Source organism: Liberiplasma polymorphum (assembly GCF_043951795.1).
Classification (GTDB): domain Bacteria; phylum Bacillota_I; class Bacilli_A; order Izemoplasmatales; family Izemoplasmataceae; genus Liberiplasma; species Liberiplasma polymorphum.
The window spans coordinates 1-57671 of the sequence record NZ_JBIOAG010000007.1; the positions used below are offsets into that span (position 1 = coordinate 1).

Consider the following 57671-nt stretch of genomic DNA (forward strand, 5'->3'; position numbering starts at 1 on the left):
GACTCGAAGTCCTTATTTTTTTGCGTCTTTATAAAACGTTTCTACACTGAGTTCTGTTAAATCTTCGGTGAAGGCTTGTTCAAATAATTCAGGTGGTATTGTTACATAATCACACCCTGCAATCATTGCATCTTCTATTTGATCTTTACTTTTAAAACTCGCTCCGATGATTTTAATATCTAGATTTTTATCATAAATCATATCTTTAATATCCATAATTAACGCAAACGGATTTAAGTTATTTTTAATCATACGGTCAACATAAACAATGAGTTCACTAGCCCCAGCCGCAATACTCATCATCGCTTGATTTAATGATACAACTGCCGTTGCGGCAATATTATATTCTTTATGCTTTTTACGCATAAAACGGTAGCCTTCTTTAGTAGCTGGAACCTTTATAAAATCTTCTTTACTTAATAACGGCTTTAATGCAGTGATTTCATGAATCATGCCATCATAATTAAGTGATGCGACTTGAATGTATAGCGGTTTATTTTTAAGTAGTGTTTTTAGTTCTTTTAATATATCACCAGTGTCTGAGGCTTCTTTTGATAGTATCGTCGGATTTGTTGTTACACCGTATATTGGGTAATAATGACTGATTTTATGAATTTTAAGTGCATTCGCAGAATCAATTAAAAACATTATTCCACCACCAACATGTTTGCCTCATCAAACTTAAATGCTTCACTATAAGCCACTTCAAAAATATAACCATCTATATCTTCAAAGTATCCACTATAACCACCCCAGAATACTTGATCAGCGGGTTTAATGATTTTACCGCCAAGTTTTTCTGCAAGTGCTAATGTTTCATCAACTAAGTTTTTTTCTAAAACGTTATAAGCTATCGTAATGCCGTTAAATCCAGCCCCTTTTTTAGGGGGATCAGCAAGGTGAATATCCATCGCTAATGCCTCAAGTGGATATAGCGCTAGTTTGGTCCCTTCGTTATCAAAAAATACAATATCAATACTAGAAGATTCGTCTAAAGATGTCTTAAATCCTAACCCTTTATAAAATGCTAAGCTCTTTTTAATATCTTTAACCCCTAATGTTATAATATTCAAACGATTCATACAATCACTCCTTTAATTATAGTTTAATGCTTTAGATGAAATTATACAAGTCAATCGTAATTTATAAATCAATTGTTAACAGACGACTTATAGTGTAAAATAGACTAATAAGGGGGCGCTTTATGGACCTAAAACTACTCACTAAAAAAGCAAATCGTGGTTCTAAAGATCATCAGTTCCTACTTGGTATGCGCTATTTAAAAGGGACCGACTGTATGGAAGATAAACTTACAGCGGAAAAGTGGTTTAAAAAAGCCGCAAAGAAAAAACACAAAGAAGCCTTATACCACATGGGACATTTAAAGATTGATCAAGAAGAATATAAACTTGCGTTTACGTATTTTAAAAAATCCGCAAAACACAAGTTTTTTAGTGCGTACAAAATGTTAGGGTATCTTTATAAAGGCGACTATGATTTAGACTTACAAGACATTAAAAAATCTAGAGAATCATTTTATAAATATTATCTATTTGATAAGTACGATGGGCTTGATCCCCTCTTAAGTGTTTATGATATTTCTATGTTTAAATCCTCAAAAATTAGTTATCAGTTTTTAAAAGAAGCCATGGAATTCGGTCTAATTAAAGCCAAGTTTCATTTAGCGATGCTATTTCTTACAGATAAACATTATCAAGATTATAATAAAGCTTTAAAATTTATGGAAGATTATTACGCCGCAACAGCCGATGTAAATGCGGCGCGTGAACTTTATTACTTATATTCACCTAAAGAAGACCTCTATAAAGGCTTTAAAAAGAAAGATGCTGAAAAAGCCCGTATGTATTTACGTGATACCATTGAAGGCGACGGCGTTTTAAAAGGCACTGAATTTATTTATACTCACGGGGTTTACTATCCAAAAGATATTATGCCTTTAAATAAGTATTTAGAAAAGACGTTAACCAGAATGAAAACGTCTTTAGCCATCGATCAAAACTTTTCTCAAATCGTTTCTTTAAACACGTTTGATATCACCATGCATTTTAATATCGAAATCGTTTATGATTACGATGCAAAAATCACTTATAAAAAACGCGTGATTGAAGAAGAAATTTATGAAGAAGAAATACAGAAAAAACAAACCGTTAGAAAAGGCTTAAAGAAAACAGGGACCGTTAAAATTCCAACAATCATTAAGAAAACGAAGAAAAATAAGTCATGGGTAAATGAAGAAATGCCTTTTGAAGATAAAGGGAATATTGAAGAAACCCAAGCAAATTTTGTTAAGGTAGATTCTTTAAAATCCTTAATTTATGCGCTTGAATGTAATGATCACGTATTTAGTATGAATCAACCAATTACCCATAAAGAACTTTCAAAACGTGTTGAAAAAGATTTGAAAAAGAACTTTAAAAAACCTAAAAAAAGTAAACGTTTTAAACATGAATTTAATTTTGATTATATTTATAAACTTCAACCCGTAATGCAAATTTACTACCGCTATCAAAACACCTTATACAATGACATGATTGATTTAAGCCATAAACAAAAACTTAAGCAAGTCCGTTTTCCACTTGAAAAAAGTTTTGCAAGAGAACTTAAACGCTTTAAAAGAAGACAAGCTTCTCTTGAACGTAATAACTGGATCTTAAGTATTTTATGGTTTGCAGGGTTTGCGGCTACATTATTTATGATCTATCCAAACTTTTTAGCAAACAGTACCTTCTTCTTATTCCTATACAACTACTATATTTACCAATTATTAAGCTTAGCCGTTTCATTTGGCATAGCGTACTTAATTCACAGAATTGTTAAAGTCTATCCTGTTAGCGAAGAAGATTATATTAGACATTATGATGATGCAACACACGACGAACTCCGTGTTGATATCATGAAGAACAACTGGAAGATTTGGTTAAAACTTGGGGTTGTATTTATCCTAACCTTAATAAACATTTACTTTTATTATTTCATGTAAAACGCCTCCTGAGGAGGCGTTTTTTTATCTTTGCTTTTGCTTTTTTAAGTGGAAATAAAATAGTGCTGAAATGATTAAAAATAAAACGTTTAAGGGTGGGGGCATAAAGAAGACGTTATTAAACATCGTCCAAATATGAAAGGCTGGATTAAGTATGTAAAAGATAATCACAAAGATAAATAAAATCTTTAATTTCATCGTTAAATATTGTCCAACATTTAACCCATGTAAGCGTATAAGTGATACCCCTATGGGTAGTAAAAGTAAATGATTTAATATAACCACAAACATTAAGAGTGGCATTCTAAGTGAGTGCACTAAAAACCCATCATGGATAAAATAAAATATTGGTGAGAATATAAATGGGCTATAAAAGGTTAATCCAGAAAATAATAGGATTAAATATAGTTCTCTTCTTTTGAGGTTTAAAGCCTTTTCTTGTCTATAATCGTTATAAACATTTTTTCTATAAATCCATAAACTGATTAAAAGTCCAATAAAGGCAATAATCATCCCAGTCATATAAAAAATCTTGAATGTTCGTGTACCAACAAATAAATCAAATACCAAAACAAAAAGACCAGGAATAAAAAGCACTACCCCTGAGGTAAAGTAAAATACGAGTAAAATAATGGCCTTAATCATATGGTCTTTAGTCTGTGCGTTTTTGACAGTCTTTTTTTGCATGTAATGCCTCCAGTAAGTAGATGTTTTTTTATAGTATAAAGAATGCCACAACAATGCCAAGTGCGATGATGAACATAATTAATTTACTTATCATATGGATCTTGTGTCTATTGTGATTGTGATCTTGATTTTCATACCCATCTCTTATATGATCAAGGCGTTCTTTTGTTTTAACACTTGTATATAAATTACGCATAGCGCCACCCCTTTTTTTAACTTACTCTTATTATAACAAAAAAAGCCGTTAGTTTAACGGCTTTTATGAAGTTAGTATTAATTTTGTATTGTTTTACGAATACTAATTAAAAGACTATAGAAGCTATGATGATGCCTAAAAACAGGATTAGCATAACCGTTAATACAATAATATGTAGTTTGGGTCTTTTTTTCATATGTGTATCTTTTTTATCATCTTCAATTAAGTGAATAGCACGTTCTAGATCTTTTTCTTGTTCATGTACATTTCTCATGCAAACACCTCCATCATTAATATTATACCATTTTTAAAGGCTAATGAATATTATCTAGGCTATAAAGACGCATTTTCAGTAAATAATTAAACTAATTTAAAATCATAAGTATACTTACAATAATAATCGCTAACACCGATAACACGATTACAAATATTGTACGAATTTTAACAAATGTTGGGCTTTTAAAAAATGATTTCTTGGGTGGAGTCACTTTAGGCGGTTTAACATGATCGACTTGTTCTTTAACTTTAATAACATGAACCTTTTCATCCTCTCTTCGCATAAAAATCCCTCCTATATAAAAATTATAGCACGGCTTTAAAAAAGTGAATCCTTATTTATCGGATTCACTGTCTTTAATAAATATAAATGGGCGGATACGGTAATACTTGAATAAACGTTCTTTTTTTCTTAAATGTCTATTGGTTTTAATCATATGTGAATAGCGTTCTAATATAATAAACATCCCTAAAACAACCGGTCCAAAAGGAAGTGGAATAAAGTAGCCAACATTGACCATTGAGTATAAAGCAAACCCAAAAATTGATAACGCCACAAATATACTAAATCTTGATATTTCTTCAAGCAGTGTATAGCCTCTTACAACCATCTGATATCCATAAGCTACAATACCAAATAACCCTAAACTTCCTACAATCTGGAAGAAGGTTGAATGATACCAAAACATCGCCATCGGTTGAGGATTGTAGTAAACCACATCATACCCAAGCCCTGTTCCAAATAATGGGTACTTGAAAAATAGTTCGACTGCATATCGGTACATCATCGCCCTTGATTCTGTATCGCTTACTCTAAGTCTTGAGATCATCGTTTGGATGATTTCAGACCAAGGCGCAATTTTCCATTCAAACACAAAATAGATTAGTGCCATAACGATGATAAAGTCAATGACTAAAATATACTTTCTTCCATTTGAGATGAAGATGGTTGCGGCCATTATAAACGGAAATACAATGGCGGCAGAAATCATGCCCCCACGAGAAAATAAAAAGATAAGCGTCACAAACTGTAAGATACCAATCGTAAAATAAATACCAGGATACCTATGTTTTAAGCCTAAGTAAAACGCAAAGGGCATACTAAGAAGTAAATTATTAGATACATTATTACGCCACTGAAATAAACTTCTAGGGAACTGTTCATCAACTAAATGTTGATTTAAAGCAATACTACCCCAATACATCGCAATGCCCATTACCCCAATCGCTGTCATAATCTTCGCAAAATACATCGCCATATAGTGATTATCTTTAGGTAGGTAAGTTTCTAACGCAAAATAGACAAGGACCATGAAGGGTCCTAACCCAATAACATAATAGATACTTCTTAAGGCAAAATAATCTTCTAGACTAATCGCAAATAATCCACCTAAGACAATGGATGATGATACCGCAAGGGTGGGATAAAAAAAGCGGCCTATTTTAAATTTAACAGGATAAATAAACGCCCTTAAAAGCATCGCCGGAATCATAAAAATTAACGCATATAATAATACTGGATAAAAATAGCTAACCTCACCATATCTTGCTAAAGGCACCATCCCTATTAATAGAAGGGGTAAAAACGTTGGTAAGACATCTTTAACAAAGATTAAGTTAATCGCTATAATAAAGGCCAGAAAAAAGATGGCATATATTTCTAAACGTAAGAAGAATGCGGCAATCGCTATAACACTTAAACGGGTTATATAAAAATCACTATAAAAAAAGCGCTCAAGTAATTGAGAGAGTTGTTTATATTTAAATGTAATTAAACGACTCATACTGCACCTTCTTTACAGGAATAATAATCATGTTAAAGTTTACCACTTTAGCCTCTTTTAGTCAAAGCATAAACTAAGTAGATATTTGCTTGAAAAATACTAACCCTTCAACGAGTTCATCATGTAATGTTTCTAGACTAAGTAAATAAGTTATTTTTTGATTGCGTTCATAATAACGTTTTTCAAGGGTTACTAAATCATTATAGGTTTTTTCTATATTAGATGTAGGGTTTTTTCTTCCTAACATAATAATTAAATAAAGTTCCATCAGTTGGGAATCACTCATGGTTAAAAAAAGCTTTCTAAGCTTTTTATTGGCTTTAAATGTAACCTCAGTCGGAACATGACGTAAATTATTAAGCGCTCTTTGTTTATGTTCTTCTTCTAGTTTTGTATAACTATGTTTTAATATTTTTTGTATTAAATCCTCATTAATAAGTGGCATTATAAGCCTTCTTTCTTAAAGATAAACTGATTGTTTTTGTCACTATAAACATACCCAATATCACTGAGTCTTTTTTCAAGTTCATGTTGATCTAGTTCAAGTTCTTCACACATCACATCTAATGAACGAAAGTCATTACGAAGTTTTGTGTTCACCAAACTTAAAAGGACTTCTGGGGTGATTGATAAATTAATCATCTAATTCCCTCCTCTTTAAGATACTTATATTATACTAGATAAATCATTATTTTATAAGTAGTATGTATTTCACATGTGTTTAAATATAAATTATTGCTTTTCTATGGTATAAAAGAGATATAGTAAGGGATTCTTTTAATAAACTGAGGTGATTTGATGAGTGAAGATACATTTAAAAAACTTAGAGATGAAATGGTTTATAATCAAATTAAAGCACGTTCTGTACAAAGTAAAGAAGTAATTGAAGCGTTTAAAACTGTTCCAAGACACGAATTTGTACCAAAAGAATACGCAAAATATGCCTATCACGACCACCCACTTGATATCGGCCATAATCAAACGATATCACAACCTTATATTGTGGCTTATATGGTTGAAGCCTTACAACTATCTAAATCAGACCGTGTATTAGAAATAGGGACTGGTTCAGGCTATCAAACAGCCATATTATCTTTATTAGCTAGCGAAGTTGTAACCATCGAGCGTATTAATGACCTTCAAACCTCTGCGATGGCTAAACTCAACGAACTAAACTACAAAAATATTATCTACCGCCACGGAGATGGTTCTAAGGGAGCTTTAAAAGACGGTCCGTTTGATGCCATTGTTGTTAGTGCTGCCGCAAAAAAAGTACCGGAAGCGTTAATCGATCAATTAAAAGAAGATGGCCGCTTAGTCATTCCAATTGGTGGGTACTTTTATCAAGAACTAACGCTCTTAACAAAAAAAGAAGGCAAAATCAAAGAAACCCCACTAGGTGGGTGTCGCTTTGTCCCACTTATTTCAAAAGAAGAATTTGAATACTAAAAACGATGCTAGTTAAGCATCGTTTTTTTTAGAACCATTTCATTTTTTTAAACAGTAAGAACATGAGCCCTGCTAAAATAAAACACATGGCAATAAAAATACCTAAAGAGTATTCATACTCTAAAATATCAAAATGCACAAAGTTCATCCCGAAAAATCCTGTTAAAAAAGATAGCGGAATAAAAATAGCAGAAAATAAGGTGAGGGTTGTCATAATACGGTTCATTTTATTTGACTGGTTATTTATGTGAAGATCTAGTAAGTTTCTCATAAGTTCTCTTGCTTGATTGACTTGACTATCAAGGCGTTTTAAATGGTCGGTTAAATCTTCAAAATAGCCTTCACTTTCTTTAGTAAATAATTCGCTTCTTTCAAGTGCACGTTCAAGTTGTTCTAAGGTTGGTGTAACACTATTTTTAAGTCTTAATAATTGTTTTCTAACGATATAAAAATCTTCTTGATTAATATTTTTAGATCCTAAAATTTCTTCTTCAAAAACACTCATATAATTTTCTATTTCATCAAAGACATCAATGTGTTGATCGGTTATGATATCAAGGATTTGATAAAATAAGTAATCAATCGGTTTTTCTTTTATTTCTTTATGCGTTTCAAACAATGCGTGAAGCGGTTGTAAAAAAACTGGCTCTGTTTCATGGAAACTGATGATCGTGTCTTTAAACATGAATAAACTCATATAATCATCTAATATTTCACCTTCATGCAAATGTTCAATATGAAATACACCAAATAAATACGCTGGTTTGACTTCTATTTTATTACGTTGTTTCACATTAAAAACATCTTCTAAAATAAGTGAATCAATCGTGTAATATTCTTTTAGTGCTTGAATTTTTTCTATGTCATTTAAGCCAATTACTTGTATGTAATGTTTAGGAAAATCTAACGGTTTAAAATTGTTCGACATTTTAAGGGTGGTATCGTTAAAATGGTAATGAACAATTTTAGTCTCAATATGATGATGTTCTCCCGTATAGACAAAAGATTTTGGGGTAAAATAGTTTTTTATTTTCATAAAGTCTCCTAAATTTTGTCTTATCTAATAAATACACTTCCAAAAAATAATATGTTAATTACTATACCTATAATGGTTGCGGTGAGGATACTACTTGCACGTCTTGGATAATTATTAAACCATAAGATATATAATATGATGCCAACAATGGGCCAAATAATCGCAATCAGTGTAAGTAAACATCCTGCTGGTTCATCAACAGTTACAATAATATTTTGCTGCTTAGATTGTTGCTCTAATTGGGCTCCACATCGCTTACAGTATCTTGCGTTACTTTCATTATTTGTTGTACATACGTTACAGCGTATCATAAAAACACTCCTAACTCATTGGATTAAATTCTTGTAATGGTGGAAATTCTATCTCTAACTGATCGGTAAAAAAGTAATGAATACCACTAATGTAATTACTTTCTTGCTTCGTTGAATCAAAAAGGTATTCATTTCTAAAATGAAATTCAAGTAGGGTGTTATTTTTATAAACCATTTCTATTTTACTCCTTGAATTAGGCGGTAAAAATGGTTCTTTTAGTGTTTCTCCACTAAAAAACACTCTTCCACTATGGGTACTGAAGTTTTTATCATTTAAACTAAGCGCTAAACTAGTTAAAGCGTTATTGGTAAATTTCGTTAAATCTAAAAGATCAGTGTAGGTGTTTATTAACGTCTGTAATTCATTTTTATTCGTAATATCATAATGATGACTTACTCTATGCATCCCTTGCGTTAAGTAAACAAAATTGGGGGTTATAAGTACTTTGTAATCTGCTTGAAGTGTTTCTAACTCACTATGAATCAAAACATGAATTAAAATACGTTCAGAATTGATTTGATTTAACATTTCGATGTGATCAACACTAACCCCATCAACCTCATACATTTTATTAACAAATACAACTTCTAAATTAATGGTTAAATTTTGAAAAACTTGTGCAACACTTTGGTTATCAGTCTCTGGGACTTTTACACACCCAATCAGTGTAAATGTTAAGATTAAAAGCATGGTTAATCGTTTCATATGACCACCTCATCTAAGTTCATTATACGTGAAATTCGTCATAATTTCTATTGTTTTAAGTGCTTATAAATAAAGGGATGCCTTTGCATCCCTACTATTATTCTGATTCAGTGATAACAATACGCTCTTGGGTAATGTTAGAATCTTTTTTAAACAACTGATTAAACCATTTAATTTGATGAAGATAAAACCCAATATATAGTGTAAACATAATTACCCCTGCAAATAGTGCGGTTAATAATAGGTATATAGGATTAAACTTAAAGATATTAAAGATATAAATGGTTTCTCCCATATTATAAAATGATTCTAGTGGTGTTCCAAGTTCAGGTTTTAATGAATAAAAATAGTTACTGTATTGATTAAATAATACGAACATTAAATTATTAATAAAGAAACTTATAAAATATAATATGGCCACAAGTTTAACGGTTTTAAAAAATGTTCTAAAATTTAGTTTGGTAAAGCCTACTAAATAAGTCCATAAAGGGATACTTACAAGTAACATATGGCCAATTATATACGCAATCCCTCGTAAGGTTAATATGTTCGCATAATTTTCTAAACCATTCGCAAACAAGATTGATACAAAGGCTGCAGGTAAGTTTAAAATCAAAGCAAAGTTAAACCAGATTTGTTTATTGCTTATAAACGCAATCAGCAATACAAAGTTCGCAAAATGACATACCTGTAGGGGCAGTAACTCTATATCAAACTGGTACCCACTTACCACCCATATTTCGATGTTTCTAAGGATTAAAAGTCCAATAGCGATTAAACTTAAAATAATCCCTATTTTTCTATTTTCACTAAGCGTCTTTTTATGGGTGAAAAGATATAAAATTAATAAAGTGATAAAAGGAGAAATCAAAAAAAGATAGTGCCCAAAACTCCACATACTAAACGTCATAAGTTCACCTCTATTATATTAACTAACTATATTATAGCTTAACAAAAGAAAGAATTCATCATATTTATAACCCTTTACAAAAAAAGATTGGCAAATGCCAATCTTTTTAGTTTTGGTTTAATACAATACTTCTTATAATTTCTAGTGGGATTTTCGGTTCTCTTTCATAAGTAAGTAACCCATTAATCTCTTGTTCAACATCGGTTAACTGTGTATAACAAACGCCTTGAATAAATGGGGATTTGTATAACGGTTTAAAGACATGAGACAAGCGTTTTTCAAAGTCTTTAGGATCTTTAGCACTTGAATAACCCCAGCCTTTTGTTGAAGATTTCTCAAACGAAATCCCACCAAATTCTGTGACTAAAATCGGTTGTTTGTTATAGGTGAAGCCTTTGTTTAATAAGATTCTATGACCTGGTAAGCTGTTTAATATGGTTTCAAGATTATGATATCTATCTTCAAGGACAGCTTCTTTTGATTCATAGTCATGAATGGTTAGTAAGTCTGTGGTTCCATGTTCCCAGCCATCATTTGAAATCACCATACGGGTATCATCTAATGCTTTAGTAAGATGATACATTGATTCTAAGAAATGGACTTCTCTAGGACTATTGAGTAAGTTAGGTACGCCCCATGATTCATTGATTGGTACCCATGCCACAATAGATGGATGATTATAATCACGTTTAATGGCACGCTGCCATTCATCAAGTAAATTCATCATAGATTTTGATGAGAATTTATACGCACTAGGCATTTCTTCCCAGACAATAAGTCCCATTTTATCAGCGTAGTATAAGTAGCGTTCTTCTTCTATTTTTTGGTGTTTTCTAACGCCGTTAAAGCCCATGAGTTTGGTTAGGTTAATATCTTGTTTCATGGCTTCATCATTAGGGGCTGTTAGTAATGAAGTAGGGTAATAGCCTTGATCTAAAACTAGACGTAAGTAATAAGGACGGTTATTTAGCATAATATTTCCATTTTCAATCGAAATTTTACGCATACCGAAGTAACTTTTTACTTGATCGATGCCTTTACTTGATGTAAGGGTAAAGGTTACATCATATAAGTTAGGGTTTTCTGGAGACCAAAAATGATTTTTATCTTGATCGTTTGCTTTCCCTAAATAATAAACAGCTTCATAATAATTTGCATGAATATTAACTTTTGTTGCGATAACCGTTTTACCGTTAAAACTAATCTCTGTTTCAAGTTCAGAATCTTCTTCTAAGTTTTCAAAGTAATATCCTATTTTAATCGAATTTGTAAGAATATCTGGGATAAATTTGGTGCGTTTAATATAGGTTTTTGGGACTTCTTCTAACCATATACTTTGCCAAATTCCAGATGTTCTTGTATAGAAGATGTTTTCACTTTCTTCTTTCCAATATTGTTTTCCTCTAGGGATTTCAATATCTTTCATATCATCAAAAACACGAATGGTAATAACATTTTCTTTTGAAACATTGACATAATTTGTTATATCGACTGTAAAAGAAACATTACCCCCTAAATTCGTACGGACAAGTTCTCCGTTAATGAAGATATCTGAACGGTAATCGATTGCACCGACATTTAGTATTTTAATGGTATCTTCTTTTTCTACTTTAAACGTTCTTTGATACCACATGATACTGTGGTCTTCATTTGAAAAGATACCACTATCTTTTGATTGATAGCAAAATGGGACATTAATGGTTAAATCCTTAATTGGTTTTTTATACCATTTATCTTTTAACCCTTGATCTGAGTCATCAAAGGTAAAATCCCATTTACCGTTTAAGTTAAGCCACATCTCGCGCTCGAATTGTGGTCTTGGGTAAGTGTTTTTCATGTTTCTACCTCGCTTTATTGTTTAATACCCGTCATGGTTATTCCTTTAATAAAGAATCGTTGTGATGCTAAGAATAACGCAAGAACAGGAATAATGGAGACAACTGTTGCTGCCATAAGTCTTGCATAATAAATATTGTATGTCCCTTGCATTAGGGCAAGCCCAACAGGTAAGGTCCTAACGGAATTATCATGTAAAACAATGAGCGGCCATAAGTAGTCATTCCAGTTACCCATGAAACTAAATAAGCCTACCACGATTAAAGCGGGTTTAGTTAAAGGGAGTATAATACGTAAATAAATTTGGAAGTTATTAGCGCCATCAATATGCGCGCTTTCAATTAATTCTCTTGGAATCGTTAAATTAAACTGTCTTAATAAGAAAATACCAAATATCCCGCCAAGTCCTGGAATGATTAAGGCTTGAAGTCTATTTAACCACTCAAATCGAATCATAATTGAGTAAAGTGGAATCAGATTCATAACCGCAGGAATCATCATGGTTGAAATTAATAACCAGAATATTTTATCGCGGCCTTTAAACCTTAAAATACCGTAACCATAAGCAGCAAGTGATGCAATCAGTAAATAGAGTAACGTGTGCCCTGTTGCTGCTATGAAACTGTTTCTAATATAATGAAGAATATTGTGGTTATCATCTGTGAAGATAAAACGATAACCTTCTAGTGAGAATTCACGAGGAATCAAGTTAAGTTCTCCTCTTACTGCTTCTCGTTCTGATTTAAATGAAGTTGATATTACCCAAATAACAGGCATAACCCAGAAAAAGGAAATGATGCTTAATATGGTAAATGACAACCGTTTTTTTCTTTTTTCAACTGCTTTAATTGCCATATTTAATCACCCATCCTTTTAATAATTCTGGTTTGTACAATGCTTATGATGATCATAATTATCCCAAGCACAACCGCCATCGCGGTTGCAATACCTGGATTTGGTCTTCCCCCACCAAAAGCAATGTTTCTAATATACATCATTAAAACGGTTGTTGATTGTTGTGGGCCACCACCCGTTGCAAGTTGTGGTTGGCCGAAGACATTAAAGCTTGCAAGGGTCGTCATAATAAATATATAAACCAATTGATTTCTTATAGAAGGGAGTGTAATTTTGAAGAATTTTTGAAATATATTTGCACCTTCAATGTCTGCAGCCTCATACAAGTTATCTGGTACTTCTTTAAGTGCCGCTGTAAAGATGATCATATTTCCACCAATTGTCCACCATACCGTCATAAGTACAAGGGATATCCAGGCAAAAGGCTGTGAGGCAAGCCAGGGAATGTTTTCAAAGCCTAAATGACCAAGCGTTACATTTAATACCCCAATGTTGGTATTTAACACCCAACGCCATATAAGCACAAGCGTTGCAATTGAGAATAAACTTGGTAAGTAAAATACGGCTCTAAAAAACTTATACCCTCTTGGTTCAACATTAATTAATGCTGCAATTAATAACGGAAAAGCAACTAGGATTGGGACGGATAATATAACAAAAGTAAAAGTATTTTTTAATCCGTTCCAAAAGTATTGGTAATAGATATGATCGGTTTCAAACAATATTCTTCTATAATTGGCAAGCCCGATAAAGGTTCTATCTTCTGGAAAGAATAAATGCCAATTAAATAAACTGATAACTAATCCGTAGAAAAACGGGAAAATAAAGAATATTGAAAATAAAATTAAATGTGGAAGAATGAATAGCCCTGGTTCAAACTTTTTAAGTTTTTCCTTAATTACCAAGGGCTTCGTCGACACGTTGGATTCCTTCTGCTTCAGCTTCATCTAGTAAGGCTTGTAAGTTTGCGTTTCGATTAATCATTGCCGCAGTTACACGAGAATAAATTGGGCTAAATGCATCATCAAAATACGGTGATGCATTAACGAATGTAATCGTATCAACATCCACAAAAGTATTATGGTGTTCGAGTGCTAAGAATTCATCACTAGCTAATACAGATAAGTTTGCAGGAATTTGTCCAGCATTTGCCCATCTTATACTATTGCTTGTGATATATTCAATAAAGGTTAAAATTGCTTGTTGTTTTGCTGGTGATTCAGTACGTGCTCTTGGCATAACAAAGTTATGTGATCCTGCCCAAGTTGCTGGGGTTTCTCCAAATAACGTTGCAATCGGTGCAGTCCCAAAATCAATCCCTGAATCAATGATTCCGTTTAACATCCAAATCCCGTTAATATGGAAGGCTGCATTACCTTGTCTAAAGTAGGCTAAATCTTCATCAACGCCAATATTAGCTGGGCTAATATTATCACGGTAAATCATGTTATGGAATACTTCTAACGCTGCTAAGCCTTCTGGTGAATTATAGGCTGGATATTCGCCATTTTCATCTAAGTCTTGGCCACCGTTTTGGAATAAACTAGCTGTAAATAATGTTTGTGAAGGCCAAGTAGATGATACTGGTAAACAGTGTTGGACATGGCCTTCTAATGCACTACAGGCATCAACAAGTTCTTGGTAAGTTGTCGGAACACTAACCCCTGCAGCATCTAAAATCGTTTTATTATAATATAGTCCAATGGGATGCACATCTAAAGGAATCGCATAACGTTCCCCTTCAAATACGCCTGCATTCCATACGGCTTCAATGTAGTTACTTTCATCAAAATCGGCATCTTCTAGTAAGTGATCAAATGGATCAAGCATACGTAAGGATGCATAACGCTGTATATGATCTAAATGCATGATCGCTACATCTGGTCCTTGTCCTTGAGGGACTGCTGTATTTAATACTTCATAAAAGTCAGCTGAAGGAATGGTTTGCGTTAACACGCGAATTTCTCCTTCAAATTCAGCATTAAAATCATCAATCATTGCACGCATTTCTTGACCATCTGGTCCTGTAAATATGTTCCAAAATGTAATGACTACAACACCGTCATCATCGTTGTTGTTACCGCCACCACATGCTAATAAACTTATTGTCATTAAACTAATTAAAAATGTCAGTAGTAATTTTTTCATCAGTTAATCCTCCTTTATATAAGGTGCTTCAGTTTCTGTTTCTGATGGCCTGAAGTTTCTTACTTGTGGCCATCCGTCTTGATCCCAAATGATTTTATCAATTAACATTGGGCGTCTTGTTGCGCCATTTGGTAAAAATGGTTCGTTTTTATTAATGCCGTGATAAACAATCCAGTAATCGCCCGCATCATCTTGAACGATGGCATTATGACCATTCCCTACGTAAGTTTCACCATGGCCAATAACTAAGGAACCGGCACTATTTTTAAGATTTCTACCCATTCGGTCAACATAAGGGCCTAGTAAGCTTGTTGATCTCCCTACTTTGGTTTCATAGCCTGAGTTTGCACCAGCACAACATGAACCCGTTGATGTAAATAAATAGTAGTACCCTTCTTTACGGATGATATAGGTTGCTTCATGGGCATTCCCAGCAATGTGAATTTTTTCACCTACTGTAGATAAGCCATCTTCACTTAACTGAATTGCGTAAATACCATGGAAACTTCCCCAAAACATCCATTTATCATTTTCTTCTGTAATATATACAAATGGATCAATCGAGTTTGGGACTCCTATTTCATTACTATCAAAAAGTTTACCGTGATCGGTAAATGGACCATATGGGGTTTCACTTGTTGCAACCCCTATGGCAGGATTAGGATCATCCCACACCGATAATGAATAGTATAAGTAATATAGACCATTAAAGTATTTTATTTCTGGTGCCCATATGAACGCAAACCCTTTCCAAGAAGGTTTTTCTTCAAATGCATCACCCATGTCTTCCCAGTTCACTAAATCTTTGCTTCTAAATATTGCTACATAACGTACACCATGTTCATAATCAAAAAAGTCTTCGGTTGCATACGCATAAAAGTATCCATCTTCTGCACGGATAATTGAAGGATCTGCAAAGACTGGTTCAATGACAGGGTTTTGGTAGGTTTTCACAGGTTTTTCCCCCTCAAATAGGTTACATCCATATAAAGTAAAACTTAATAAAAACAAGAGCACAATTAAATATTTTCGCACAACATCACGTCCTAATTATAGCGGAGAATCTAGAGAAATCCTAGATTCTCCCCCATTTTTTTTATTCGTAAATTCTAATAACCATAAAGTTTTCTACGGTAATGACACTTGGTACGTCACCTTCAGTGTGATACCCAAAGAATAAAGCGAATTTCGCGGTGTCAATCGTATCATTACTATTAAAGATAAATGAATACGTTCTTAATGTATCATCGATATCCCATTCAACTGGTTGGCCATCTTTTAGATCTTTGAAGCCATCGGCTGGGTCTTCAATCCCTAACCCAATTCTTCTTGCTTCTGTACTTGAGATTCTAAATGTTACTAAGTAGGTAACACCAGCATCAATTGAAACATCTGTTTGATGGAGTTGAATATGCCACCAAGCATCGCCAATTGTATCTAAATCTGCGATTAATTGGTTATCCACTGCATCCATTGTTCCAGTTCCAACTGGGAAGTCGAAATTCCAGTCATCATTTGAATCAAATGTTGAATTATTTAAAATATTTTGTTCATCTGCTTCAACCATATTGAAGTAAGTAACTTCAACAAGTCCTGCGGTATCATCTTCATGAATTTTTCCTAAGAATAACGCAAGTTTTGCAGAATCAATGGTTCTATCTGCTCTAAAGACATAGTAGTAAGTAACAAACTCATCCGTAACTTCCCACTCAATCCATTCACCTTTTAAATCAGCAAATCCATCTGCAGTATCTTCAAGACCTAATGCAATCGTGCGTGGTGCATCTGCACGCATTGTTACAGTGATTAAGTACGCATTTCCTGAAATAATACTAATACCATCTTGGTAAAGTTGTACATTCCAAAATGCATCCCCAATATCTGTTAAGTTCATTACAATCATATCATTTTCATAAGCCATAGTACCTTGATGTGGTTGTAAATCAAAGTTCCATCCGGCCTCAGTAGTCATGTCTGGATTATCAATAACACTCATACCACCTTCAGTTGCTTCAACCACTTCAATTGTTCTAGTAGCCGTTGCAGTATTTCCAGCTGAATCGGTTACTGAATACGTTAATGTATAAATGCCTACAGTTTCTGTATCAACAGTACCTGTAACGATAATATCATCTGTTAAGTCACCATCTTCTGGGTCACTTGCAGTAACACCAGCAAGTGGATCAAAGGCTGTTCCTTCTGATATTCTTAAGTTATTAGCCCCGTGAATACTTGGATAAGCATCCTCTAATTCTTCAACTAAGAAGCTTTGAATATATACGGTAGTTGGTTCATCAGTTCCAGCAATTTGTCCCATAAAGATTGCATATTTTACAGTGGTTAAATCACTTTGTGCATTAAAGATATAGGTATACGTTTCAAATTCAGTAGTTAAATCCCACTCAACCGTTTCACCTTTTAGATCTCTAAAGTTATCTGCGGTATCTTCAATACCAAGTCCAATACGTTTAGAACCTTCAGCTCTTGCAACGACTGTAATTTGATATGATTTACCCGCTTCAACATGAATACCACCTTGTGATAACTGAATATGCCACCAAGCAGAACCTAAATCTTCAAGTTCGGCAATTAATACACTGTCTTCAACCATCATAGTTCCTTCACCTACAGGGAAGTCAAACGTCCATCCTGTATTGCCTAAATCAAAGAATGGGTTAAAGAGTTCAAAGGCATTTTCTTTACCAAGGACAACAGAGATTAAACGATTTTCAATCTGTGTTAATCCCTCGTGTGTTACTTTATATTGTAAAACAAAATTCGAATTGTTTCCTAAGTTCGTTTGGACAATTCCAACTACTTCAATTGAAGCGGTTAAATCCGTTGACCCACTCATTGCAGTAACGCCTGCAAGTGGATCAAAACTTTCGCCAATTTGAACGACTACATCATCAAGTCCTGAAAATTCAATATCGGTTTGATCTAATGTAACACGCTCAATTTTTACTTCATTAATCACGACGTCTGTGCCGTTATCATCATCACCAATACGGCCTAAGTATAAAACAAACTTCGCTGTATCTATTGTACGATCACTTGTGTAAATGAAGCTATAAGTTTCCATTGTATCTGTTAACTCAAACGCAACATTTCCACCTGGTAACATCATATAGCCATCACCAGTATCTTCCATCCCGATACCAATGCGTTTTCCTGATGCAGATGATGCTTCAACGCTAAATCTGTATGATTCACCTTCGGTGATCATAACGGTTTGGTGGACTTGAATTTGCCACCACTGTGTTCCTGGGTTGGTAATATTTGCATGAAGTTGATTATTGGTCACACTAAATGTGGCTGATCCACCTGGTGTATCTAAAGTCCATCCACCAGTATCTAATGTAAAGTCTCCATTATATAAAGCCCATGGATCATCGGTTTCAAATACAACCGTAATAAAACGGTTAACCGTCGTAGTTTGTCCACGACTGTCTGTAACACTATAAGTTACTGCATGTTCACCTAAAATTAATGTATTAACAAAACCATCTACTTCAATATCTGCAGTAATGTCGTTCCCTGCATAATCAGTAGCGGTAACCCCTTCTAATGGGTCAAATGTAGCACCTTGCATGACCGTCGTATTGTCAACACCACTAAACGTTGGTGCTGCATACGTTCTACGACATGCCGCTAAAGATAAAACTAAAACACTGAAAAGCATTAAAACTAAAACCTTTTTCACTATTTCTCCTCCTTATGGTAAAACTATTATTTTATTTTACCATTATTTTACCTTTTATTTTTCCACCTGTCAACCACAAGTGAAAACATTTACATCTTCTATTATAGTCGTTATAATTAACTTTTCAAATATATATACCTTAAAAAGTAATCGGTTTCACGTGGTAAAATTATGAAAAAAAACGCCGTTAAGGCGTTTCTTCTTGGTGTTTTCCCACACTATTACGAGTGACCAATTTGGTCGGTGTGATAAGTTTTAACGGAATGTCTCTTCCTTTAATTCGGTCAATGAGTAACTCATAAGCTTTTTCACCCATGAGTTCTGTATAGACTTTAACCGTTGTTAAAGGAGGCAGTGAAAATTCAGCATGCGCAATATCGTTATACCCTATAATACTCATATGTTCAGGGACTCTTATTCCAGCTTCATAAAGCGCTGTTAATGCGCCGATGCACATAGAGTCATTCCCTATAAAGAATGCGGTTGGTAGTTCATCTGTATCAATAATTTTCTTCATGATGCGGTAACCATCATGATAGGTTCTTCCGCCATGATGAATAAACTTTTCTTCGTATAACCCTTTACTTTCTAAATACTTTTGGACGAGTTCATAACGATGTTCTGCTAAATCGATTTTTTTACTTTCTCTAATTTCTTTAACGCCAATAAACCCAATTTTAGTATGATTTCTTCTAATCAAATAGTCCATGACTTCTTTTACTGCATTTTCTCCATCAAATAGTATGGAGTCAAATTTATTTGGATAGGGATTCGAATTAACAAAAACGATATTTTCAGTAATTTGACTAAACGCTTTAATCTCTTGTTTTGTGAAATGGCCAATCCCTATGATTCCATCAACGTTTTTAAGTTTACTGTAGTCATAACCATTTTGCACATCATTTAAAACGATTAGATGAATGTTTTCATCCTTAATTCTTTTTTCAACCCCTAAGCGAATCGATAAGTAAAAAGGATCTTCTAATTCTTCTAACGTTGTATACATGCTTACAACCCCTATGGTATAGGTTGTTTTAGCATGCCTTTGAGAAATTGTTTTATACTGTAATTCTTCTGCAATTTTTAAAATCAACGCTTTCTTTTCTTCTGAAACTCTTAAACTCTCATCGAAGTTTAAAACACGAGAGACAGTACCGATAGAGGTTTGTGCGCGTTTAGCGATTTCTTTGATCGTCGCCATATTGATCACCCCAATTTAGTTCTATTTTACCAAATTTTTACCAAAAAACAAAGTTAAAAAAACAGACCATTTGATAATTGGTCTGTTAAATACTATTTAATTAAACTTCTACCACCATCGTAAGTTAAAATAGTGCCACTCATATAGTCAAAATCTTTTGATAACATTTTATATACAATCTTAGCAATTTCTCTAGCAGTTGTCACTCGGTTTAAAGGGATTTTATTAACGGAAGTTTCATAATGAAGTTTATTTTTAAACATATTGTTCATTGGTGTTTTGGTCGCACCAATTGCGAGCGCATTTACTTTAATGTTTTTATCTGCAAGCGTTAATGCTAATTCTTTAGTCATTAAATTTAATGCAGCTTTAGATGCATCATAACTATATTTATTTAATCTTGGTAATATGCCGTGTACTGAAGTGATATTTAATATACGTCCATCACTATTAAAGTGATTCATAAAGCACTTCACCAAGAAAAATGGACTGATTAAATTAACTGCAAGTACTTGTTCAAACTGGTTTACTGTTACCTCTTCTAATGCTGATTCATCCTGAATAGCTGCATTATTAATTAGCACATCTATTTGATTATGTTTTTGGATTATTTTACCTGCCAACTCTTCTAATTTATAAACATTTTTTAAATCAAAAACATAAATCTCTAGTTCTGAATATCGCGCTTTTAAATCCATTAATTTTTGATCATCAATATCAATAACGATTACATGAAACTTATTACTTAGTAGTTTCTTTACAATAGCTTCGCCAATACCATTAGCACCGCCAGTAACTACAGCTTTCTTTTTCATCATATTATTCACCAACTACTTGTATTTTTTGTTTTAAGAATTTTTCTAAGGCTTCATCTACATAGATAGCATCATTAAGTAACTGCTCAGCCATGTCTAAGTTATCTAGTATTTCTTTACTTGTTATATCTTTAAACAAATCTTTATGTTCTTCTTCAATGCAAGATAAAAAATCATTTTTATCTAGTATATTTAAGTATTTATCTAATATAGAGTTTTTTAATAATATAGTTTTAAAGAATCGATGGTGATTATCAAAGTCTTTGCTTAGTTCAATAGTTTTAGTTGTGAAATCTAATGCGTTCGACAAGTAATTATACGCATGAACTTTTCTGGCGAAGTTATCTTTATCTTTTTCATATTTTTTTTCGAATATTTCACCGATTGAATAATAAATTCCTGCAAGCATAGAATCTTGTTTACTTTGGTTAAATAGTTTATTGATATTAGGAACATTGATGATGTAATTATAAATAGCTTCTGCTTTATATGCTGCATCTAAACATTTTGCTAAATCAATTGTGGGGATTGATGATATGTGTCTGTATGCTCTAATAGATAAAAGTAATTTTCTCAATCCTTCATCGGAATCATCATGATACTCAACTGAAAACTGATCATTTATCGGCCTTACTTTTACACCGATCATTGTAATAGCTTCTAATAGTTTATCATAGGCCTCATTCTTCCCCATCAACACTAAAGTCCACCCTACCTCATCAATTAAAAAAGATATTCTTCTAATACTATTTTTGGAATGATTAACCATTTTCTTTCCTAATGTTAAACGAATTTTATACTCACCTAAAAGTAATAAAGATCTTGTAATAGAACCAATCTCATCTGCAATAACATCTTCATTTTCTTCAAATTTATTATCTGAAATATATTGATTAATTTTACGTAGGTAATCATTAAAATACTGGGAACTTTTTAACGCAGTACTCTCTGCACTTATCCCTTTTGATAATCTCTTTGAAATGTAAAAATTATACACTGAAAAAGCAATAGTTAATATAATGATTACAGCAACAACCAAATAGATGTTTTGTGTTAATATTGCATTGATTGATGCAGCAAATATAGCCACCATAATTGGAAGTATTTGAATCTTTCTTTGCGACTTTTCTCCCATAGAATCCCCCTGAATACATTTATATTATAAAATTATTATAGACTCTAACCAGTCATAAAGCAATATTATCCCACTTATTACTGAATTTATCCTAAAATAATAAGCAAGCCTATTCGGCTTGCTTAATCAATCTCTTTTAATACTTTTCTAATTTCACGCATTTCATAATTGGCATCTTTATACCAGTTTGGACCAAATATTCTATATAATGTCCATCCTCTAGATTTTAGATATTTTTCCTGATGGTAAAATGCATCTCTAATATCTACTTGGTTCCCACTTGAATTCACATCACAAATAATGCCTAATTTATACACACTATTTACATCATCATAAATACCAAAATCAATATTATATCCACCAATACCAATATTAGTTTCTACAACCATATTATCGCGTTCTAAGCGTTTTAATACTTCTTCTTGTAATAGATTTAGTTTATCTTTATCACGCATAGATTCTTGATCTGTGAGCTGTTCAAGGATACGTCTTGCCCCATCACTATCTTTATTGGATACATAGTAACAATACTGCATATATTTTTTAAGCAGTTTTGGCCCTGAACTTTTTAAGTCTTCTACATGAAATTCAGCTGGATAAAAGGAAGTAACTAAATAGATTTTTTTCTTAGCACGAGAAATTGCAACGTTTAACCTGTTTTGTCCACCTTCATTATTTAACCACCCAAACTGTCTTAAGAAGCGTCCGTCTTTATTTTTAGCATATGCCGTAGAGAAGATAATAATATCACGTTCATCCCCTTGAACATTTTCAATGTTCTTAATAAATAAACTTCTGTCTTCTCCGTCTTCAAAACGGTTTAACTCAGTTTGAATCTTTTTCGTTAACGATTTATTACTAAAGATTTCTTCATCGAGTAAATCTTCTATGAGGTTTCTTTGATTGACGTTAAACGTAATGACACCGATGGTTTCATTTTCTTTTCTAGTACGTAAAATCTTTTTAATGATTTCAACAACTTTAGCGGCTTCTTGTTTATTTTGTCTATTGTCCCATAACCCATCTGGGGTTACAACATATTCAATCGGTGGTTTTTTCGGTTTATCTAAGTTCGGTGAAACAATCAGTTTACCGTCATAAAAGGCATAATTAGAAAACCCAATTAATTCTTCATATTTTGAACGGTAATGATAATTAAGAATGGTTTCTTTATATTTATATCGGGCTAAATCTAATAAACTTTGGGCATCGAGTGAAATATCTACTTCTGTATCATCTTCAAGTAAATCTTCATCATATTCTAAGCGACCCTGTCCTAATGAGGATGGTCTTAACTGTTTCGTATCTCCTGCGATGACGACTTTTTTCGCTCTATAAATCGTAGGAATCCCTTTTTCTACAAACATCTGACTAGCCTCATCAAAAATAACCAAATCAAACATCGCAAAATTCAGTGGAATAATCTCACTAACCACCTCAGGCGTCATCATCCAGACTTTAACATTACTAAATAGTTCTAACTGATACGTATGCACAAACTTCCCTACACTCCATTTACGGGCTGAATCAAGACGACGTTTAATATCCATAATGCGTTTAGCATTACTGAAATTAAGGGCATGTTTATATAAGTTCATCGCAAAAGTTTCATTACATAATTGTTTTTTCTCTTCAATTAAGTCTGAGAGTTTTTGCATGTTTTCTTTGTAATAGTGAATATCTTTGACGCGGTCTTTATTCATCGCTTCAAATTTTTCTAAATACCCTGTATAGATTGCATCAAATATATCTGTATGATAGTTTTCTATATTTTCCATATCTTTAAAAGGCGATCCATAAATTAATACATCAATATAGCGCATTTCATCTTTAGATAACGTACTTAGTACAGGATCTACTTTTTCTAGCGTTTTATGTTCATCTTTAATGAACTGATAAAACGCGTCATCTTCAATAATTAAGCTTAAAAACTTTCTTGCAAGCTTAACTTTTTTAAAGAAGAAAGGAATGTGTTTCATATGGGTTTTAATGAATAGTTTTTTCTTTTTACGTCTTCTGAATTTAAACGTGGTTTGATGGTAGTGTTCAATAAAGCTTTCAAAGTCTTTATAAAACTGTGCACGCACAAGTTTTTCACTACGTGTGAGTTTTTTCTTAATTTTTTCTAAGATTGGATAGGCATCCATAGCTTTTTTAACTAAGACTAAACGTTTTAAAAGAAGTTTATTGTCAAAACGTTTTTCAAGGTTTTGTAAGAACTCATAAGTAAGGGGGTCATACATTTCATAAAATAAATCATGGATTTTTTCTGGTAATAACGCTTCTTTGATATCTTTTGTTTTGACGTAGCGCGGATAAATTTTATAAAGTTCTACATTTGCAATACTTGGAGTAAAAAATAACATATGCGCTTCTTTTAATTTTGCGATTAAGTTATCAATTTCCGCATCAATGGCATGTTTATCATTATTGGTGTTTCTACTTGGTGGTAAAGGATCAATATGCCCTTTAATTTGCGCATAAAAGGTTTGTTTATCTTGGGCATCATCTAAAAATAGCGCAAATTTAGACGCATACCCCATACGGGAATGAATAACATCTAAGGCAACTTTTTTCTCTGATACAATTAATACATTTTCCCCTTTTGCGACTTGATTTGCAATAAGAGAAGTAATCGTTTGGGATTTTCCTGTCCCTGGTGGCCCCCAAATAACTAATTTATCGTTTTTATTAATTAAATCTAATACTTTTTCTTGAGAATAGTTTAAATCGTTAATATACGTTAAATCTTCTTCTTTAAATACCGCAGGCCCATTGACTTTAAACGGGGTTGATTCTTCATAGTTATAAAGTTTATAAGGATCTTCTAATAAGCCTTCAAGTAAATCGTTATACGATTTACTATTTAAAATATCGGTTAAATCTTCTTGTAGTTTGGATGAATGAATTTGGTATTTACCTAAAACGATATACTGTTTTAGTGTTAAATCGCCACGTTTAAAACGTTTATAATCTTTTTTAAGCGTGTTTTCGAAAGGTTCAAATAAGGTGTGGGTTGAGAGTTTTCCATCAATATGAATATGGTTATGATCATAAAACGGTAAAATGACATCATTAAAAATACTCGCACTTAATCCTTCAATGATTGGGACATTTTTAATATCTTCAAAATGAGAAAATTTATTATTAGCGAGTAATAAATCACGGTTAAATAAGATATCTTTTTCTTTATTAATGGTTAAGTAAAAGTCATAGCCTTTTCTTTCTAATAAAACAGGGGTGAATAAAAGCGGGGCTTTAACATCAAAATCCTCGCCTTGAAGTTTTCCTTCAACGAAAGGATAAGCAATAAATAAGTCATAAGACCCTTTTTCTTTTACCTCACGGTTCATCTCACGGTATAAAAGCGTGAGGGTACGGTAAAATCTATCTTCTTCTATTGAACGATTTTTATTGGTAGAATCAGTTAATCTTAATGCCGTTTTTCTTTTACCTAAAATTAAAGAAATCAGTTCATCGTACAAATGGATTTGGAAAAGATCAACGCCAATGCGTTGAGAAAGTTTTGATGTATATAAATTTCTATTTCTTCTAGAAATGTTTGTTAACCTATCTTTATAGTTGGACAATACTTTTTGCGATTGTTTTGACACGTTTACTTCGTTTACAAGCGCATGCTTGTGTCTTAAAATCACGGCTAAAAAATGATGCGCATAGTTTTCTATAAACGCTTCATTAATTCCTTGTATGGCTTTAAAGTCATCTAACTTTAAAGGTTTAGTCTGTGCCATTTCAATCAAAGCTTCGTCATTACAAATCACAGGTGATTTGTTATAGGCATCACGAAACTTTATACGTAAATGATCCCTAGTATAAACAAGTTCATCAAGTAATGGGTCTCTTTTAAGTGGCATGAGATCACTTCCTTACAGTCAATTTAAAAGCGCTTTGCAAGAAAGCGCTCATGTTTCTTGTATTCTTATTATAACAAGAAAGTGTGTATATTTAATGGAATTAGTGAATTTTTAATTATTTAATCCTTGTCTTTTGAATGGATGTCATTCTTACTTTTAGCGTTAATTTGAATAATAGCATTAAAAGCGTCAGTCTCATTAAATTTTTTTGTTAAGTCTATCTTGATTCCAATGCTTTCAAATTTAACCAGCATTTTTTCTGTTGTACCATAGTCATTTGGATAAGAAACTTTATTGCTCATGATTTCCCCCTTAATTATGAATATTATTGTTTTGTACAGACTTTGCTAACTCATTATTAATATTAGTTGTAATTTCATGTAAATTTTCTTGAAGTGAGTTTGTATTGTTACAATACTTATTAGTGAAATGAGTAGATAACGTTACATTCATTGTATAGTCACTCACGTTGTCGTTAATTTGAAGTGATAAATAACTTCTCTTTTTATTTTCATAGAGTGAGTTTTGGTTCTTATAAAAATATGGATTTTTTAAAAGAATAGTGCCTAGCACCCCGGTTCTTTTAAACTTAATAATTGTTTGAATTTCACTATCAGAAAACGATTCAAATACCAACTCGTTAACAACTTTAAACAGACCCACTGAAACAACATTTATATATCTGAAAATAAAACTACAGTAGTCTAATGCATCTAAACTACCATTCTTGCAATACTCATTATAAAACTTTCTCATTTTTTTTATGTAAAAACCTAACTTTTTTGTAATTTTATCAATATCTAAATTTATTGGACTATTATTATTAATTTCATCCATAATATCAGTCATATCATTATATAAATCAACTGGTACTCTATAATAAATTTGATAAATAGCATTCGTATCATATAACTCATTAGCATATCCACAAAAATGTATTAACTTTATAATATAGATACCATTAATTTGATATTCGACTTTTTTATATACTTGCAAAGAGTTTATTCTTGAGTCGGTTGATATTAAATTTCGCAAATAACTAAGAAGTCTTGCATAATTAAAATTATTAGCTATTTTCTCAAAATCACTTGAGAATACAAGGGATAACTCGTTTATACTATGTTGATATTTGCTAATATTATTTTCTAAGTTTGAAATAACTAACTTGAATTTTTTTTGATCAAAAATAATAAATGATGCCGAAAACCAAATTATTATAATAAATATTACTATTGTATGGAAATTGAAATTTATCAACAGATTGTCTAAATCATTAAATATTATTTGGAGCAAAAATCCAACAAATAATATCACAATTGGAGATGCAGGATGAAATACTAAACCAAGTGTTGAGTTAATTCTAACTCTTTTAAGCTTTTCATTGCTAATCATAAGTTTTGTTTAATCCAATCATTAAATTTTGAATCTATAATACTACAATGATAAAACTCGAACCTTTTATAATCTTCCAACTCAACATATTTTTTTATCCATGTATTATAACTTGAATTCTCTTCAATCAATGATTTTATAATGTTGGTATAGAATAGGGTGCTCATGGCTATTGGTGAAACATTACCCCTATTGGCTTTTGAAGATAAATTTGCAGCATCTACAACAGCACTACCTATCCATACCATATCATTTATACCGGATTTTTCTTTACCAACCTTAATAACTAAATCTTCTGAACATCCGAGTCCTATACCAACTTGTATTCGTTGAAAACCAGACTTAACTAAAATAGCATTTAACATTCCCATAAACGTATTAACTGTATACGCTAAAGTAAAGATCTCTCCAAGATCACTTTTATAGGGCGTTGAATATATACCATAAACACAATCACCTCTAATCCCAATTTGGCGATAATTATTGGAATCACTTAGGATATTAATAATCTCTTTTGAAAATGCTCTAATTATTCTTGCTATTTTTTCATCTCCACTTTTAAAAATAGTACTAGAGTCTACTATATCAACAAATATAGCTCCTACCCAAGCCTTAATTCCATTTTTATAAGTGAACTCTTCCTCTCTCGACGGTATCGTAGATTTTTTTTCAACCGGAGTTTTTGAATTTAATATGTCCCATACTCTCTTTTTAGCGTTTTGATAATCATACATTAACTCTTTCTCCTAATCATAAAATTGAAAACCTTCATTGCATTATTAAATAATGAATTTATTCTGAATAAATAACCATTCATAGTTGATAGAGCGATAAATAGAAAAAATAAAATTATCCAATTATTAGTAATTTTCAATAAACTCACGAATAATCCAACAATAAAAATACTTACTAATATTCCAAGTATATAAAATGCTAGCTTATGTGTATAAGATTTTCGTTCCATTATTTTAGAATTAATATATATTTGCTCCAACAAATCAATTTCTATTTTGCTTAAATCGCTCGCATTATATTTTGTCTCGAATTTTTCTCTAAAAGTTATAAAGTTAGGAAATCTTTGTATAGATCTCCAATAGTGAATATTTAACTCAGCATCTATAATATTAAATTTCTTTATTTTATTAATTTGCTTATTCTCTTGTGAGTATATCGGTATAAGTGTAAGTACAAACAGAAACAGAGGTATTACTAACATTATAAGAAGTATTTTTAAAGTAGTTATTATATTAGCATCGTTTGTAATAATTGGTGTTTCATACATCAACAAAATAATGGCAGATAAAAATATTATAAAAATATGTGCTTTTGAATCTGAATTTCTTTGCTGTTCAATTATCATTTCTCTCACTTTAAATAAAGTATCTAATCTTTCGCTCATTATGAAAACCCCTTATATAAATTTATTTTATAATTAATACTCTCTACATTTTCATTTGATTCTTTATAAAATATCATTTTTTTTCAATACTCATAAATAATACTACTTCTTACTAATGTAAAGTATGTTGTATCGATTAACAAATTCCTCAGAACTTTTTTGATCTAGTTCGTCATCATACACTTGTGTTTTACATTCCAAACAATAGCGTTCAGTAACATCTAGTGTAACGCTTTTATTTTTATGTGTATAAGTTTTTTCAATAGTCCTTAAGCTGGTTTTAACTTGCTTTTCACAAACATCACAAAAAACTAATTTATCTTCCATCATAGTTTTCTCCTTACACATTTTTTAAATACCCAATAATCGCATCTAATTGTAATGGCTTTGTCCATAAATAGCCTTGTGTGTAGTTACAACCTAATCCGTTAATGACATCTAATTGATTACTTGTTTCTACACCTTCTGCGACGGTTTCTATGTTTAGCTTATTGGCTAAATAGATAGCTGTTTCAATAATACTTTTAGAGGCTAAGTTATCTTCTAAGTCTGCGATAAATGAGCGATCTATTTTAAGTTTTTGAACTGAGAAACGTTTTAAGTAAGTAAATGATGAATAAACAGTCCCAAAGTCATCAATGGATAAACTAATGCCGTAATCTTTTAGTTTTCTTAAGGCTTCTTCTGATGCAACTGGGTTATACATTAAAGATGATTCTGTAATTTCAAGTTCGATTTTACTTGGTGAGACGTTGTAATGATCTAACCATTTTTTTATCATTTCAAAAAAGTTTTCATGAAATAGGTTTTTTGTGGATATATTAATCGCAATGATTACATCAATATCATGGGATTCAAATGTTTTAATGGCTTCTAGTGATCTTTTAACGACCCATTCTGTGAGTGGGTTAATTAAAGAGGTTTTTTCTATTACTGGAATAAAATTATTAGGTGGAATATTCCCTAATGTTTTATGGTTCCATCTAAGGAGGGCTTCTAAACAAACGCTTCCTTTATCTAACGCGTTATGTTGGGGATGAAAGACTAAATAAAAATCATTATCTTCTAAGGCTTCAAGTACTGACCCTAAATAAGTAAACTCTAAGTTTTTTTCTACATAAATCTTATTAAACGTGGCCGATGGTAAATGATTTTTTTCTGCATATCTTGAACTTACGATACACTGATTAAGGGTTTGTTCAATGGTTTCGTTAAACGGTGAACTGCCTAATACTGTTTCTAAGTGAATGGGAATGTTATCAATATAAAAAGGTTCTACTAAAAGAAGTTCTATTTCTTTATTTAATTGCATTATATTTTCATGATTCGATGTATAAATAATTAATGAATGCATGTCTTTAGAATAAATGTCTTTATGACCAAGTAACTCACATAATCTCAAATAGGTTTGTTTAAGAATGTTCACATATTTATCGTGTCCTAAAAAATCATTTAGGTTCGTATAGTTATTTATATTAATAGTGGTAAATATTGCAGTTTCTTTATCTAGTTCATCAAATTTTTTAGATTTTTCATATAGTCTTGTGATTAGCGGAATATTCGCATCGGGTAGGTGACTATGAAAATGGACACGCTCTAAATAATATACTTTAATTTGTTTAATAAAATACCCAGTTAATGTCCCAATTAGCATAAAATATCCTAAACGAATCATCCAGTTAATTGGGGACTGCATTAAACTTGTTGTTGTATCAATTGGCATAAGTGGTCCAAGTAATAGCCCTCCAAGTAACGCAGCTATTGCACCACCTCTTTTACCAAAAATAGCGGCCGCAATAATAATAGGAACATACATCGAGTGTGCATAAGCATACTGGACACCACCGGTAAAATAAACCAATGCCGCAACCATTAAGCATAAAGAAAAAACAAAGATAGTCAAATAGAATTTTAGTCTTTGAGATGGATTAAAAATGATGTTCATCGTTTCACTCCTTACATGAGCATTAATAGAAATGACTTTAACCTCAAAATTGACGACCCGGTCAATATTTGAGGTTTTATCATAACTACTTATGTTTATCTTACGTTAGTTTATATAATGTGAACAGCGCGTATATGTCGTGTTTTAAGAAAAAAACATGAAACTTCATGTTTTTTAGAAACTATTTTATCTTATAATTGATAAGTATTTTCACTATTTACCAAACTTTTTACTGTAATAATCAATCATGAAATTTCAATTTGCTAACTATCTTTTTTTTATAAGTTATGGTATAGTTTAATGTTAATGAAAAGAGGGTTATCATGAAGAAATTATTGACTTTAAGTTTATTTATTTTAGGGACACTTGCACTGATTGGTTGTACAGTTACACCCCCAGTAGAACAAAGTTATACGGTAACATTAAGTAGTAATGTTGAGGCAGAACTTTCTGTTTCTCCAGGTACAACAGTTTCTTCTACTGATACAGTGACGATTAGTACACTGTATCAAGAAAATGAAACATTTAGCCATTGGCTAGATATTGATAAGTTTATAATCTTTTCTACTGAAAGTACGTACACCTTTCAACCATCTAGAGATTATAATTTAAAAGCCGTGTATGTAACAGAAGATAATCAAGACGATATTTATGATGGTGTCCTTTATGATTTAAGTGCTTATGCTTATCAAGGGGATCACCCTTATCCTAATACAAGTACCCTCTTAACCATTGGGTTTACCAATCCTTATGAAGGTATCTTTAGTTATTTAGATGACTGGCAAGAAAACACCTGTATTGCCCTTGATGAAGATAACCATCAAGTGGATTGTTTTGTTTATGGTGAGGTAGATACAAATCAACTGGGTGAACACTTAGTCGTATATTATGCGATAGATTCAGAAGGTAATTATGCTTCAGTTGCTTTTAAGAAAACAGTCTTACGTGATGCTAGTTTATTAACTATTGAGTTACCTGAATATTATAAAGATGCTGAAGGGTTATTTGGGTTAGAATTAAAACTTGCCTTAAGAAGCATCATTAGTGATGTTGCTTACCGCACTTACGGGGATGCACGATATGATTTACAACATACTGACCGTGATCCAGATAGCACTAATAATATCATCCAAATTTATACAAGAAATAGTGCACCAGGCACATGGAGCTGTGCAACGCACGCTACCTGTAACTGGAATAGAGAACATATTTGGCCTGTTAGTAGAATGCCCTATCCTAGACCTTCAAACACTGAACGCGGGATGGGGACCGATTTACATAACTTAGCCCCAAGTGATATTAACGAAAATGATTATAAAGGCGCTAAATATTTCACTGAAACCCATACGTCATCTACTTATAATCCTGATAGCACAGTAAGAGGGAATGTGGCACGTGTGATGTTTTATATGGATACGATGTATGCAGAACTCAAACTTGTTAGTGGCACACCAAATGCAAATAACTTTGAAATGGGTGATTTAGATTACTTAATCACTTGGCATTTTGAAGACCCTGTCAGTGACTTTGAGCGTAATAGAAATAATCTTATTTATGGTTATCAAAATAACCGTAACCCATTCATTGATGTACCACACTTTGTAGAACTGATTTGGTACATGCATCCTAACATCCCACTTGATTAAAAAAAACAGCATTTGCGAAAGCGCAAATGCTGTTTTCATTATTTTATACTATTTTTACCTGTTTCACTAATTATTAAAATTTAGTAAAAGTCTTTTAATATCTGTGTATGGTCTATATTCTTTTCACTTCTCAAGAGTTCTCTAGTTGATGGATTAATCGTGTATTGTATCGCATTCTCCAAATGTATAATTGGAAAAATCATGAGATGACTAATAATTAATAAAGTAATAGGATTTGAAGCGCGCTGATCAATCACTTCTTGTGTTAAATTAATAACACTTAACATTTTACTAAAATCCAAATTATTTAATGGTTCATCCATAACAAATATGTCACTTTCAAAAACTTGAACCTTTATAAGTGCTGACAAAAATGCTACTAGTTTAGTCTGTCCACCACTTAACTGACTAGAGTAAATTCTATCTAGTTTTTTTATTGCATAACTAAGTTTATTTGATGGTTCTGAAATCATTTGATATCTGTAATCATTAATTAATTCAAAGAACAAATTTTTCTCACTTTCAAGACCATCAAGCATATAATGTCGCGCTAATTGTTTTGCTTTTTTTAATAGTTCATTTTTTTCAACAGTATTTAAGTCAGAATTTTGAATCGCAATTTTCGTTGAATAAAAAAGTGTTTTGTAAAGTGATAATTTTGATGGGAATGTATTTTTTTGTGAGAGATAGACAATTTTACTGTTAAATAATTTCTCATTCGTTAAAGTACTATTTTGGCTATGATAGTCAATACTAAATGCATCTTTAGATACAACATACTTCGGTGTGTTGTTAATTCTAAATACATAGTCTAAAAAAGTGGATTTACCTGTTCCATTTTTTCCATTAATAAAAATAAGATCACCTTTATTAATATCAAAATTATTAACGATTATAATAGACTGATCAGTTAATTTATTTCTTAAGTTAAGGTTTTTAATACTCAAAATTACATCGCTCATAAATTAATTCCTATTCCTTAATAATTATAATTCTAAAATAATCTAATAAAATAAAAGAAAATAACATTAGCATACCCATAGTTAAAATAACATACCAGCTTATATAAGCCGAAAATATCATGATAACGCTATAAATGATTATTGGTAAGAACAATAATTGATATTTATATAATGTGTTAATCAAACTATATATAAATGTCTGTCGCTTTTTATAGTTTAAATCAACACATAATTTTACATCATTATTTACTACATTACTAAACAAACTCTCAATTACAATATAAGAAAATAGCCAAAATATGATTAAACCAAATGACCATAACACTAATGATAATTGAGTATCATTAATCAAATCTGATTTTAGTACATAACTAGATGTATATAAAGATAAACTTTCGTTATATCCAACGATTCTAAGTTCAGTTAATTGATCAATCAATGGTTGATTATATGGAAATATTATAAGCCCGTTATGATTAAAGTCTAACTCAAAATCACCATAAAACGGTCTAATTATAGAAGTAATGATAAAAGGATATTCAATAAAATTTTTAGTTACGATTAGTGTATCACCAATGTTAAGTGAATATTTATCCGCTAAATTTGAAGAAATCGCAACTTCATTAGAATTGAGACTATAACTATCATTAGTATTATAATTTTGATTTAGATAGTTATCATTATAACTTTGACCTTCAACTCTCATGTATCGTTGACTTATAATCGTATCTCCATTAATACTCACTCTAATCGCGTTAAGATTAAAATAGTAATGATTCGTATTATTTAAAGGCACATCGACCTCAATTATTTCTATAAAACTAGAATCATTTAAATTACTTAGCAGATTTAACCTATTAGTAATTTGGTTGCTAAAAAAAATTACACTTATGATTGACTGAAAAAATAAACCCACTAAAATCCACTTTGACAACCTAAATATATAACCTAATCTATACATTAAGGTTTAATTTTAGTAAATGGATTCCATTTTTTTATATCAAAATTAGGACGGGATTTAGTGATTTGGTTTTTGTTTAAATAATAATATGAAATGGTTGAAACCAGCAAGTTAACTACGAATATTAACATAATAGTTATGTGTAACTTACTAACAACCTCTTGCAGAAAATGCTCAGTCGTTATGATGTTTGCGTTTATACGTCTGAACACAAACATCATAAATATTAAAATAATAAAGGTTAAGAAGTCACTTAAAACGTAGGTAATTAAGTATTTAGTTTTTTTAATAATACTATTATTACTTATCAGTTCGATTCTTTGAGCAAACTGAACACCATATAACGTTTTAAGTGCAATTAATAAATATCCAAACCCTAAAAAAATAATTGAAAATGTAAGTAAACTTGATGAGCGCTCTAATAAATGTCTATTGTTGTCTATTCTTGAGTTCAATACATCACTTTTTACAAACACTTGACTCGAGTAGTCTTGATTTTCAAAATTTGATAAGTATAACTCATATTCTGATTGACTTCCGAAATAATCCTCAGATAATAAATTTCCATATGGAACATAGTTTTTTAAATAATTCCACGTTCCTTCTAAGTTATTACTCTTAATATAAATACCTTCAAAGTTTAGCTGGCTTGATTCATTAAAAAAAACATATTCATTTTGATCATATATATGAAAAAACACTGTTGGTTGATCATAAAAATGATTCTTCTCATGTATTCTAGTGACAGTAAACAATAATTGATCAAAATTTGCTATATTTAGAAAAACTTCGTCTCCTAAATTTAAGTTTAAGCTAATTGCCGTTGATTGATCAATATATAATGCATTTTCTATATTTGAATCATCAATAGATGCAATTAATCTATAATCACTAAACTCTGTTAAATTTATCGGGTATTCTGGATATGAAAAAATCGCTTTTACTTGAGTATTTTTCCCTTCGGTAGATAAGGTAGCATTTCTTAAGTAATAGGGAAATACTGATTCAACTGATGGGTGACTCAACACTTCATCAACTTGTGTATCTAAAGGTTTATAAACTTTAAAATCATAATCAGAATTTAATAGATAGCTAATACGATCATAATATGTTGCATTTTGATTAATACTATTCGTTGCTATTATGAAGATAGCAATCCCGCCAAAAAGCGCTGTATAAATTACGGAGGCTACAATGGTTATGATTGCAAATCTAGTCATTGATAATATCGTCCTCTTCTGTTAAAAATGGATTGAATTCAAATATCTGATTTATATAATTTTTGCCTCCATCAGCTTCTATACGCAAATAATAATTATCATATTCATTATTAATAATTTTGTTACGAATAGTTAAGACTTGTTGAGTCGTTGGCTCAACTACATTATAGTATAGTTTAGCTAGGTGCTCCGCAAAATCAAATAGAAGTGGCTCACCAGTATTTAAATAATTGACTTGTCCAACACTTATATTTTTATTCGAACTTGTATAATAGATGAAGGTTATATTGCTAGCCTCTTTTGGAATGGTAAGCCGTGCAGTGAAATCAGAATATTGCGTTAGGTTCTCTTTAGTAAACTCAAAGTCTCCAGCCTTAAGTTGAAGTGTTATGGCATAATCATCAGAGTTATTGATTATGATTCTTTTATTTTCGGTTTCCATGGATACGGTGATAAGTTGAGTATTAACTAAATCTAACCCTATAGTATCAATCCATATATTAAATGGTGTTTTAGAAAAGTCAGGCGCGCTACCTTTAGTTACCACAAACTTCGCTTCCCAAATTCCATTACCTAAATTGTTATATTTAAATGCTCCATCTGGTGTATTAATTGAGTTTATTAAATTTATTTCAGTATCGTCTAATTCACCAAGTGAAACCCTTATAGTTACTTCAGCACTTTCTTCTTCTCGCCATAAAAATTTCTTACTTAGTGTATCCGTTAGATTTGTTAGATCCACATTAAAATACAGCACGTATCGTTTTCCAACATGAATTTCTGGCTTCTGATTTGGAGCGTTATCTACTATAGGAAACTCAAAAATTTCATAAGTCATATCAATAAATATTTTTTCTTTCTCGTCGTTGCCACATCCACCTAATATTGTTATAAATAGTGTGAGCATAAACATAATCGCTAATTTTTTCATTCTATCTCATACCCCTTTCTAATTAGATTCGAGTTCGCATATTGACCGTTTTCATCAATCGCTGTAACCTTTACAACAATATCTGTTGATTCATTAGAAGCGAAAAATGTATAGCTATACGTGTCTCTTAATTCAATGGTGTTTTCCCATTCCAAAACATCATTATTGTAAATCTCAATCGTTAACTGATACACTGTAGCATTTAAAACTTCATCAATGGTTACTTGATACATGGTTGATGTTGTACCAGATGATAGTGTAATCACTGGGTCAACGAGTTTCTCAAAGCCTATTTGAACTTGTACAAGGCTAGAAGCTATATATATTCCATCTAAATCAACTACTTGAATAGTAACATCATGAACACCAACTTCTAATGTAAGATTTAAGAAATAATTAGTTGTTTGATAAACTTCTCCATTAATAGTGATAACGAACGTGTGTTCAGTTTCAGATGATTCCCATACTAATTGATTACTAACGTAAGCGATATTAGAAACGCCACTTAGACGATTTAAATTGGTTTCATATATGTTACTCTTGATTGTATTCAAATATTCACCAGTAGCTTGGATTCTTATTGTATTAGATCCTGAGGGTAGCGTCACTGTTAAAGCATTAATTTTTGATGTGTAAAAATCTTCATTAATCCAAATATTATATCCAGTTGCAAATGCTATATCCTCCCATGTAAGTTGATTATTAGTATAATCAACATTTGAAGGTGTCTGAAGCTTATGAATCGTTAGCACATCACCGACATTTGAAGGTTGATGCTCGAACAAGGTATTCTTTGATATTACTCGAATTTCAAATTTCATATAATTATCAGTTGGTAATGTAAAGAAGGTACTATTATCATGTAAATAGATTTGTTCTATATAGTCTATTAAATTAACGAATTTTTTCACTAGAATTTCGAAGACATCTGCATTTTCAACGTTTTCAATAGCCAGTATTATTTCTTCTTGATTATTACCTTCAAGCAAGTAATAATTTGGTGTTTCCAGTTTAGTAAAATGTAATGATTTTGAATACACATCTGAACTTATAGCTTGATCTTGAGGATCAAAAGTAATAATCTCTATTTCGTGTATCCCTATTTCTAATTCAATGTCTAAAAAATTATCCAGCGTTTCGTAAGAAACATCATTAATAATTATTTGAAATTTATAGTTGGTTTCATCAGATGTCCAAGATAAACGATAATTAGTATAAATCAAATTAGAAACTGTGTTTAACTTTATAATTTCAAACTCATATTGTGTATTAGAAATCATAAACTCTTCTGTACTTACCGCTTGAATTTTAATGTGATTAACTCTTCTATTGAGATCATAATTTAGCGTTAAATCGGTAGTCTCAAACTGTTTATTATTTATGCTTACGATATAATAACTTGCGCCTACAATCGGATTCCATTGAAGTCTATCCTGATCATAAACAATCTCATTAAAATCATTCAACTTTGTTGCAGTAATTGATTCAGAGAACTCAGAATTAATATATTTTTCACTTAAAGCTACAGCTTTTACACTTATCTCATGGGTTCCTTCAGTTAAAAAACTTAAATCGAAAACACTCGTTTCAATATCAAAAATGTCATCATTTATTTTCACTTGATAATCAACCTCTATCCCTGCATTATGCATGTGAAGTTGCTGTTGGTTAATCGTAAACTCTGGTTGTTTTAACTGTAAGGGTAAAATAATTAATGTAAATGGAATTTGTTTGTTTTTATACCTTATGTAAGCAGTTTGAGTTCCGATAAAATTTTCATCAAATAAAAACATATCTTCGGTAATATCAATTTCTTTATCTCTCAAAATCATTTTATGGATAATTTGAAAATCGTTTGTTGGAACTTCGTCCAAATATACGATTTGAATAACTTCATTTGTTGCTTTAACTTCTATATCAAGAACTAAAAATTGATAAATTAAAGTTACGGCTAAGACAAATCCACTAGCAAATGTACCAATGGTTTTAATGAATTTAATCCTTTGTCTTCTACCTTGATGATTTTTAACTAACTGATTAAATTTAATAGTGTGTTTATCATTTGTTTCACCAATTGTATTTAAACGACTATCTCTTAACTTAGCAAAAAGTTTATTAACACTTTTTTTATCAACATACTCGTTTCTAGATTTCAATTTTTTAATTAACTCATTAACTTCTTTAAGCGATTGTGTTGTTTCAGCGAGACTTACTATGATGTTCATGTGTTCAACTAAATCATCATTATTATTTTTGATGTCTTCAACAATAATTTTATAGATGTGTTCAGAATCAATTAATGGTGCAAACACATCCGATGAACAAAAAGACTCAACACTTGTTTTAAACGTTGAATAGTGTGCGCCATCAACATTTTTTAGAGCCCATGTTAAAACTTTACCAGCGATAAAATGATCTTTTTTGTGCTTGGCTACCTCTAAAACTTGAAATACTATATCGTTCAACTCAGGGTAGTATTCTTTTTTAGCGTCTTCTTTAAAATTGTTAAATTGTTCTATGATTGATGAATTCATATTGTGGGAATGATAATCTTTAAGCGCTTCTTTCCATTTAGTTAAATCAATATGCGACATATTTACTCCCATATTAAATTATATTGCTTAAACTTATACAACGTTTCAAGCAAGTACTTTTTTTGATCTTCAAGGGTTGAAAAGTTTTTACTTAGTTTTTGATTATTCTCATCACTATCGTGGATAAATAAGTTCAGAAAACGATATTGTTTTGACAATTTTCTAGAACTATTTTCGTTATTAGTCGCAATCAAATATCTTTCCCATCCATCATTAAATTCATCATAAGTTCCATCAGGATTTAAGTTCTTTACAAATCCTATTCTTTTTACATAAGGTACCTTATAAAAATCTCTAAGTTGTCTTTCTATCGCGCTTCGAATTTTATATGCACTTAAATTAACTTCTGGTGTAGGTAAATCCAATAAAGCTTCTACCATCCCTGATGTAGTTTTGTTTTCAAAGTCTTTTTGATTTGATTGAATTTCTTCACGAACAGGGTACTTATTTTGAAGCGTTTCATCAACCTTCAAAATCGAATTGAATATTTTTTCATAGTTTTCAGAATCCATTGATAGTCTTTGCTCAAGTTGTTGAACAATCATCTCTAGATTTTGGACACTTTCATAGCTAATTTTAGTTTGTGTAATGTTTGAAAATACAAGTTGATCAACGATAGCTAAACGACTTTCTAAAGATGCATGATTTTGATTAGGCTTATAGGTCTCTCCACAGTACTCACACTTTGATAATTTGTCTCGAATCGGTTTTCCACATCTATGACAGTTCATCATTCTTTTACAACTTCATCTTTTACTGACGCTGGATTAGATGCTTTTTCGTTTGATTCAAGCAAATAGTTTTCACGTGCTTTTTCGAAGTCAACCGCTTGTGATGTCGAGACATTTATAAGATTATCAAGTTCGTTACTTTCATCTAGAATTTGTTCTGCGTTTTGTTGGTTTTGTTCTAAATCCATAGCTATATCAATAAGATTAACTGCAGAAGATTGCTTTTCTAATTCTTTGGTTAGTTGAGAAGATTGTTGAACTTGCATTGAAACATCAATGGTAGATGATTTGACAGCTACTCTTTCTAAATCTTGTTGCAATAAACTTATCTTTTGATGAATTGTTTTTCTTCTTTGCGAATAAACGATCCATAAATTCTTTTGATTCGTTTTTAATGCATCTTCAATTTTAGCATCTACATTTACGATTTCTTGATTAAGCTGTAAAATTGCGTTTGAGATTTTCGCAGTATTTTGCTCGTTAGCCAACATGTACTGATTTTCCATAGTCATTGATTTATTTTTTCGATTTATTAAATCATTCATTTGATCTAAAAGATTACTTACAAAAGAAGACTGATGTACTAAATCAAGTCCATTCATTTGATCGAAATATTTCATGATCTGATTTATTTCACTGGTTCTTAAATTTTTATTAACAATGATTTTTCGAATTTCTAAGGATTTTTGACTTATGTTAGTCAAATTATTTTTAGTGCTTTTAACATATAGTTCGTCAAATTTAGACAGGATTTTTTGCTTATTTACTAAATTTTTATTCTTATTGAATAACGCCATTTTATGTATTCTCCCCTCTACTAGCAATCTTCTTAAGTGCTACGTTTTGTGTAACTCTTTCTTGAATTTTAGCTTCATCAAATGAAATACTAGGATCAATTTTAATACTCGCTACTTTTACTCCGGATTCTATAAAACTTGCATAATTTCCAACTGTATTAATGATATCCTTTTCAATTTCAAGTAAAAAATTATGAATACTAATTCTACCGTGTGTTTGCAACTTTTCAGCGACAACTTGTTTAATGATGTAATCCAAATCAACCTTATACATACTAATAAGCTCAGTATTACTAATTTTGCTTCTCCCTGAAAAACTGAAATTACCGATAAAGTTTATCATTTGGTTTAATGTTACAACATCAGTCTTTATTGTAAAATCATATGGAACTCTCATTTCATAGATTGCTTTTTCGAAATCATTGTCCTTAAATGGTACAAATACTACTGATTTTTGGCTGATTGGGGTTGGATTAATATAATATACATGATAGACCTGCGACTTTGCAAAAAGCCCCTTTTTTGGAATATACTTTAACAAGTTATCTTCAAAGTATTGGTTGTTTTCTTGATCGTAGATCAAATACCTTACAGCATTTTGGTCTCCTTTAGGTGAGATTATTTTTATCTTTTGTCTATCTGTATTAAAGATTTCTTTAACAATGATATATTCACCAAATTTATCCACTATTTATACCCCTCTATATTTTTGAATTTTGTTCCAATCATCCATTTGAACTGATGTAAACACAATTTCTTTTGTTAATTCAACATCATCTTTTGATATAGGTTTATGAACACCGTTATTCTGAATTGAGTTTTGAATGGCTTGATCTTTAAGTTTGTCACAAAACTCGACTACATCTGCTCCATTAAATCCGTTGGTTATTTCAACAATGTAATTAAAATCTAAATCTTCAGAAACCGGAACTTGAGTTAACTGATCACTAATTATTTTTTTCCTTGCTGCATCATCGGGTAAATCAACATATATTTGTGTATTAAAGCGACCTGGTCTGAGAAATGCTGAATCAATATCCCACGGTCTATTGGTTGCGGCAATTATAAGCAAGGTATTTTCGTTTTTTTCGAATCCTTGAATTTGTGACAATAGTTCTGGGACTAATCTTTTCATAACAGTTGAATGCGTTTCCCTTTTGGTTCCTAAGGCTTCAAATTCATCAAAGAAAATAACGGAAACTTTGTGTTTTCTTGCTTCTGTAAATAGGTTTCTTATGTTTTGCTCACTATCTCCAAACCATTTCGAAGCAATATCAGACGATTTTACTTCAAAAAATGTTGCATTTAACTCAGTAGCAATAGCTTGAGCAAACATAGTTTTTCCTGTGCCAGGTAGTCCATATAGTAAAATTCCACCACCTGATTTTTTCTTAAATTTTTCAAAAAGTTCTGGAAATTTTTGAGGGGCTATTATTCTTTGATATATTTCATTCTTAGCAGCATAAAGTCCTGCAATATCATCGAGTTTAACTCCTGTTTTTTTAGCTGGCGAAAACTTTCCTGTAGTCTCTTCACTAGATTGAACTGTATTTTTACTATTTTGATTTCCTATAAACTTACTTGTATCTAAAGGTGTAGATCTTTTTAAATTTGAATCATCACTATGCGCTAGCTTAACATTTATCTCTCCCGCTAGTTTAATTAGTTCATCTGCTCTTTTTAACCTATCCGCTTTGAGCGAACCAGTTGAACTTTTTGATAGTTTTAATAAACTTTCAGCGGCTAGTAATAAATTTCTTTTAGCCCTATTTAGATCAGAAGCTTCTAATGCGCTAATGCCTTTACTATAGTAAATATTAAATGAATCCAATAACATTCTGTTCTCATCCATATTAGACGTTCTCCATTTTTTCTCTTATTGAACTCAATTTTTCATCGATGGCTTTATCGATATTTGCTTCATAATCTGCGGCATCATTATTGATTAAGCGATCAATTTCTTCATCTGAAATATTATCACCAATAATTTCCATAGATTCAAAACTTGTAGATGTAGATTCTAAAAAGGATTGTAGGGCTTCGTATTGTGAAGCGTTATTTGCGATGGCTTGATCGTAAGCTTGCTGTGCTTTAGTCATTTCAACGGATGAAGTAACTTCTTGTAGCTGGCTTGAGATAATATTTATTCCTTGAACAAAAGATTCAATTATCTTATTCATTTCATTGGTTTCAACTGCTAATTCAAAGTTCATTATCATGGATTCTAAAAATCTCTGTTTAGCAACTAAAGCTTTTAGTCCTGATTTAGATAAAGCATAAGCTTGTTGATTATTAACTAAAACAGCTTCTTTTGCTTTCGCTATATACGACTTTTTATAAGGGATTAACTTGTTTAGTTGATTTCTCATTTGATTTAAAGTTCTTTTTACTGTTATTTTCGCTTGTAATTCTTTTTGTTTTCTTGCTTCTTCTAACCTCGTTTTTTTCTTTTTAGTCATTAATAAACTCATTTTTCATTCTCCTTATTTTTAGGTTTTATAATTCCGATACTTATAAGGACATATAATAACTATTTTATCACTAATTTGGCTAAAAATAAAACCTTTTATAATTAGATATACTATCCTTATGCGTTTTAAATCTTACTTTATTTTTTCTATAACTTCGTTTTCATAAATCACTTCAAAAACATCGTTATTTGTGTTGGATATAATAATTGGATAATCAACATATATATCATTTGCTGCACTTGCTTTTATAGCCATAGTTATTCTTTCTTTAGGGCTAAGTGTTTGAGAGGATAAAAGACTACCCATTGCTTCGTTTGATCCGCTTCCAATAGCCGCAAAGTCATCTATTTCAATCACTGCACCATCTGACCCAACTTGAAACAATTTAGATTTGTAAGCTACAAGATACACACAATTTGATGCTGGTATCTCATTATCCTCTTTTTTAATAAGATTATTTTCTTTTAGTGTTTTAAATAGATGCGGAACAAACTCAAGTACCATATAATCAAAATTTATATCATTATTATGTTGTGCTAATACATTAAAATATTTTTCCATTTTCGCTATATTTATTTCTCTTACTAATCCTACCCCTCCCATTAAACTATTTTTCGCATCTTTTATTCTCCATATCTTGTAATTACTAGGATTTGAATACGATCTTCTCGTTCCACCTTTAGTAATTTGACTATCAGCCCCCATGAAAATTACATTCTCTTGCTTTATAGCTACTATAACACTCATACTTTCCCTCCGTTTTCTATTTTCCTTTTGAATAGTTAGCAAACTCCGTAATGCAGATATTTGACACAAAATAGATTATCTCCCCTCATAATTTTTTTTACCTCAATCATGTCTATATTCTAACCTACTATAGGAATTTTACCGCGTACAAAAATATATATTATTTGTACCTATTTTGTTTACTTTTATGCATTTAATTGATATTATTAGTACATATTGTAAGAACTTTTATTATATTTTCTTATTAAGGAGTTGTGAAAATGGGATTCAATATTAACGCTACTGATCAAAAACAACATTTAAATCTTAGCGATCAAGCATGGATGTGTTTAGAAGATGACATATTTAATTTTTATCGTGAAGACACTAAACATAATCTTTCTGGGTTTTTAAATCAGGTATTTAGTAACTTTTATGAACAAGCATTAGCTTCTATTTCATATGAAGTAGATAGATTGAGCGAACAATTAGAAACTATTTTTTCATTACCTACACTAAAACACCTAGATCAGGAAACCATGAAAATATTCATTAAGAAAATGATTCATGTTTTAGAAGAAGAAGTTGTTGAAAAAACCTCATCCTATCCAAAAGGAGAAGGAAGAAAGTTTAGAATAAATAATAAAAATCTTGATATACTTGAAGATTCAATCGAGTCAAGATATTATAATGACTCAGTCGGTACTTACTTAAAAGCTCTTTTTGAAGAATATGCTAGAAAACCTTATCACGAAAGGGAAGTTATTTTTTTTAAGAGCTATATATTGTTGATTGAACAAGCGATTGAAAAATCCTATTTAATTAAACTCACTTTAGAAAATAATAGAAAATTTTACATCTATCCTTATCAAGTTGTCATAGATAAAACTGCCAATTATAATTACTTAGTCGGTTACAGTCAGGAAATTTTAGCTTCAGGTTTAACTAAACAAAAAAAGAGTTCATTTAGACTCTCTAGAATTGCTGATATGAAAGTTTTAAGAAGTAAATCTGGTAAATTATCTCAACCTCTTATAAAATCATTAATTGAAGATTTAAACAGTAAAGGGCCTCAATTTTTAAGTGGTGAGGTTATTGAAGTTAAGATAAAACTAACAAAAAGCGGCATCAAAAAGTACAAGAGTCAGATTAATTTAAGACCAAACTATACTTCAATTGAAGAAAATAATATTTTTGTGTTTCATAGTACTGAAGTTCAGATACAATATTACTTTTTTAAATTTGGAAAGGATGCAACTATAGTTTCTCCCCAATACTTGAAAAACAGATTTAAATACTACTATCAACAGGCTTTGATGAATTATACATAATTAAAACAAAGTATCCACGTAATTGGGTACTTTGTTTCATTTACAAACGATACGCTTTAATCATGAACCAAAATACTATGTTCATCTAGTAAAATGATGATCGCATTCCCACCATTTTCATGATAACTTAAGTAATGCACTGTTAATGTGACCGTCTTCCCATTAAGTGACCTTAATAGGTCTAAGACCACTGCATTTGAATTGAAATAAATCATGATTTCATGTTCTTGATCAGTAATATAAACCATATCTAGCATTGGTCCTACTAAAAGCACTTCACCCGTAATTTCAAATGGCGCACCAATCAATAAAGGATCATCATTTATGCTTAACTGATTGAGGGCTTCAATCGAAATGGCTTCATAAGTAAAACTTACTGGGACTTGTTCTAAGTAGTTTATAAATGTTGTGACATGGTTTAACTGATAAAAACCATTTACTTTGTTATAAGTTCCTTCTAAATAAATACGGTTTCCGATTTGTACATAAGTAATATGCGTTTTAACAAATAGAAAATGTTCCCCATCATAAACAAACAATCCCTTGGGAATGTTTGCTAAAACAATCGCTTCAAACGCTACTCTATCATCTTCTAAAGCTTCTTCATGTAATGTTTTAAAGTTTTGATAAAAAGTAGCTTCTTCATATGAAGGCAAATCATCAACTGATTCATCTCTTTCTATAATTGTAATCAAGAAACTTGTACTCACGTCATGATAAGTCACATGAATTTCATGAATCCCTGGAACACTTAGTTTTTCTAAATCTTCTTCACTAATCATGCGTTCATGTAGATAAATGATTCTTGTACTTTCATCTTCATACGTTACGGTTATCGGTATGACTCTAACATTAAAGCCCACCGTATAAAAACTCATATCAAAAAGTGATTGATTAATCGTTATATCAGTTACTGCAAGTCTCGTTGTTTCTTCTTTTGCATCATTATTACATGCGGAAAGCATGAATAGTGAAAGTATTAACAAAAACACAATCCTTCTTTTCATCACATCACCCCTTATCACTTAACTAAATTATAAACAATGAAGTCCTCATTAACAATATTAATATCTGTTTTATTACTAATGATATTATATTAACCATACGAATGTTTAGACATGCATTATATTTTTTAATCAGTTACAAAGTAAAAAACAGCATTTGCGCTTCGCAAATGCTGTCTTAATTATTTAATGTTATCTTCGCTTAAAATAATTACAGTTGTGCCATTAGAAGGGTGCGTTAAATAATAATGGACTTCTAAAGTTACCGTTTCACCTTCTAATAGTTTTAAGGCATCAATGATGTTTGCATCGATATTGTGATTAACTACAACTTGATAATCCCCATCAACAATAAAGACATCATTAAAATCCCCTTTAATTTCTAAGGTACCTGTAATGATAAAAGGTTTATTTACAACCGCTTTATCATCATGACCATTTAAGGTGTTTAAATATTCAATAGATGTAGGTGGGTAGTCAAATTGATATGCGACCTCTGAATCAATAATCACATAGGATTGGATATTTGATAATTGATAAGAATCATAAAACGTGCTTAATGTTCCTTTTAACTTAACCAAATCCCCAATCTCTACAAAGTCTGCATCAAACCAAAATACATGTAAGAACTGTATCCCATCAAATAAGATTAAGTTTCTTGAATATTGTCCAACGACAATCGCCTCAACGATAACCTCTTCATTAATACTGACTTTATTATGCAGGGTATTAAAATTCGTATACACGGTTTCAACATACTCAATATCACCAAAAGCATACCCTTTTGAGGTTTCTAAATCATATCCTTGTACAAAGTAATAATCTAAAAACTTCGTTATGGTTTCACGATAACTTCTATAACTATCTTCTACGAAATACACTTGATCAAACGTAAAGCTATCTTGCATCGCATAAGCCATATCATGAATCGCTTGATAGTGTGGAAGCATTAAATCATATTTTTCGATAAATGCTTGATGATGATACGTTTCTTTATGCATTAATAAATAATTCGCTTCAGTTGCGAATAAAATATTCGCTTCTTCACTAATCAGTTCTTTCATAACCAAGTATGCCGCTAATTGTTCTATTTCACTAGCTTGTTTATCAATCGCAAAGTCAACTCCATAAGTTAACTGTACTGGCTTATTAGCATCGACTTGAATGACTGGTAAAACACCTACATCAAACTGCTCAAAATAAGAATATAATAATGGTTCATTATATCTAGCGCCTGCAGTACTTCCTTGATGGAAACAAATATTACCACTTAAAAAGTCATTTGATCCATAATGTTGTCCGTACTGAGGTGGGAATGATAACATTGGGTACTGATTAAAGGTTTCTAACCATGTAAATAAGTTTAAATCACTTTTAATCCAAAGTTGCTCATTATCTAAATAAGTTAATCCTTTTTGATACATCGTATTATGATAAAAATTCATCATAGAATCAACACTCACAAAATGCCCACACGGTAAATCATTTGCGGCATTTAACTGATAATACATCATTTCTAAATCATCCCACGTAAGTGGATGATTTTCATTAAATGTTACCCCTATAGAATCAAAGAGTGTTTTATTATAAGCAACATAGTCTGTCGTACGTGCGAACGGCAAACTATAAAAAGTTCCAGTTTGGCGATTACTATCGATAAAGGCAGCAATATAACTATCTAAATCTAGTCCTACTGACTTATCAAAAATATATGGATCTAATGATTGTACCAAGCCTTCTTGTTGGTAATTCATAATTTGTTCTTGATGTCCAAAGACTATCGTTGGCGCGTTATTATGTACAACACTCATTTTATAATTTGAGTATAGATTTACATAACTTCCTTGACTCATGATGTTTATAGTGATATTTGGATAAGCTAATTTAAAGTTTTCTAACATCGCTTCCATTAACTCCATGTTACTTTGTCCAAACGCTGTCCAAATCGTTATTTCAATTGGTTCTTCGTTTAATGCTTCAATTAATGCGGCATCAACGTAATCCCCATACGTTGGTTCACTTGGGTCTGGGTCAGGATCAGGATCAGGGTCTGGATCAGGGTCTGGATCTGGATCTGGATCTGGATCTGGATCTGGGTCCGGGTCTGGATCAGGATCGTTAGTGTTTTCCCTTTCAACTAACGTAATCACAAACGATGTGATGGCCCCTTGATAACTTATATTAATGGTATGCGTTCCCGGTGTAGAAAGTTTCGCAATATCTTCACTTGCGATCATTGCTTCACTTAAAATGATTTCTTCTACACTTCCATCTTGTCTTGTCACAACTAATCTTAAATCATTGATATTAAATTCATCAATAAAAAAATCTTCTCCTAATAGTGTCTGATCAACTTCAATCGATGCGATTAAGATGGTGTCGATATCGACATCACCAAATAAATCGCATGCTGAAAACATCAGCACACCCATTAGCAAAAGACCTAATGAAAGTATTCTCTTCATAAAATACTTACCCCCTAAATATTATGCATTCATTATAACGCATTATTATCGCGTAAAACAAGCATTCTTTCTAATTAAAATATGCTAAAATATGAAAGAGGTGACACTATGATTAAAAAAATTATCCTTACAAGTTTATTTTTTATGCTTTTTGTCCTTACATCCTGTATGAACACACTAGACCCTTTATATACGGATAATGAACCAATTATCATTGAAATGAAAAATAATGATTTAAAGATTTTACAACTTACAGACTTACACCTTACCTATGGCATTGATTATAATGATAGACAAACCTATAAAGCCATTGAAGATTTAGTCTTAGCTGATGATTGGGATTTAGTCATTTTTACTGGGGATATTGTAATGAGTCCATTAGCGGTTCCTTTATTTAGACATTTAGTTAACTTAATGGAATCATTAGAAGTCCCTTGGACATTTATTTTAGGGAATCACGACCGTGATTACCATAGTGCAGCCCGATTACTGAGTGTGATTGAAAACACACACTACTTAAAGTTTAAAACAGGTCCTGAACTTGAGGGTGGTGGGGTTGGTAACTTTAAGATTACCTTCACTAAAGATGACCAACCTTTTTATCACTTATACTTTCTTGATACGAAAATAGAAACCAATCATCCGGATAGAACCAGTAAATACGACTTTTTAAGTGAAGCGCAAGTTAACTGGTATGAAGACTTTGTAAGTAATGATACCGTCCCTAATAGTGTCTTTATGCATACGCCGCTTATTCAGTTTGAACTTGTTAATAATTATATAGGCACATTCGGTGAACCTGTTCATCCTCAAGGTCTTGATACAGGATTCGTTGATAAAGCCGTAATTTACGGCTTAACCCAAGGGATATTTGTAGGGCATGATCATGATAATGATTTTTCCTTTATCCATGAAGGGATCATGTTAGCGTATGGGCGTTATACCGGGTATAACGCTTATGGCTTTTTAGAACTTGGGGGAAGAGTCATTCATATTGATGAGACACAATCCATGACTTCATGGATTATAACCTTAAGCAAGGTGCGCCCATGACAATTAAAGATAGCGTATTTAGTCTATTAGGGTTGTTATCATTTAGTGTATTCTTCTTCTTTTTTACAGGCAGTTTCATGATGCTTATTACGCTTCCACTCTTTATTTTCTTTATTATCTTAAGGAGGTTGGACTATGTTTGAGATTATAGCTATGCTATTTATCTTTAGTATTTTTTTAGCCTTATTCATTTCACTTGGTTTACTAATTACAAGAATCGTTCTTGTTATAAAAGATAAACAACCCGTTAAAAAAGCACTTATGATTGTTTTAGTTCCAGGTAGTATTGGCTATTACCATTACTATCCTAATAACACCCCTTTTAAAATGTGGTATCAACGACTAGTTTTACTCATGTTTATCTTCACGTTTATAGGAAGTATTTATGTCGCTTTTTTAAATATTCCTGAACTTGCCCATTAGTTTTTTTATAGTATCTAATTAATATTTAAAGGCACTAACTGTTTGAGTATCAACCAGTTAGTGCCTTTTACTTCACACTATTTTCAATGCTTTTTTATGCCATGCATAATTGAACATTAACATGATATAACCAATGAATATAAACCCTAAAAGGAAAATCAAATCATAAGTTATCCATGAAACATGATCTTGAAACAGTGATATGACCGGAATATGACTATCAAATTTCGGATTTAAGAAAAACATATTAAACGTTGAGGGATTTCCTGATAAATTGAACAAGCTATTCATGATAACTGCGAGTATTGTTACACATATAAATACGATTGTACCATCCATAAACGCTTTTATAGATGGTCTATGGATTAAAATTAGTAAGAATCCAATATAAGCCATCCCACCATGATGCACCATTGTTTGAATATTAATTCCGATAATTGGATGAAATACTGAAATTGGGTATAGCATGACTGCAACCCCTGCAAAAAAGCCGTAGGTTTGCAAGTAAGTCCATAAAGCAGTTTTTATACGTCCGCGTGTAAAACGCTGGATAACCATTGTGTACATCGGTGTACTACAAAACTGAAATGGGAATGCATACCATTGAAAACTCATCGCATCATAAGTAAATACAATTTGCTTATAAAGTTCAAAGGTCAGTATAAGCAACCCCACACTAAAAATGATTCTAGTCAGTTTATCTTCATTTATGCCTTTATACTTAATAAAGGCATAAACCATAAACACCAACCACAAAAGTGTTGCTAAATACTGAAACCATGATTCATTTATATGACTAAATGCCACTGGTTGTGACATTTTATAACTTAATAAATCTAAAATATAATACATGTGTTCACCTTCTTATTAATTCTAACTATATTAATTATACAAGAAAATAACAATGGTGAATCGGATTTTTTATAAAACTATAAAAAAGGACGAATTTTAGTTCGTCCTTTTTGTGCATTAATTTTGTTTAATAACAAAATGATGAAACGGTGCACTTGAATTAAATCTTAAAACAGTATAGTTCCCATAAGGACTATTCACAACAAACGTACTATGGGTATAATTATTCGTTTGAACCTCACCATAGTTAAGTCCATCTTCATAGCCGTTTAAATAAACGGTATATAAATAACTTGATCCCATTTCGTTGTTTATAAACGAGGCATAAAGTCCTGGTGTAATATAGCGTATCATGCCCTCAAGTTTAACGGTTTGAATTGGGGTTTGGTTGATATTGATGATGTACGTTTCGGTATTGTGATGATTCCCAAACGTATAACCATTATAAAACGATGGACTTAACGTTTCATAAATAAATGGGATGACGACTTCGCCGTTATAATTGATGGCCCCATAAAACTCATTATGTCTAAAAACGATGAGTGCTTCACGGTAGATAAATGTATGAAGTTGTGGTAATTCTACGATAGGTTTTAAGTCATTATCCACAATAGTACGTGTGGCTGAATCATAAATCCTTGTATCATTTAAACGCACTAAACTACTAAAACCTAATCCTGTGACATCACTTAAGATGTCCCCTTTTTTATTCATAATAAGTTGATAGGTTCTTTCGGTATGTAAGACATTATCATGGATTTCATAAACAGAAGCTAACCCATATTGATAAATGTCATCTTCTTTAAATGGGTTTAACGTATCAATTCGATAGTTAAACTTAAGTGTATTTGTTTCCCCGGTTAATAAATCAATGGCATAGGTTTTTAAACGGTATTTTATACCACCTACAACATAATCATAACTATTTTCTGTATCTGGTAAAGGCATCACGACTTGATAAACTAGTGACCCGTCAAAGTAAGCGACTTGGGATTGACTAACTTGTGGCAAGTTAAAACTATTGATCAGTTGTTTTGTAGAAGCATCGTATATGCGCATGGTAGACCCAACAATTAAAGCATAATACCCTTTTAAGCCAAATAACTCTAAATCAATTTTATTGGTAAAGTCTTCATTCCATCGTTCACCTTCTTGATACGTAATCAGTTCAAGTGGTATTTCAGTGCGTGCCCCGTTATTTAAATTGATTTTATACGCTTTAATTTGATTAGCACGTTCGCCTAAATCATAGGCTTCTACCGTCAAAGTACTTATAATTTCAATATAAGTAAGCCTAGCTACACCATTTTCATACAGTTCAATAATTCTAGGACTAATACGGTAATCTGCGTAGTGATTTTTTTCTATGATTTTAATGCCTAAGCTATCATAAACCTCAACTTCATTCATGTCATAAACATAAATGTAAGCCCCCATGATTGCATTGGGTTCAATCATAATAAAACGCTCCATTAAATCAATAATTAAACGGTTTTCAGTTAAAGAATACACACCGTATTCTAATCCTGTATTTACTAAGGCTAACCCTAATTGGTAAAAATAGGTTACTGCGTCATATGTACTTAAATCAATTTGATGAATGGATTCAATTTGTGAAATTGAATCTGTTGGGGCATTTAATATATTTTGGTCGATTAACTCAAGATCTAAATCAAATCGGTTACAACTACTTAAAGCAAGCATCATCAAGCCCGTTAAAAGCATAATACTTAACTTTTTCATATGTTTTTTTCCTTCCTTTTATTATTAAAACCCTTATAGCTTAACTATAAACCATTCAGTCAAATAAAGGTAATATATTTTGATTTGTTTTATGATTAAATAAAAGGTTAAGCAATTTGCTTAACCTTTTTTTGATAACCATTCATAGAGGTCTTTTTGGTCGTCGTAGCCAATATCTTGTAAACTAAATACCGCTACTTTTGGGGCTGCAAGCACAGTAAACCCAACCGTTGATAATCTTCTTATTCTTTGAAAGAGTGATCTGTTAAAGTGCATGGACTGGATATGTTTTCTTTTTGTGATAACCCACTGTCTTGCGATGACGCGTTTTCTTATGTAAAGGGTGTCTTCACCTATATAAAACCCTGCAAAGTTAAACTGACTCATCATGAGTAAAATTGAAAAAGGCAGTAAGACTAAAAACCATAAACTATATAAGCTAAAAAAACTTAATGGAATAAGCACTAAGTACATCCAAAGATTTCTCACACTATATCTAATCCAGGCTCTTTTTGGAATGCCTATAAATGTTTCATTCACTGGAATATCTGGTAATACATTCTTTAAAAAATCCTTCACTTGATTACTTTTTATAAAAGGGTGTAACTCTGTAGAAGTTAAACTATCTTCCATCTTACCACCCGCTACTTTAACTTCAATACTAACATAGTTAAAGGGTTGTCTAAATAAGCCTTGTTTAAGCACAACGGCTTGAATACGGTGCGGTTTAATCGTTAATGTTTTTTTAACGATTAAGCCTCTTGTAATTTCTATATCTGTTTCACTTTTTTTAATGGTAAAAAAAGCATGTCTAATCACATATTTAAAGATAGAAGCAATCCATGACAATAAGATGACACTAAATAGAGTGATTAGAAGAAATATAACCCCAAGCCTTGCATAAACATCTTCAAAATAAGCGATCGTACTACTTGGTAAAAATGCAGTGATTTGGCCTAGTAAAAAGATCATAAATAGTAATACAACGATAAACCCACCAGACGTAAGACCTGCTTTAAATAATTGGATGGCATCAACTTCTATCATTTTATCTTCAGGTTTAAGTGTTTCTTCACTTTGGACGACTTTCTTGTTTTCTGTAAATAGTTGTTTAATTGTGTGCGCTTCATTTAAGCGTGTCGCATCAATTGAGACTTCTGATTCATCTAAGTTTCCAGCGGTCTCAATACGTATGCTTGAAAGTCCTAAAAGTCTTAAAATAATGCCTGCTTCTAAATTAATGGTTTGGATTCTTTCTTTTTTAATATAACGATGTTTTTTAATCATGACCCCTGATTTAATGGTGATTGCATCTTCATCATAACTATATCTAAAAAAGAACCATTTAAGCGAGCCAAATAACGCACTAGTTCCAATGGTGATTAATGTAAATAGTAACGCCCAATAATCACCAAACAGATCTAAATCTGTGCCAACTACTGAAAACCCAGCCACTAAGATAATCGGAATAATAAATCCTTTAAGTTCTTTAATTGCCCCTGTAAAAATCGTGATGGGATGTTGGCGTTTAAAATTAGACATCGTCATCACTTTGTTGGATTAATCCACTGATTTTAGTGTGTAAGGTTTTAGCGGTTTCTATTTTTAAAGCAGGGATTTTATGGTTACTACCCGCGGTAGTAACCGAAAGCGATGCAAGATTAAAGAGTCTTAATACTGGCCCATAAGCAATATCAACATGCTGGACTCTATTCATCGGAATTAAACTTCTTCTAATAACGATAATTCCGTATTGAATATCGATTTCATTTTCTTTAATTTCATAGCCCCAATAAATCATTCTTATTTTTGGAATCACGAAGATTTGTAAAAGCCCAAGGATACCAAAAAAAACATAGCCCATAACTGCTGGCCATAAAGGAAGTACTGGTACATAAATTCGGACTATCACATAAGTTGTTGGAATGAGTAATTCAATAATCCATGCAATGAGTCCGTTTAAACGCCACGCGTTTAAAGCACTAATGGGAATTCTTTCTTTAGGTTTATCAATCATATAAAACCCTCCAGTCATTCTTATTATACTTAGTTAAAGGGCAATTTAACAGCCCTAATATTTAAATCCCCTTGAATCAGGGCAAGGGGATAGTTAAATGTATTCTTTTAAGTGTTCATGTGATTTAATCTATTCCATAAAAACTAAAACTGCCATCGAACTGATTGTTAAACTTTACTTCTTTAACCGATAATTAAATATATCAATTATTTAATTATCACAGGTTCTAGTTCAGTTGCAGGATTAACTTTATTAAGCTCAACAGTTAGTCTTTTTAAGACACGCTTTTCTTGTAAATAAATAGGTAAGTACATGGCGTATAAACATAATGCCGCAAATGGTAAATAAAGGGCTAAGTAAAATAATATATGGACATCAATTAATGCATTAAACATTTCAGCCGGTGCACTTAATAAGAACAATTCATCAGAACCGCCATACCTATAGGTTGCATACCCTGATATAAAGGCATAAATTGCTAAAAAGACGATCGATAGATGTAAATCTTTTTTAGTTGGTGTAAAACCTAAGGTTCTATATCCATAAACCGCAAGCCATGCAATCGTTGCATGCGCACCAAAATAAGTCCAACCATTCCAGCTATCTAATCCCCAAACCGTATCAAAAAGTAAAAATGTAAGGAGTGTTCCAAAGGCATAAAAATACATGATTTTAAAGACTTTCTCATTTTTAAATGCTACTGCATAAGTTAATCCATATAACGCGATACCACACAGTGGTATGCGAAATATTGAGCCATTTAAGACTCTATTTTCAAACACACGCCATTCAAACACAAAAACAAGCCCTATTAAAATTATTCTAATCAGTCTTTCATGCTTGCTTTTACCCATTTTAGGTCCAAAGACCCATAGTACGACTAAAGTAAGGATAAGACCTAAAAGTAAAAAGATATGCGTACTACCAAACCAAGTAATGGTGTTGCCCACTTCAGAACTAAAAAAGTCTTTTATCATGATTTAATCTCACTATTCTATAATCTATAAATCTAGTCATATTATAGACGATTTATAGATTTTCAGAAACCATTATTTTTTTACCTGTTGTACTGGCATAATATGACCCTAGCGCCACCATAATAAGGGCGATGTAAAAATTAAGCGTTGGATTATTTAAGAAAATAATGATTGGAAATGTGATGACTATAGATTCTTTACATGCTATAGTCATACATTTTATTCTATGCATGATATAATTAGTGAATAAAATGTTAACTAATAAGTTACTAGAAAGGACTAATATGAAAACGATTATTATTGGTGGGGTAGCTGCAGGCATGACTGCAGCAGCAAAATTAAAACGCTTGGATGCGAGTCATACGATACACGTTTATGAAAGAGGAACAGATTTAAGTTATAGCGGGTGTGGGATGCCTTATTTTTTAGGCGATATTGTCAGTGACGAAAGTAAATTAATCGCAAGATATCAAGATGACTTTAAAAAACAAGGCATCGACGTTTTCTTAAAACATGAAGTTTTATCGGTTAATCCAACCAATAAATATGTAACTGTTAATAACTTAATATCAAAGGAAACGTTTGTTGATAAGTACGATCACTTAATTATTGCAACAGGAACGATTGCTAATAAAACACGTGTAAAAGGTCGTGATGATCATAAAATTTTTATGCTTAATCAACTTCCAGATATGAGAAAGATTAAACCTGAAGTCATTAAAGGCAACGGTGTTGCAATTATTGGTGGAGGTTATATAGGCGTTGAGTTGGCTGAAAATTTAGCCCATAAAGGATTAACAGTACATATCATTCAACGTGGTAATCAACTGTTAAATGTTTATGATTATGAGGTTGCTTTAAAAGCAAAAACCGCACTAGAAGCGATAAACGTTCAAGTGCATTTAAATGAAAATCTAATGGCTTATGAACGTCATCATGACACATTAAATGTCATAACGGATAAAGCACATTATCCTGTTGATTTCGTGATTGAATCCATTGGGGTTAAACCAAACACCGACTTCGTCAACAATATTGGATTAGCTATGTTAAAAAACGGTGCCATTATAACGAATGACCATGGTGAAACAACAGTACCAAATATTTATGCCGCAGGCGACTGCGCTGCTTATTATCATTTAATTAAAAATGATTACGTCTTTGTCCCACTTGGAACCCATGCGAACAAAACAGGGCGTGTCGTTGCAGAAAATATAGCCGGTTTAAACACTACTTTTCCAGGTATTATAGGCACGAATATTATAAAAGTCGCTGATTTAGCTTTCGCTAAAACAGGGATTGGCATCGATGAGGCTAAACAGTTAGGATTTGACTATGACTATGTTGATGTAACAGCGTTACATCAAACAAGTTACTATCCAGGCGCAAAAGAATTATTTATTCGTTTAATTTTTGAAAATAACACAGGGCTAATAAAAGGCGCACAACTTGTGGGTGAAAAAGGCGTTTCAGACCGAATAAACATTATGGCATTAGCCATAATAAAAAAACTAACTGCACAAGAGTTTGCGCAGTTAGACTTTGCGTATGCCCCACCATTTTCCCCTGTATGGGATCCATTACTAGTAGCCGCAAATCAAATTAAAGTTTAATTTGATTTATTACTTTATCTTTCCAACTTTGTGGGATGGTTGAAACTTGTGCGAATATTGCCCCAATCATCGTATTTCGATCAGCTATTGCTCCCCCTAATAAAGCGTTATAACGTACAGCTTCTTCATATGAGTTTGTATGATATAAAATATGAATAATTAGTGGTATTGAAAACTTAATGGCACATGCACGACCCGAATAGTTTTCAATAAACATGTTAGGGTCTTTAATTTCAAGGGCTTTTGAAAGTTCGGTTTCTGCCATTTTAGGACCAAGCTGAATCACTGATTCTATCGCTTCTTTTAGCCCTTTTTCTGGTAATTGTTCAAACAATAAATCGAACATTTTAAAATACTCATAATACGTTTCGTCTTGGGAATAGACTTGGGTCAGTTCCCAAGCTTTTTTACTGTCTAGTCCAAGTTCTTTACAAACTAAGTAAGGCATAAATCCAACTAAATGGTCATCGCTTACTTGCTGTTTTGGATAATCT

General features: G+C 31.7%; 56 protein-coding genes (1 of these 56 running past the window's edge). 8 read left to right on the forward strand and 48 right to left on the reverse strand.

The features are described 5' to 3' along the window. Positions 1-12: 12 nt before the first annotated feature. Positions 13-648, reverse strand: coding sequence for a transaldolase family protein (locus ACHAJD_RS02540; protein ID WP_435584289.1), 636 nt, complete (start codon positions 646-648; stop codon positions 13-15). Then, the gene (locus ACHAJD_RS02545) at positions 648-1082 is read right to left on the reverse strand and encodes a VOC family protein (protein WP_435584290.1); all 435 of its coding nucleotides are present in this window, start codon (positions 1080-1082) and stop codon (positions 648-650) included. Before ACHAJD_RS02545 ends, ACHAJD_RS02540 begins: the two co-directional genes overlap by 1 nt. A gap of 122 nt (positions 1083-1204) precedes the next feature. Between ACHAJD_RS02545 and ACHAJD_RS02550 the strand changes: the two genes are divergently transcribed. Beyond that, complete coding sequence (locus ACHAJD_RS02550) at positions 1205-3001, forward strand: hypothetical protein (RefSeq protein ID WP_435584291.1); 1797 nt, start codon at positions 1205-1207, stop codon at positions 2999-3001. Positions 3002-3025: 24 nt separating this feature from the next. Here the strand turns inward: ACHAJD_RS02550 and ACHAJD_RS02555 are convergent, their stop codons facing one another. The 7 genes from ACHAJD_RS02555 to ACHAJD_RS02585 form a co-directional block, all read right to left on the reverse strand. After that, positions 3026-3688 carry a hypothetical protein gene (locus ACHAJD_RS02555; RefSeq protein WP_435584292.1) on the reverse strand — a complete coding sequence of 221 codons (663 nt, stop codon included), beginning with the start codon at positions 3686-3688 and terminating at the stop codon, positions 3026-3028. Between the two features lie 28 nt (positions 3689-3716). Next, positions 3717-3884 (reverse strand): hypothetical protein, encoded by a 168-nt coding sequence (locus ACHAJD_RS02560; protein WP_435584293.1) that lies wholly within the window; start codon positions 3882-3884, stop codon positions 3717-3719. Between the two features lie 106 nt (positions 3885-3990). Next, entirely contained in the window at positions 3991-4158 is a 168-nt protein-coding gene (locus tag ACHAJD_RS02565; protein WP_435584294.1) for a hypothetical protein, read from the reverse strand. A 91-nt stretch (positions 4159-4249) separates the two neighbouring features. Beyond that, positions 4250-4444, reverse strand: a complete 195-nt coding sequence (locus ACHAJD_RS02570) for a hypothetical protein (protein WP_435584295.1) — start codon at positions 4442-4444, stop codon at positions 4250-4252. A 51-nt stretch (positions 4445-4495) separates the two neighbouring features. After that, a complete protein-coding gene (locus ACHAJD_RS02575) occupies positions 4496-5944 on the reverse strand; it encodes an O-antigen ligase family protein (RefSeq protein ID WP_435584296.1) in 1449 nt (482 codons plus the stop codon). 73 nt (positions 5945-6017) lie between these two features. Continuing rightward, positions 6018-6389 carry a hypothetical protein gene (locus tag ACHAJD_RS02580; RefSeq protein WP_435584297.1) on the reverse strand — a complete coding sequence of 124 codons (372 nt, stop codon included), beginning with the start codon at positions 6387-6389 and terminating at the stop codon, positions 6018-6020. Beyond that, entirely contained in the window at positions 6389-6586 is a 198-nt protein-coding gene (locus ACHAJD_RS02585) for a DUF4250 domain-containing protein (protein WP_435584298.1), read from the reverse strand. The genes ACHAJD_RS02580 and ACHAJD_RS02585 overlap by 1 nt, the downstream gene beginning before the upstream one ends. 156 nt (positions 6587-6742) lie before the next feature. On the opposite strand from ACHAJD_RS02585, the gene ACHAJD_RS02590 reads away from it, so the two are divergent. Next, complete coding sequence (locus ACHAJD_RS02590) at positions 6743-7393, forward strand: protein-L-isoaspartate(D-aspartate) O-methyltransferase (protein WP_435584299.1); 651 nt, start codon at positions 6743-6745, stop codon at positions 7391-7393. A gap of 28 nt (positions 7394-7421) precedes the next feature. Here the strand turns inward: ACHAJD_RS02590 and ACHAJD_RS02595 are convergent, their stop codons facing one another. From ACHAJD_RS02595 to ACHAJD_RS02690, 20 genes are all read right to left on the reverse strand, one after another. Continuing rightward, complete coding sequence (locus ACHAJD_RS02595; protein ID WP_435584300.1) at positions 7422-8429, reverse strand: CorA family divalent cation transporter; 1008 nt, start codon at positions 8427-8429, stop codon at positions 7422-7424. Between the two features lie 20 nt (positions 8430-8449). Beyond that, the gene (locus ACHAJD_RS02600) at positions 8450-8740 is read right to left on the reverse strand and encodes a hypothetical protein (RefSeq protein ID WP_435584301.1); all 291 of its coding nucleotides are present in this window, start codon (positions 8738-8740) and stop codon (positions 8450-8452) included. A 10-nt stretch (positions 8741-8750) separates the two neighbouring features. After that, on the reverse strand, positions 8751-9446 hold the full coding sequence (locus ACHAJD_RS02605; protein WP_435584302.1) for a hypothetical protein: 696 nt from the start codon (positions 9444-9446) through the stop codon (positions 8751-8753). A gap of 97 nt (positions 9447-9543) precedes the next feature. Beyond that, complete coding sequence (locus tag ACHAJD_RS02610; protein ID WP_435584303.1) at positions 9544-10356, reverse strand: TMEM164 family acyltransferase; 813 nt, start codon at positions 10354-10356, stop codon at positions 9544-9546. A gap of 106 nt (positions 10357-10462) precedes the next feature. Next, positions 10463-12193 carry a glycoside hydrolase family 2 protein gene (locus ACHAJD_RS02615; protein WP_435584304.1) on the reverse strand — a complete coding sequence of 577 codons (1731 nt, stop codon included), beginning with the start codon at positions 12191-12193 and terminating at the stop codon, positions 10463-10465. Positions 12194-12207: 14 nt separating this feature from the next. After that, positions 12208-13047 (reverse strand): carbohydrate ABC transporter permease, encoded by an 840-nt coding sequence (locus ACHAJD_RS02620; protein WP_435584305.1) that lies wholly within the window; start codon positions 13045-13047, stop codon positions 12208-12210. Positions 13048-13049: 2 nt separating this feature from the next. Beyond that, complete coding sequence (locus tag ACHAJD_RS02625) at positions 13050-13967, reverse strand: carbohydrate ABC transporter permease (RefSeq protein ID WP_435584306.1); 918 nt, start codon at positions 13965-13967, stop codon at positions 13050-13052. Continuing rightward, on the reverse strand, positions 13942-15195 hold the full coding sequence (locus ACHAJD_RS02630; protein WP_435584307.1) for an ABC transporter substrate-binding protein: 1254 nt from the start codon (positions 15193-15195) through the stop codon (positions 13942-13944). Before ACHAJD_RS02630 ends, ACHAJD_RS02625 begins: the two co-directional genes overlap by 26 nt. A gap of 3 nt (positions 15196-15198) precedes the next feature. Continuing rightward, complete coding sequence (locus ACHAJD_RS02635; protein ID WP_435584308.1) at positions 15199-16149, reverse strand: family 43 glycosylhydrolase; 951 nt, start codon at positions 16147-16149, stop codon at positions 15199-15201. Positions 16150-16291: 142 nt separating this feature from the next. Then, positions 16292-18898, reverse strand: a complete 2607-nt coding sequence (locus ACHAJD_RS02640) for an immunoglobulin-like domain-containing protein (protein ID WP_435584309.1) — start codon at positions 18896-18898, stop codon at positions 16292-16294. Between the two features lie 187 nt (positions 18899-19085). Continuing rightward, a complete protein-coding gene (locus ACHAJD_RS02645) occupies positions 19086-20099 on the reverse strand; it encodes a LacI family DNA-binding transcriptional regulator (protein WP_435584310.1) in 1014 nt (337 codons plus the stop codon). A gap of 92 nt (positions 20100-20191) precedes the next feature. Further along, a complete protein-coding gene (locus ACHAJD_RS02650; RefSeq protein ID WP_435584311.1) occupies positions 20192-20917 on the reverse strand; it encodes an SDR family NAD(P)-dependent oxidoreductase in 726 nt (241 codons plus the stop codon). 1 nt (position 20918) lies between these two features. Beyond that, complete coding sequence (locus ACHAJD_RS02655; RefSeq protein ID WP_435584312.1) at positions 20919-22049, reverse strand: hypothetical protein; 1131 nt, start codon at positions 22047-22049, stop codon at positions 20919-20921. A 122-nt stretch (positions 22050-22171) separates the two neighbouring features. Beyond that, positions 22172-25924, reverse strand: a complete 3753-nt coding sequence (locus ACHAJD_RS02660) for an AAA domain-containing protein (RefSeq protein ID WP_435584313.1) — start codon at positions 25922-25924, stop codon at positions 22172-22174. A 119-nt stretch (positions 25925-26043) separates the two neighbouring features. Further along, the gene (locus ACHAJD_RS02665) at positions 26044-26226 is read right to left on the reverse strand and encodes a hypothetical protein (RefSeq protein WP_435584314.1); all 183 of its coding nucleotides are present in this window, start codon (positions 26224-26226) and stop codon (positions 26044-26046) included. Between the two features lie 10 nt (positions 26227-26236). After that, positions 26237-27316 carry a hypothetical protein gene (locus ACHAJD_RS02670; protein ID WP_435584315.1) on the reverse strand — a complete coding sequence of 360 codons (1080 nt, stop codon included), beginning with the start codon at positions 27314-27316 and terminating at the stop codon, positions 26237-26239. Continuing rightward, positions 27313-28050 carry an adenylate/guanylate cyclase domain-containing protein gene (locus tag ACHAJD_RS02675; RefSeq protein ID WP_435584316.1) on the reverse strand — a complete coding sequence of 246 codons (738 nt, stop codon included), beginning with the start codon at positions 28048-28050 and terminating at the stop codon, positions 27313-27315. The genes ACHAJD_RS02670 and ACHAJD_RS02675 overlap by 4 nt, the downstream gene beginning before the upstream one ends. Continuing rightward, positions 28050-28715, reverse strand: coding sequence for a Pycsar system effector family protein (locus tag ACHAJD_RS02680; protein ID WP_435584317.1), 666 nt, complete (start codon positions 28713-28715; stop codon positions 28050-28052). Before ACHAJD_RS02680 ends, ACHAJD_RS02675 begins: the two co-directional genes overlap by 1 nt. 102 nt (positions 28716-28817) lie before the next feature. Then, positions 28818-29045: a hypothetical protein gene (locus tag ACHAJD_RS02685; protein WP_435584318.1), complete on the reverse strand. Its 228-nt coding sequence runs from the start codon at positions 29043-29045 to the stop codon at positions 28818-28820. 10 nt (positions 29046-29055) lie between these two features. After that, positions 29056-30660 carry an EAL domain-containing protein gene (locus ACHAJD_RS02690; protein ID WP_435584319.1) on the reverse strand — a complete coding sequence of 535 codons (1605 nt, stop codon included), beginning with the start codon at positions 30658-30660 and terminating at the stop codon, positions 29056-29058. A 323-nt stretch (positions 30661-30983) separates the two neighbouring features. On the opposite strand from ACHAJD_RS02690, the gene ACHAJD_RS02695 reads away from it, so the two are divergent. Then, entirely contained in the window at positions 30984-32306 is a 1323-nt protein-coding gene (locus tag ACHAJD_RS02695) for an endonuclease (RefSeq protein WP_435584320.1), read from the forward strand. An 80-nt stretch (positions 32307-32386) separates the two neighbouring features. Here ACHAJD_RS02695 and ACHAJD_RS02700 read toward each other — a convergent pair whose 3' ends face one another. From ACHAJD_RS02700 to ACHAJD_RS02750, 11 genes are all read right to left on the reverse strand, one after another. Continuing rightward, positions 32387-33268, reverse strand: coding sequence for an ATP-binding cassette domain-containing protein (locus ACHAJD_RS02700; protein WP_435584321.1), 882 nt, complete (start codon positions 33266-33268; stop codon positions 32387-32389). Between the two features lie 10 nt (positions 33269-33278). Beyond that, positions 33279-34064 carry a hypothetical protein gene (locus ACHAJD_RS02705; protein WP_435584322.1) on the reverse strand — a complete coding sequence of 262 codons (786 nt, stop codon included), beginning with the start codon at positions 34062-34064 and terminating at the stop codon, positions 33279-33281. Between the two features lie 164 nt (positions 34065-34228). After that, a complete protein-coding gene (locus tag ACHAJD_RS02710) occupies positions 34229-35449 on the reverse strand; it encodes a hypothetical protein (protein ID WP_435584323.1) in 1221 nt (406 codons plus the stop codon). Further along, positions 35442-36380 (reverse strand): hypothetical protein, encoded by a 939-nt coding sequence (locus tag ACHAJD_RS02715; RefSeq protein ID WP_435584324.1) that lies wholly within the window; start codon positions 36378-36380, stop codon positions 35442-35444. Before ACHAJD_RS02715 ends, ACHAJD_RS02710 begins: the two co-directional genes overlap by 8 nt. Continuing rightward, positions 36377-38974 carry a hypothetical protein gene (locus tag ACHAJD_RS02720; protein ID WP_435584325.1) on the reverse strand — a complete coding sequence of 866 codons (2598 nt, stop codon included), beginning with the start codon at positions 38972-38974 and terminating at the stop codon, positions 36377-36379. Before ACHAJD_RS02720 ends, ACHAJD_RS02715 begins: the two co-directional genes overlap by 4 nt. A gap of 2 nt (positions 38975-38976) precedes the next feature. Next, positions 38977-39708 carry a hypothetical protein gene (locus ACHAJD_RS02725; protein ID WP_435584326.1) on the reverse strand — a complete coding sequence of 244 codons (732 nt, stop codon included), beginning with the start codon at positions 39706-39708 and terminating at the stop codon, positions 38977-38979. Continuing rightward, positions 39705-40502, reverse strand: coding sequence for a hypothetical protein (locus tag ACHAJD_RS02730; RefSeq protein WP_435584327.1), 798 nt, complete (start codon positions 40500-40502; stop codon positions 39705-39707). The genes ACHAJD_RS02725 and ACHAJD_RS02730 overlap by 4 nt, the downstream gene beginning before the upstream one ends. Before the next feature lies 1 nt (position 40503). Beyond that, positions 40504-41190: a hypothetical protein gene (locus ACHAJD_RS02735; protein ID WP_435584328.1), complete on the reverse strand. Its 687-nt coding sequence runs from the start codon at positions 41188-41190 to the stop codon at positions 40504-40506. A gap of 3 nt (positions 41191-41193) precedes the next feature. Beyond that, positions 41194-42354 carry an ATP-binding protein gene (locus tag ACHAJD_RS02740; protein WP_435584329.1) on the reverse strand — a complete coding sequence of 387 codons (1161 nt, stop codon included), beginning with the start codon at positions 42352-42354 and terminating at the stop codon, positions 41194-41196. 1 nt (position 42355) lies between these two features. Next, positions 42356-42973: a hypothetical protein gene (locus tag ACHAJD_RS02745; RefSeq protein WP_435584330.1), complete on the reverse strand. Its 618-nt coding sequence runs from the start codon at positions 42971-42973 to the stop codon at positions 42356-42358. A 132-nt stretch (positions 42974-43105) separates the two neighbouring features. Beyond that, positions 43106-43720, reverse strand: a complete 615-nt coding sequence (locus tag ACHAJD_RS02750; protein ID WP_435584331.1) for a hypothetical protein — start codon at positions 43718-43720, stop codon at positions 43106-43108. A 260-nt stretch (positions 43721-43980) separates the two neighbouring features. On the opposite strand from ACHAJD_RS02750, the gene ACHAJD_RS02755 reads away from it, so the two are divergent. Continuing rightward, entirely contained in the window at positions 43981-45030 is a 1050-nt protein-coding gene (locus ACHAJD_RS02755; protein ID WP_435584332.1) for a WYL domain-containing protein, read from the forward strand. A 56-nt stretch (positions 45031-45086) separates the two neighbouring features. Here the strand turns inward: ACHAJD_RS02755 and ACHAJD_RS02760 are convergent, their stop codons facing one another. Further along, positions 45087-46037, reverse strand: coding sequence for a hypothetical protein (locus ACHAJD_RS02760; protein ID WP_435584333.1), 951 nt, complete (start codon positions 46035-46037; stop codon positions 45087-45089). Between the two features lie 179 nt (positions 46038-46216). Next, complete coding sequence (locus ACHAJD_RS02765) at positions 46217-48499, reverse strand: extracellular solute-binding protein (protein WP_435584334.1); 2283 nt, start codon at positions 48497-48499, stop codon at positions 46217-46219. A 108-nt stretch (positions 48500-48607) separates the two neighbouring features. Here ACHAJD_RS02765 and ACHAJD_RS02770 point away from each other — a divergent pair, with 108 nt between their 5' ends. From ACHAJD_RS02770 to ACHAJD_RS02780, 3 genes are read left to right on the forward strand one after another with little or no spacing between them, the layout of a single operon-like run. Further along, the gene (locus ACHAJD_RS02770; protein ID WP_435584335.1) at positions 48608-49552 is read left to right on the forward strand and encodes a metallophosphoesterase; all 945 of its coding nucleotides are present in this window, start codon (positions 48608-48610) and stop codon (positions 49550-49552) included. Continuing rightward, complete coding sequence (locus ACHAJD_RS02775) at positions 49549-49695, forward strand: hypothetical protein (protein ID WP_435584336.1); 147 nt, start codon at positions 49549-49551, stop codon at positions 49693-49695. The genes ACHAJD_RS02770 and ACHAJD_RS02775 overlap by 4 nt, the downstream gene beginning before the upstream one ends. Then, complete coding sequence (locus ACHAJD_RS02780) at positions 49688-49975, forward strand: hypothetical protein (protein WP_435584337.1); 288 nt, start codon at positions 49688-49690, stop codon at positions 49973-49975. The genes ACHAJD_RS02775 and ACHAJD_RS02780 overlap by 8 nt, the downstream gene beginning before the upstream one ends. Positions 49976-50047: 72 nt before the next feature. Here ACHAJD_RS02780 and ACHAJD_RS02785 read toward each other — a convergent pair whose 3' ends face one another. The 5 genes from ACHAJD_RS02785 to ACHAJD_RS02805 all read right to left on the reverse strand — a co-directional run bounded on the left by ACHAJD_RS02785 (position 50048) and on the right by ACHAJD_RS02805 (position 55564). Next, positions 50048-50827 (reverse strand): TMEM164 family acyltransferase, encoded by a 780-nt coding sequence (locus ACHAJD_RS02785; RefSeq protein WP_435584338.1) that lies wholly within the window; start codon positions 50825-50827, stop codon positions 50048-50050. A 117-nt stretch (positions 50828-50944) separates the two neighbouring features. Beyond that, positions 50945-52570 (reverse strand): WG repeat-containing protein, encoded by a 1626-nt coding sequence (locus tag ACHAJD_RS02790; protein ID WP_435584339.1) that lies wholly within the window; start codon positions 52568-52570, stop codon positions 50945-50947. Between the two features lie 120 nt (positions 52571-52690). Beyond that, on the reverse strand, positions 52691-54112 hold the full coding sequence (locus ACHAJD_RS02795; RefSeq protein WP_435584340.1) for a PH domain-containing protein: 1422 nt from the start codon (positions 54110-54112) through the stop codon (positions 52691-52693). Then, the gene (locus tag ACHAJD_RS02800) at positions 54105-54587 is read right to left on the reverse strand and encodes a PH domain-containing protein (protein ID WP_435584341.1); all 483 of its coding nucleotides are present in this window, start codon (positions 54585-54587) and stop codon (positions 54105-54107) included. Before ACHAJD_RS02800 ends, ACHAJD_RS02795 begins: the two co-directional genes overlap by 8 nt. A 206-nt stretch (positions 54588-54793) precedes the next feature. After that, a complete protein-coding gene (locus ACHAJD_RS02805) occupies positions 54794-55564 on the reverse strand; it encodes a TMEM164 family acyltransferase (protein ID WP_435584342.1) in 771 nt (256 codons plus the stop codon). A gap of 284 nt (positions 55565-55848) precedes the next feature. Here ACHAJD_RS02805 and ACHAJD_RS02810 point away from each other — a divergent pair, with 284 nt between their 5' ends. Continuing rightward, the gene (locus ACHAJD_RS02810; RefSeq protein WP_435584343.1) at positions 55849-57177 is read left to right on the forward strand and encodes an FAD-dependent oxidoreductase; all 1329 of its coding nucleotides are present in this window, start codon (positions 55849-55851) and stop codon (positions 57175-57177) included. Here the strand turns inward: ACHAJD_RS02810 and ACHAJD_RS02815 are convergent. Next, positions 57167-57671, reverse strand: partial view of a hypothetical protein gene (locus ACHAJD_RS02815; RefSeq protein WP_435584344.1) — the 3' portion only. 374 nt of this gene lie beyond the right edge of the window; the window shows 505 of its 879 coding nt (coding positions 375-879); the start codon falls outside the window, past its right edge; its stop codon occupies positions 57167-57169. The two genes, ACHAJD_RS02810 and ACHAJD_RS02815, sit on opposite strands and share 11 nt — an antisense overlap.

Coding starts and splice junctions, on each gene's coding strand:
- ACHAJD_RS02770 (WP_435584335.1), top strand. CDS start 48,608: ATGATTAAAAAAATTATCCTTACAAGTTTATTTTTTATGCTTTTTGTC.
- ACHAJD_RS02555 (WP_435584292.1), bottom strand. CDS start 3,688: ATGCAAAAAAAGACTGTCAAAAACGCACAGACTAAAGACCATATGATT.
- ACHAJD_RS02690 (WP_435584319.1), bottom strand. CDS start 30,660: ATGAACATCATTTTTAATCCATCTCAAAGACTAAAATTCTATTTGACT.
- ACHAJD_RS02680 (WP_435584317.1), bottom strand. CDS start 28,715: ATGAGCGAAAGATTAGATACTTTATTTAAAGTGAGAGAAATGATAATT.
- ACHAJD_RS02785 (WP_435584338.1), bottom strand. CDS start 50,827: ATGTATTATATTTTAGATTTATTAAGTTATAAAATGTCACAACCAGTG.
- ACHAJD_RS02630 (WP_435584307.1), bottom strand. CDS start 15,195: ATGAAAAAATTACTACTGACATTTTTAATTAGTTTAATGACAATAAGT.
- ACHAJD_RS02760 (WP_435584333.1), bottom strand. CDS start 46,037: ATGAAAAGAAGGATTGTGTTTTTGTTAATACTTTCACTATTCATGCTT.
- ACHAJD_RS02670 (WP_435584315.1), bottom strand. CDS start 27,316: ATGATTAGCAATGAAAAGCTTAAAAGAGTTAGAATTAACTCAACACTT.
- ACHAJD_RS02700 (WP_435584321.1), bottom strand. CDS start 33,268: ATGAGCGATGTAATTTTGAGTATTAAAAACCTTAACTTAAGAAATAAA.
- ACHAJD_RS02660 (WP_435584313.1), bottom strand. CDS start 25,924: ATGCCACTTAAAAGAGACCCATTACTTGATGAACTTGTTTATACTAGG.
- ACHAJD_RS02545 (WP_435584290.1), bottom strand. CDS start 1,082: ATGAATCGTTTGAATATTATAACATTAGGGGTTAAAGATATTAAAAAG.
- ACHAJD_RS02645 (WP_435584310.1), bottom strand. CDS start 20,099: ATGGCGACGATCAAAGAAATCGCTAAACGCGCACAAACCTCTATCGGT.
- ACHAJD_RS02810 (WP_435584343.1), top strand. CDS start 55,849: ATGAAAACGATTATTATTGGTGGGGTAGCTGCAGGCATGACTGCAGCA.
- ACHAJD_RS02775 (WP_435584336.1), top strand. CDS start 49,549: ATGACAATTAAAGATAGCGTATTTAGTCTATTAGGGTTGTTATCATTT.
- ACHAJD_RS02615 (WP_435584304.1), bottom strand. CDS start 12,193: ATGAAAAACACTTACCCAAGACCACAATTCGAGCGCGAGATGTGGCTT.
- ACHAJD_RS02570 (WP_435584295.1), bottom strand. CDS start 4,444: ATGCGAAGAGAGGATGAAAAGGTTCATGTTATTAAAGTTAAAGAACAA.
- ACHAJD_RS02575 (WP_435584296.1), bottom strand. CDS start 5,944: ATGAGTCGTTTAATTACATTTAAATATAAACAACTCTCTCAATTACTT.
- ACHAJD_RS02755 (WP_435584332.1), top strand. CDS start 43,981: ATGGGATTCAATATTAACGCTACTGATCAAAAACAACATTTAAATCTT.
- ACHAJD_RS02800 (WP_435584341.1), bottom strand. CDS start 54,587: ATGATTGATAAACCTAAAGAAAGAATTCCCATTAGTGCTTTAAACGCG.
- ACHAJD_RS02795 (WP_435584340.1), bottom strand. CDS start 54,112: ATGTCTAATTTTAAACGCCAACATCCCATCACGATTTTTACAGGGGCA.
- ACHAJD_RS02585 (WP_435584298.1), bottom strand. CDS start 6,586: ATGATTAATTTATCAATCACCCCAGAAGTCCTTTTAAGTTTGGTGAAC.
- ACHAJD_RS02745 (WP_435584330.1), bottom strand. CDS start 42,973: ATGAGTTTATTAATGACTAAAAAGAAAAAAACGAGGTTAGAAGAAGCA.
- ACHAJD_RS02550 (WP_435584291.1), top strand. CDS start 1,205: ATGGACCTAAAACTACTCACTAAAAAAGCAAATCGTGGTTCTAAAGAT.
- ACHAJD_RS02685 (WP_435584318.1), bottom strand. CDS start 29,045: ATGATGGAAGATAAATTAGTTTTTTGTGATGTTTGTGAAAAGCAAGTT.
- ACHAJD_RS02610 (WP_435584303.1), bottom strand. CDS start 10,356: ATGACGTTTAGTATGTGGAGTTTTGGGCACTATCTTTTTTTGATTTCT.
- ACHAJD_RS02655 (WP_435584312.1), bottom strand. CDS start 22,049: ATGGGAGAAAAGTCGCAAAGAAAGATTCAAATACTTCCAATTATGGTG.
- ACHAJD_RS02740 (WP_435584329.1), bottom strand. CDS start 42,354: ATGGATGAGAACAGAATGTTATTGGATTCATTTAATATTTACTATAGT.
- ACHAJD_RS02725 (WP_435584326.1), bottom strand. CDS start 39,708: ATGATGAACTGTCATAGATGTGGAAAACCGATTCGAGACAAATTATCA.
- ACHAJD_RS02650 (WP_435584311.1), bottom strand. CDS start 20,917: ATGATGAAAAAGAAAGCTGTAGTTACTGGCGGTGCTAATGGTATTGGC.
- ACHAJD_RS02605 (WP_435584302.1), bottom strand. CDS start 9,446: ATGAAACGATTAACCATGCTTTTAATCTTAACATTTACACTGATTGGG.
- ACHAJD_RS02710 (WP_435584323.1), bottom strand. CDS start 35,449: ATGACTAGATTTGCAATCATAACCATTGTAGCCTCCGTAATTTATACA.
- ACHAJD_RS02590 (WP_435584299.1), top strand. CDS start 6,743: ATGAGTGAAGATACATTTAAAAAACTTAGAGATGAAATGGTTTATAAT.
- ACHAJD_RS02595 (WP_435584300.1), bottom strand. CDS start 8,429: ATGAAAATAAAAAACTATTTTACCCCAAAATCTTTTGTCTATACGGGA.
- ACHAJD_RS02565 (WP_435584294.1), bottom strand. CDS start 4,158: ATGAGAAATGTACATGAACAAGAAAAAGATCTAGAACGTGCTATTCAC.
- ACHAJD_RS02715 (WP_435584324.1), bottom strand. CDS start 36,380: ATGAAAAAATTAGCGATTATGTTTATGCTCACACTATTTATAACAATA.
- ACHAJD_RS02790 (WP_435584339.1), bottom strand. CDS start 52,570: ATGAAAAAGTTAAGTATTATGCTTTTAACGGGCTTGATGATGCTTGCT.
- ACHAJD_RS02600 (WP_435584301.1), bottom strand. CDS start 8,740: ATGATACGCTGTAACGTATGTACAACAAATAATGAAAGTAACGCAAGA.
- ACHAJD_RS02560 (WP_435584293.1), bottom strand. CDS start 3,884: ATGCGTAATTTATATACAAGTGTTAAAACAAAAGAACGCCTTGATCAT.
- ACHAJD_RS02750 (WP_435584331.1), bottom strand. CDS start 43,720: ATGAGTGTTATAGTAGCTATAAAGCAAGAGAATGTAATTTTCATGGGG.
- ACHAJD_RS02730 (WP_435584327.1), bottom strand. CDS start 40,502: ATGGCGTTATTCAATAAGAATAAAAATTTAGTAAATAAGCAAAAAATC.
- ACHAJD_RS02665 (WP_435584314.1), bottom strand. CDS start 26,226: ATGAGCAATAAAGTTTCTTATCCAAATGACTATGGTACAACAGAAAAA.
- ACHAJD_RS02620 (WP_435584305.1), bottom strand. CDS start 13,047: ATGGCAATTAAAGCAGTTGAAAAAAGAAAAAAACGGTTGTCATTTACC.
- ACHAJD_RS02780 (WP_435584337.1), top strand. CDS start 49,688: ATGTTTGAGATTATAGCTATGCTATTTATCTTTAGTATTTTTTTAGCC.
- ACHAJD_RS02675 (WP_435584316.1), bottom strand. CDS start 28,050: ATGTATGATTATCAAAACGCTAAAAAGAGAGTATGGGACATATTAAAT.
- ACHAJD_RS02695 (WP_435584320.1), top strand. CDS start 30,984: ATGAAGAAATTATTGACTTTAAGTTTATTTATTTTAGGGACACTTGCA.
- ACHAJD_RS02805 (WP_435584342.1), bottom strand. CDS start 55,564: ATGATAAAAGACTTTTTTAGTTCTGAAGTGGGCAACACCATTACTTGG.
- ACHAJD_RS02540 (WP_435584289.1), bottom strand. CDS start 648: ATGTTTTTAATTGATTCTGCGAATGCACTTAAAATTCATAAAATCAGT.
- ACHAJD_RS02580 (WP_435584297.1), bottom strand. CDS start 6,389: ATGCCACTTATTAATGAGGATTTAATACAAAAAATATTAAAACATAGT.
- ACHAJD_RS02720 (WP_435584325.1), bottom strand. CDS start 38,974: ATGTCGCATATTGATTTAACTAAATGGAAAGAAGCGCTTAAAGATTAT.
- ACHAJD_RS02765 (WP_435584334.1), bottom strand. CDS start 48,499: ATGAAGAGAATACTTTCATTAGGTCTTTTGCTAATGGGTGTGCTGATG.